51 protein-coding genes and 2 pseudogenes (2 of these 53 only partly in view) are annotated in these 56895 nt (G+C 64.0%); 26 read left to right on the forward strand and 27 right to left on the reverse strand.

Annotated features, from left to right (window positions below; genetic code table 11):
- From QX094_RS25690 to QX094_RS25700, 3 genes are all read right to left on the reverse strand, one after another.
- Positions 1–1173, reverse strand: the 5' portion of a protein-coding gene (locus tag QX094_RS25690) for an autotransporter strand-loop-strand O-heptosyltransferase (protein ID WP_316186143.1). 957 nt of this gene lie to the left of the window's left edge; only the first 1173 of its 2130 coding nucleotides appear in the window; its start codon is at positions 1171–1173; the stop codon falls past the left edge of the window.
- Between the two features lie 67 nt (positions 1174–1240).
- Positions 1241–3196, reverse strand: coding sequence for an HlyD family type I secretion periplasmic adaptor subunit (locus tag QX094_RS25695; RefSeq protein WP_315711799.1), 1956 nt, complete (start codon positions 3194–3196; stop codon positions 1241–1243).
- 3 nt (positions 3197–3199) lie between these two features.
- Entirely contained in the window at positions 3200–5062 is a 1863-nt protein-coding gene (locus QX094_RS25700; protein WP_315711800.1) for a type I secretion system permease/ATPase, read from the reverse strand.
- A 776-nt stretch (positions 5063–5838) separates the two neighbouring features.
- Between QX094_RS25700 and QX094_RS25705 the strand changes: the two genes are divergently transcribed.
- The 3 genes from QX094_RS25705 to QX094_RS25715 are packed head-to-tail and all read left to right on the forward strand — an operon-like array spanning position 5839 to position 8983.
- Positions 5839–6021 (forward strand): hypothetical protein, encoded by a 183-nt coding sequence (locus QX094_RS25705; protein WP_315711801.1) that lies wholly within the window; start codon positions 5839–5841, stop codon positions 6019–6021.
- The gene (locus QX094_RS25710) at positions 6018–7949 is read left to right on the forward strand and encodes an ethylbenzene dehydrogenase-related protein (protein ID WP_315711803.1); all 1932 of its coding nucleotides are present in this window, start codon (positions 6018–6020) and stop codon (positions 7947–7949) included. The genes QX094_RS25705 and QX094_RS25710 overlap by 4 nt, the downstream gene beginning before the upstream one ends.
- On the forward strand, positions 7949–8983 hold the full coding sequence (locus tag QX094_RS25715; RefSeq protein WP_315711805.1) for a 2Fe-2S iron-sulfur cluster-binding protein: 1035 nt from the start codon (positions 7949–7951) through the stop codon (positions 8981–8983). The genes QX094_RS25710 and QX094_RS25715 overlap by 1 nt, the downstream gene beginning before the upstream one ends.
- Positions 8984–9023: 40 nt before the next feature.
- Here QX094_RS25715 and QX094_RS25720 read toward each other — a convergent pair whose 3' ends face one another.
- Positions 9024–9881, reverse strand: coding sequence for a VOC family protein (locus QX094_RS25720; protein ID WP_315711806.1), 858 nt, complete (start codon positions 9879–9881; stop codon positions 9024–9026).
- A gap of 150 nt (positions 9882–10031) precedes the next feature.
- Here QX094_RS25720 and QX094_RS25725 point away from each other — a divergent pair, with 150 nt between their 5' ends.
- Positions 10032–11342 (forward strand): FAD-binding oxidoreductase, encoded by a 1311-nt coding sequence (locus tag QX094_RS25725; RefSeq protein ID WP_315827560.1) that lies wholly within the window; start codon positions 10032–10034, stop codon positions 11340–11342.
- On the opposite strand, the gene QX094_RS25730 is transcribed toward QX094_RS25725, so the two are convergent.
- The 7 genes from QX094_RS25730 to QX094_RS25760 form a co-directional block, all read right to left on the reverse strand.
- Positions 11339–12967, reverse strand: coding sequence for an ABC transporter ATP-binding protein (locus QX094_RS25730; RefSeq protein ID WP_315827561.1), 1629 nt, complete (start codon positions 12965–12967; stop codon positions 11339–11341). The genes QX094_RS25725 and QX094_RS25730 overlap by 4 nt on opposite strands.
- The gene (locus QX094_RS25735; RefSeq protein ID WP_315711810.1) at positions 12964–13794 is read right to left on the reverse strand and encodes an ABC transporter permease; all 831 of its coding nucleotides are present in this window, start codon (positions 13792–13794) and stop codon (positions 12964–12966) included. The genes QX094_RS25730 and QX094_RS25735 overlap by 4 nt, the downstream gene beginning before the upstream one ends.
- Positions 13795–13796: 2 nt before the next feature.
- On the reverse strand, positions 13797–14774 hold the full coding sequence (locus tag QX094_RS25740) for an ABC transporter permease (protein WP_315711812.1): 978 nt from the start codon (positions 14772–14774) through the stop codon (positions 13797–13799).
- 24 nt (positions 14775–14798) lie between these two features.
- The gene (locus QX094_RS25745) at positions 14799–16415 is read right to left on the reverse strand and encodes an ABC transporter substrate-binding protein (protein WP_316186144.1); all 1617 of its coding nucleotides are present in this window, start codon (positions 16413–16415) and stop codon (positions 14799–14801) included.
- A gap of 285 nt (positions 16416–16700) precedes the next feature.
- Positions 16701–18302: an ATP-binding protein gene (locus tag QX094_RS25750; RefSeq protein WP_316186145.1), complete on the reverse strand. Its 1602-nt coding sequence runs from the start codon at positions 18300–18302 to the stop codon at positions 16701–16703.
- On the reverse strand, positions 18299–19000 hold the full coding sequence (locus QX094_RS25755; protein WP_315711815.1) for a response regulator transcription factor: 702 nt from the start codon (positions 18998–19000) through the stop codon (positions 18299–18301). The genes QX094_RS25750 and QX094_RS25755 overlap by 4 nt, the downstream gene beginning before the upstream one ends.
- A 23-nt stretch (positions 19001–19023) precedes the next feature.
- Entirely contained in the window at positions 19024–20502 is a 1479-nt protein-coding gene (locus QX094_RS25760; RefSeq protein ID WP_315711816.1) for a DUF4173 domain-containing protein, read from the reverse strand.
- A 214-nt stretch (positions 20503–20716) separates the two neighbouring features.
- Here QX094_RS25760 and QX094_RS25765 point away from each other — a divergent pair, with 214 nt between their 5' ends.
- Positions 20717–22084 (forward strand): glycoside hydrolase family 3 N-terminal domain-containing protein, encoded by a 1368-nt coding sequence (locus tag QX094_RS25765; protein ID WP_315711817.1) that lies wholly within the window; start codon positions 20717–20719, stop codon positions 22082–22084.
- A gap of 14 nt (positions 22085–22098) precedes the next feature.
- On the opposite strand, the gene QX094_RS25770 is transcribed toward QX094_RS25765, so the two are convergent.
- From QX094_RS25770 to QX094_RS25780, 3 genes and pseudogenes are all read right to left on the reverse strand, one after another.
- Positions 22099–22386, reverse strand: coding sequence for a hypothetical protein (locus QX094_RS25770; RefSeq protein WP_315711818.1), 288 nt, complete (start codon positions 22384–22386; stop codon positions 22099–22101).
- A gap of 130 nt (positions 22387–22516) precedes the next feature.
- A pseudogene (locus QX094_RS25775) lies at positions 22517–22707 on the reverse strand (DUF3072 domain-containing protein).
- Positions 22708–23147: 440 nt separating this feature from the next.
- Positions 23148–23621 (reverse strand): hypothetical protein, encoded by a 474-nt coding sequence (locus QX094_RS25780; protein ID WP_316188293.1) that lies wholly within the window; start codon positions 23619–23621, stop codon positions 23148–23150.
- 49 nt (positions 23622–23670) lie between these two features.
- Between QX094_RS25780 and QX094_RS25785 the strand changes: the two genes are divergently transcribed.
- Together QX094_RS25785 and QX094_RS25790 are read left to right on the forward strand one after the other, a co-directional pair.
- The gene (locus QX094_RS25785; protein ID WP_315711823.1) at positions 23671–24231 is read left to right on the forward strand and encodes a type 1 glutamine amidotransferase domain-containing protein; all 561 of its coding nucleotides are present in this window, start codon (positions 23671–23673) and stop codon (positions 24229–24231) included.
- A 284-nt stretch (positions 24232–24515) separates the two neighbouring features.
- Complete coding sequence (locus QX094_RS25790) at positions 24516–26798, forward strand: FdhF/YdeP family oxidoreductase (protein WP_316186146.1); 2283 nt, start codon at positions 24516–24518, stop codon at positions 26796–26798.
- A 14-nt stretch (positions 26799–26812) separates the two neighbouring features.
- Here the strand turns inward: QX094_RS25790 and QX094_RS25795 are convergent, their stop codons facing one another.
- Entirely contained in the window at positions 26813–28306 is a 1494-nt protein-coding gene (locus QX094_RS25795; protein WP_315712612.1) for an HWE histidine kinase domain-containing protein, read from the reverse strand.
- Positions 28307–28319: 13 nt separating this feature from the next.
- Complete coding sequence (locus tag QX094_RS25800; RefSeq protein WP_409977885.1) at positions 28320–34580, reverse strand: HAMP domain-containing protein; 6261 nt, start codon at positions 34578–34580, stop codon at positions 28320–28322.
- 684 nt (positions 34581–35264) lie between these two features.
- Here QX094_RS25800 and QX094_RS25805 point away from each other — a divergent pair.
- Entirely contained in the window at positions 35265–35456 is a 192-nt protein-coding gene (locus QX094_RS25805; protein ID WP_315711826.1) for a hypothetical protein, read from the forward strand.
- Positions 35457–35627: 171 nt separating this feature from the next.
- Here QX094_RS25805 and QX094_RS25810 read toward each other — a convergent pair whose 3' ends face one another.
- Positions 35628–36641, reverse strand: a complete 1014-nt coding sequence (locus QX094_RS25810) for an SDR family oxidoreductase (protein ID WP_316175376.1) — start codon at positions 36639–36641, stop codon at positions 35628–35630.
- Between the two features lie 467 nt (positions 36642–37108).
- On the opposite strand from QX094_RS25810, the gene QX094_RS25815 reads away from it, so the two are divergent.
- Positions 37109–37477, forward strand: a complete 369-nt coding sequence (locus QX094_RS25815; protein WP_315711829.1) for a PRC-barrel domain-containing protein — start codon at positions 37109–37111, stop codon at positions 37475–37477.
- Between the two features lie 84 nt (positions 37478–37561).
- Here the strand turns inward: QX094_RS25815 and QX094_RS25820 are convergent, their stop codons facing one another.
- Both QX094_RS25820 and QX094_RS25825 read right to left on the reverse strand, forming a co-directional pair.
- Entirely contained in the window at positions 37562–37837 is a 276-nt protein-coding gene (locus QX094_RS25820; RefSeq protein WP_315712614.1) for a hypothetical protein, read from the reverse strand.
- A gap of 266 nt (positions 37838–38103) precedes the next feature.
- Entirely contained in the window at positions 38104–38259 is a 156-nt protein-coding gene (locus QX094_RS25825) for a hypothetical protein (protein WP_315711831.1), read from the reverse strand.
- Between the two features lie 1121 nt (positions 38260–39380).
- On the opposite strand from QX094_RS25825, the gene QX094_RS25830 reads away from it, so the two are divergent.
- The 3 genes from QX094_RS25830 (at position 39381) to QX094_RS25840 (ending at position 42372) form a co-directional block, all read left to right on the forward strand.
- A complete protein-coding gene (locus QX094_RS25830; RefSeq protein WP_316175378.1) occupies positions 39381–41417 on the forward strand; it encodes an acyltransferase family protein in 2037 nt (678 codons plus the stop codon).
- A 148-nt stretch (positions 41418–41565) separates the two neighbouring features.
- The gene (locus tag QX094_RS25835; RefSeq protein WP_316175380.1) at positions 41566–42039 is read left to right on the forward strand and encodes a hypothetical protein; all 474 of its coding nucleotides are present in this window, start codon (positions 41566–41568) and stop codon (positions 42037–42039) included.
- Between the two features lie 120 nt (positions 42040–42159).
- Positions 42160–42372, forward strand: coding sequence for a hypothetical protein (locus QX094_RS25840; RefSeq protein WP_315711835.1), 213 nt, complete (start codon positions 42160–42162; stop codon positions 42370–42372).
- Positions 42373–43007: 635 nt separating this feature from the next.
- On the opposite strand, the pseudogene QX094_RS25845 reads toward QX094_RS25840, so the two are convergent.
- From QX094_RS25845 to QX094_RS25875, 7 genes and pseudogenes are all read right to left on the reverse strand, one after another.
- A pseudogene (locus QX094_RS25845) lies at positions 43008–43742 on the reverse strand (FkbM family methyltransferase); the annotation flags it as partial.
- 264 nt (positions 43743–44006) lie between these two features.
- Complete coding sequence (locus tag QX094_RS25850) at positions 44007–45137, reverse strand: RelA/SpoT domain-containing protein (protein ID WP_316188294.1); 1131 nt, start codon at positions 45135–45137, stop codon at positions 44007–44009.
- A 38-nt stretch (positions 45138–45175) separates the two neighbouring features.
- Positions 45176–46330, reverse strand: a complete 1155-nt coding sequence (locus QX094_RS25855) for a site-specific integrase (protein WP_316188295.1) — start codon at positions 46328–46330, stop codon at positions 45176–45178.
- Between the two features lie 260 nt (positions 46331–46590).
- The gene (locus QX094_RS25860; RefSeq protein ID WP_316188296.1) at positions 46591–46776 is read right to left on the reverse strand and encodes a hypothetical protein; all 186 of its coding nucleotides are present in this window, start codon (positions 46774–46776) and stop codon (positions 46591–46593) included.
- The gene (locus QX094_RS25865) at positions 46773–47051 is read right to left on the reverse strand and encodes a hypothetical protein (protein WP_316188297.1); all 279 of its coding nucleotides are present in this window, start codon (positions 47049–47051) and stop codon (positions 46773–46775) included. Before QX094_RS25865 ends, QX094_RS25860 begins: the two co-directional genes overlap by 4 nt.
- Before the next feature lie 43 nt (positions 47052–47094).
- Complete coding sequence (locus tag QX094_RS25870; protein WP_316188298.1) at positions 47095–47325, reverse strand: hypothetical protein; 231 nt, start codon at positions 47323–47325, stop codon at positions 47095–47097.
- A 355-nt stretch (positions 47326–47680) separates the two neighbouring features.
- Positions 47681–48529, reverse strand: coding sequence for a helix-turn-helix transcriptional regulator (locus QX094_RS25875; RefSeq protein ID WP_316188299.1), 849 nt, complete (start codon positions 48527–48529; stop codon positions 47681–47683).
- 361 nt (positions 48530–48890) lie between these two features.
- On the opposite strand from QX094_RS25875, the gene QX094_RS25880 reads away from it, so the two are divergent.
- From QX094_RS25880 to QX094_RS25945, 14 genes are all read left to right on the forward strand, one after another.
- Entirely contained in the window at positions 48891–49388 is a 498-nt protein-coding gene (locus tag QX094_RS25880; RefSeq protein ID WP_316188300.1) for a hypothetical protein, read from the forward strand.
- Entirely contained in the window at positions 49385–49855 is a 471-nt protein-coding gene (locus QX094_RS25885; RefSeq protein WP_316188301.1) for a DUF2312 domain-containing protein, read from the forward strand. Before QX094_RS25880 ends, QX094_RS25885 begins: the two co-directional genes overlap by 4 nt.
- Positions 49855–50343 (forward strand): HNH endonuclease, encoded by a 489-nt coding sequence (locus QX094_RS25890; protein WP_316188302.1) that lies wholly within the window; start codon positions 49855–49857, stop codon positions 50341–50343. The genes QX094_RS25885 and QX094_RS25890 overlap by 1 nt, the downstream gene beginning before the upstream one ends.
- Positions 50343–52184 (forward strand): MT-A70 family methyltransferase, encoded by a 1842-nt coding sequence (locus QX094_RS25895; protein ID WP_316188303.1) that lies wholly within the window; start codon positions 50343–50345, stop codon positions 52182–52184. Before QX094_RS25890 ends, QX094_RS25895 begins: the two co-directional genes overlap by 1 nt.
- Positions 52181–52372 carry a hypothetical protein gene (locus QX094_RS25900; protein ID WP_316188304.1) on the forward strand — a complete coding sequence of 64 codons (192 nt, stop codon included), beginning with the start codon at positions 52181–52183 and terminating at the stop codon, positions 52370–52372. Before QX094_RS25895 ends, QX094_RS25900 begins: the two co-directional genes overlap by 4 nt.
- On the forward strand, positions 52365–52769 hold the full coding sequence (locus QX094_RS25905) for a hypothetical protein (RefSeq protein ID WP_316188305.1): 405 nt from the start codon (positions 52365–52367) through the stop codon (positions 52767–52769). The genes QX094_RS25900 and QX094_RS25905 overlap by 8 nt, the downstream gene beginning before the upstream one ends.
- Positions 52770–52998: 229 nt before the next feature.
- A complete protein-coding gene (locus QX094_RS25910) occupies positions 52999–53298 on the forward strand; it encodes a hypothetical protein (RefSeq protein ID WP_316165380.1) in 300 nt (99 codons plus the stop codon).
- Positions 53295–53576, forward strand: coding sequence for a hypothetical protein (locus QX094_RS25915; protein WP_316158757.1), 282 nt, complete (start codon positions 53295–53297; stop codon positions 53574–53576). Before QX094_RS25910 ends, QX094_RS25915 begins: the two co-directional genes overlap by 4 nt.
- On the forward strand, positions 53573–53830 hold the full coding sequence (locus tag QX094_RS25920) for a hypothetical protein (RefSeq protein WP_316188306.1): 258 nt from the start codon (positions 53573–53575) through the stop codon (positions 53828–53830). The genes QX094_RS25915 and QX094_RS25920 overlap by 4 nt, the downstream gene beginning before the upstream one ends.
- On the forward strand, positions 53797–54111 hold the full coding sequence (locus tag QX094_RS25925; protein WP_316188307.1) for a hypothetical protein: 315 nt from the start codon (positions 53797–53799) through the stop codon (positions 54109–54111). Before QX094_RS25920 ends, QX094_RS25925 begins: the two co-directional genes overlap by 34 nt.
- Positions 54108–54368, forward strand: coding sequence for a hypothetical protein (locus QX094_RS25930; RefSeq protein WP_316188308.1), 261 nt, complete (start codon positions 54108–54110; stop codon positions 54366–54368). The genes QX094_RS25925 and QX094_RS25930 overlap by 4 nt, the downstream gene beginning before the upstream one ends.
- Positions 54369–54425: 57 nt before the next feature.
- Positions 54426–55685, forward strand: coding sequence for a hypothetical protein (locus QX094_RS25935; RefSeq protein ID WP_316188309.1), 1260 nt, complete (start codon positions 54426–54428; stop codon positions 55683–55685).
- Positions 55682–56287: a transcription termination/antitermination protein NusG gene (locus tag QX094_RS25940; RefSeq protein ID WP_316188310.1), complete on the forward strand. Its 606-nt coding sequence runs from the start codon at positions 55682–55684 to the stop codon at positions 56285–56287. The genes QX094_RS25935 and QX094_RS25940 overlap by 4 nt, the downstream gene beginning before the upstream one ends.
- A 283-nt stretch (positions 56288–56570) precedes the next feature.
- On the forward strand, positions 56571–56852 hold the full coding sequence (locus QX094_RS25945; RefSeq protein ID WP_316188311.1) for an HNH endonuclease: 282 nt from the start codon (positions 56571–56573) through the stop codon (positions 56850–56852).
- Here the strand turns inward: QX094_RS25945 and QX094_RS25950 are convergent.
- On the reverse strand, positions 56849–56895 hold the 3' end of the coding sequence (locus QX094_RS25950) for an acyltransferase (protein WP_316188312.1). Its footprint extends 1204 nt past the window's final position; the window shows 47 of its 1251 coding nt (coding positions 1205–1251); the start codon falls outside the window, past its right edge; the stop codon is at positions 56849–56851. The genes QX094_RS25945 and QX094_RS25950 overlap by 4 nt on opposite strands.

A 56895-nucleotide genomic window follows, 5' to 3' on the forward strand; every position in this document is an offset into this window, starting at 1 on the left:
GCACCACAGAAAGTCCTCATGGTCGAAGCGATGACTGGCATCATTCCAGCAACTGTTGCAGGCGTGATGGTTGATGACCCGATAGGGGGTCGCAAACTCGTTGGTGGGGTGGGTGAAGCCGCTGATCAGCACGACCGGAGTGCCGACCGCCCAGGCCAGCCATGACAACCCCGAGGAAAGGCCGATGAAGAACGCGGCGTGCTTGAGCCAGCGGGCGCGCTCGGGCAGCGGCCGGTCGCCGGTCTGATCCTCGGCTGCGGCGGGAATTTGCGTCCGGTAGGCGCCGTGGCTGCGCTCCGCGGTCTGATCGATGCAGATCACGCGATAGCCGGTCTCGCGGAGGAAGGCCACGATGCTCTGCCAGCCCTCAGGATTGTTCCAGTGCTTGCACGCGGTCGTTGCTTGCATGGCGATGCAGACATAGGGGTCCTCGATGGGACGGCTGTCTTCGCTCAACGCGACGCGAGGTGGACGCTCGGCCGGATCCACGCCGAGAATGTGAGCTGCGGTCCGATGCAGGCCGACCTGCCTGAAATCATAGGGCTGATGGACCAGCTCGGCATCGTCGAAGAACAGCCCGACCGAGTAGGTTGCGTAGTATCGCTCCGGCTGGACCGTCTCGTGGCTGAGGAATGCGATGTCAGGGTAGGCGTCGCGGAACAGCGGGATCAGCGGCTCGCCCATCGCACAGCTCAGGCGGCACCGATGCAGGTCCTTGAACTTCACTGCATAGCTCATCCAGCCGATGATGTCGCCGATCGTGCCGACCGGGAATTGGATCAGGACGTCGCGGTCGGTGGCGTCATAGTCGTGGCACAGCAGCAGCTCGGGCCCTGACCACACTTCGAGCCTGAACGGGACAAAGTAGCGTTTGCTGCTGTTGACGTGCCCAGAACGCAGGTCGATGTCGAACAGGACGTTGGCGGTCTCGAGATCGCTCAATCGGACGTGCCAGGCGTGTCCGGTGTCGGGCAGCATGACACGACAGCCGTCGTTGAAGTCGAAGCGCAGCCCCTGGGGACCCTCCTGGGTCGGCACGGCCGCTGGCGGCGGCAGTCGCGGCTTTCGTGCGTGATCAGACGCCTCGGTGCGGGCGCCGGGCTGGGCGGACGGTAACGCACTTGCCGGCACCATCGCCGGGTCTGAGGTGCGGGGAAAATTTGCAACGTTCATGTCGAGGTGCCGACGCGGTCTGCGTTCATTCGTGAGCGATGACGCCGACCGCGGCCGTTCGGTCTTGTTACTCCACGAAGGCGCGGCGCCACTGATCGAGAACCGGCTTCATCAGATAGCTGAGCATCGTCCGGCTGCCGGTTTGAACGTAGACTTCGGCCTGCATGCCGGGCATCAGGTTGACGTTGCCGAGCCGCTTGCGCTCCTCGTCGGACAGCGTGATCCTGACCGTGTAGAAGGTGGAGCCGGTTCGCGGGTCATTGGTGATATCAGGCGACACGAACGAGACCTGGCCGCTCAATTTCGGCGTGGTGCGCTGGTTGAAGGCGTTGAAGTGGACCATCGCATCCTGCCCGGTGTGAACGTGATCGATATCCTTGGGCTGGACGTGCCCTTCGACCTGCAGTTCGTCCGAATCGGGGACCAGCTCCATGACGGTCTCACCCGGCTTGATGACGCCGCCGATGGTGTGGATCGCGAGCTGGTGGATGGTGCCGGAGTTCGGCGCGCGCATCTCGATGCGATCGAGCTGGTCGCGCGCGGCGACGCCCTTCTCGACCAGATCGCCTTCCTTGGCCTGGGACTCGCTGAGGTCCTTGACCACCTCACTGCGGAAATCCTGATCGATCTTGACGGTCTGGAGCTCGGCTTCGCTGATCTTGGACCTCGTCTCCGCCACGCTGGACACCAGCTGGCCGCGTTCACCGTCGATCCGAGCGGCTTCCCGCTGCAGCGTGGTCAGTCGCGTCAGCGGAACGAGCCGCTTGTCATAGAGCTCCTGCACGCCGGCCAACTCGCCCTTGATCAGCTCGATCTGCTTGTTCTTGGATTCGAGCTGAGACTCCATGCCGCTGATTTCGTTGTTCAGCTGGACGATGCGGCCCTGCAGCAGCTCTTTCTGGCTCTTGCGGGTCGTGGCACGGGCCTTGAACAGCGCGTTCTCCGACGCGATCACGGTGCGGACGTTCGGATCGTCCTGACGTGAGGTCAGAGTGGACGGATAGTCCGGCTGATCGAGACCGTCACGCTCGGCCGAGAGCCGCGCAATCTTGGCGCGCTGCTCGTTCAATTGCTTGGTGATCGCCTGGAGCTGGGCCTGGCTCTGCGTAGCGTCGAGCCGCACGAGCAGATCGCCCGCCGCGACGCGCTTGCCGTTGTCGACCTTGATTTCCGCGACAATGCCGCCGGTCGGATGCTGAATGGCCTTCACGTTGGATTGCACCACGAGATTGCCGGGAACCACGATCGCGCCGGCGAGCGGCACGAGGGTCAGCCAGCCGCCGCCGAGAACGCCGGCGACAAGCAGCACCCGCAAGCCGAGACGCAACTCGTTCTCGAACATGCGGCTGACGCGCGGCACCAGCGATTCGTCCGAACCGTCGTCGAGATCGGCCGCCGTTCCTTGCGTCGCAATGAAGGTCATGCCGGTGGTCAAGGCCGTACCGGCGGTACCGACCAGGCGGCCGACACGGGTTTGCGGAACGGCAGGCGCATGCGCCAGACGGGCGGGAAGGTTCTGCTGCCCGACCGCGCGCGGCGCGCCGACGCCGAAATTGCCGTCGCGTCGTGCATCCTGCAGGTCGAGCAGGGGCGCCGAATTGCTGCCCGCCATGCGCGCGGGCGGATGGCGCGGCGGCGGCGACAGCTCCGGCTCGTTGCCGCGCATCGGTGCGGGCTGCTGCCAGTCCATCTCGCGGATGCCTTCACCCCGGCGTGTCCGGGGCGCCTGGGCGCCGAGACCGAACAGCGACAGCGACGCACCGAGGGCGCGGCCCATGGTGCTGCCCTTCTTCTTCGAACGCGGCTTTGGCCTGCCTGGCGACGGTGGCGGACGCCGTCGCTTCTTGCCGCCGTCCCGTGTGCCGTGGCGCTGCCGCGGGTCCTCGTCGGAGCCGTCGTCGAATGCGCCCTGCAGCCGCTGCAGCTCGAGAATCAATGCATCGCCCTGCGGACCGACCGCGCGAGTCTTCGGTCGCACATAATCGTCGTCGTCGAACGGCCTGAAGTCGTTGATGTGTTTCATTGATCAAGCGCTTTCTGCTGGGGCGGCGCGACGAAGCGAGCGGGCGTTCGGATTTGGCGCCGCTGCGGGAGCAGCAACCCTGGGCGGAGCGGGGGCATGCGCGACGGCGGGTCCCGCGGCCTTGTTGGCTCCGGCGACGCGGGCAAAGATCTCCTGGCAGGGACCGAATGCGATCGCCTTGCCCTCGTACAGCACCAGCGCCATGTTGAGCGCATTCAGCGCGCTGGGACGGTGCGAAATCACGATCACGATGCTCTGGTTCTGCTGCCGCATGATCTGAATGGCGCGGCTGAGCGCGTTCTCGCCGTCGGTGTCCAGATTGGCATTCGGCTCGTCGAGGACGATGAGAAAGGGATCGCCATACACCGCGCGGGCCAGACCCACGCGCTGCCGCTGACCGGCCGACAGCGACATGCCGCCTTGGCCGATTCGCGTCGAATAGCCTTCCGGCAGCCGCAGGATGATGTCGTGCACGCCGGCGATCTGCGCCGCCTTCAGAATCGCATCCGAGCTCGCATTCTCGTCGAAGCGGCAGATGTTGTCGGCGATGCTGCCGTCGAACAGGGCAACGTCCTGCGGCAGGTAGCCGATGTGGCGGCCGAGATCCTCGTTGCTCCATTGGTCGAGCGCTGCGCCGTCGAGGCGGACGGATCCATGCTGTGCAGGCCAGATGCCGACCAGCGCCTTCGAGAGCGAGGTCTTGCCGGAGGCACTCGCGCCGAGCAGTGCCAGACCCGTGCCTGCCTTGATCGAGAACGACACGTTTTGAACAATCGGCCGATCGGTGCCCGGCGCGGTGACCGTCAGCTCCTGTACGGTCAGCTCGCGGAACGGGCGGGGCAACGCGACCGGCGGCGCTTCCGGCCTGGCGGTGGCCTTGCAGATATCGCGCAGACGCGCGATGCCCTGGCGCGCGGCGACCAGCTGTTTCCAGCTGCCAAGTGCGATCTCGATCGGGGCGAGCGCGCGGCCCATCAGGATCGACGAGGCCATCATCACGCCGCCGGAGGCCTGCTCGGAGACGACGAGCGCCGCGCCGATGCCGAGCATGCCCGACTGCAGGATGAAGCGCAGCACTTTCGCGGCGGCTCCGAGATTGGCGTAGACATCGCTCGCGCGAATGTTGTCCTTCAGATAGCGCTCGTTGACGGCGTTCCAGCGTGCCGAGAAGCGATCCAGCATTCCGAGCGCGCGAATCACCTCGGCATTGCGCTGGGTGGCGTCGGCGAGAACCTGCCGCGCGGCGCTCGTATCGCTGGCGGATTTGCTCGCCTGACGCGACAACCGGTCGGTCACCAGCGTCATCGAGATGATTCCGGCCGTGCCGATGACGGCCGTGATGCCGATCAGCGGATGAAACAGAAACATGCCGATCAGGAAGATCGGTATCCATGGCATGTCGAGAAAGGCGGTTGGTCCCATGCTCGACATAAAGGCGCGCAGCTGGTCGAGATCGCGCAGCGGCTGCTGCATCAGCATCGGCTTGGTGCCGCGCAGGGGCAGGGTGGCCAGAGCGTGATGAATCGCGTCCTGCAAGCTCGCGTCGAACACGGTCGCCACCCGGCACAGCATGCGGGTGCGCAACGCGTCGAAATAACCCTGAATCAGATAGACGGCTAGAATCATCACCGACAGGCCGACGAGCGTGGCGAGATTCTTGCTCGGAACGACGCGATCATTGACCTGCATCATATAAACCGAGCCCGAGAGCATCAGGATGTTGATGACGCCGCTGAACACGCCGATGCCGGCCATGCGTTTGACAGCCTGGCGCAACCCGCGCGTCACCGGATCGTCGCTTCCCGAGAGAAGGTCGTTGAGGGCAGCCGCGGCTTTCGTTCTCGGGCGGTCTTGAGCCAGACTCATCCAGGCGCGTCTCCCAAACACAGTGCTTCACTCCGCGCTATTGACAGTCGATACCGACGATTTTCCGGCAACAATTGGACAAGTGGGCAATTCCGTCGCAGCGTCGCGGGCAAACGACCGGCACGAGGCGCGATGCGCCGGGGCGGCTCTGAAAAAGTGTGGCATCGTTCAGCGCGATCGGGTCCGTGCGAAATCCGTCCGCGATCGTCGATAGTTGCAGCGTGATAGCAGCCATCGGCACGCGACGCGTGTCACACATTCGTCCGTCTATCACCTTGGTTCCGTACTCATTGGTCGCGGTCCGGGCCGAATGACGCCACGAAGCCGAATAAATCTTCCTGCGGTGCAACGCACAGGCGTTGTCATCTCGATCATGCGGTATTCGATGATGGTGCGGAGAACGATCATGATGGCGGCGGCAACACAAGGACATGCGGCTCCGCGCACCAATCCAAGACGTGCAATCAGCTCAGCCGGGCATGGCGACCGACGATGTGTTCTATCATCGAACGTGCGGCCGCTGTGGAACCGGTGACCCGCCAAGCATCGGGCGCACGAGATCAACATCAACTCCAGGGAGGACGAAGCAGATCAGTCCGCGTGCGATCCGAGCAACTCGTCACCGGCTCGGGCCACGGCAGCTGATCAACCATAGGCGTGATCCAACCGATCACGCTCAAGCGTAGCGGGGCAACGATTGGGTGCAGAACGGCGCCGTAACGCCGAAGTCGGACGAAGTTGCTCACTTAGTAAAGCGTATCCGGGGGACGACAAAGTTGCTGGACGACATCACCATCGAGACGCGTGATGCGGGAATGGATTCGGGTCGAGGGGCGGCCCGCAGGGTTGAATACTTGATCATCCTGCGCCGGATCGGTCCGCTGAGACGAAATACGGTCGCCAGGTCGGCGGTGAATCGCGCCGATCGCGTGCGCGCAGCTCTGGAGGCGCACGCATGAAGATCCGCAAGACCGACTATGGAACGATCATCCTGCACTGGACCCTGGTTGGGGCCACGGTGATCGCGTTCCTGACGGGGCTTCGCATGGCGACCGAAGCGCCTGGACACGCATGGATCGCCAACAATCTCGATTGGCTGCTGCCCCGGCACCGGACCTGGACCTGGCACATGCCGGCTGGGGTCGTGCTCGCGAGCGTCGCCGTCGCCTACATGATCTATATCTCGAAGTCAGGGCTCGGCCGTCGCGTCACCATCGACAAGATGCGCTTCAAGGGCTTGCTCGGCCGCCGGCCGGCGCGGCTGGGCTCGATCAGCGTGATGCTGCATTGGGTGCTTTTCATCTCCATGGCGATCCTGATCGTCACCGGAGGCATGCTCTTCTTCGGCGTAGCCTCCGGCTACGTCACCATGATGATCCACTGGTACGCGACCTGGGTGATCCCGGCCTTCGTGGTGCTGCACGTCCTGGTTCACTTCAGCATCGGCGGAAAGATGCAGCTCTATCGCGTGTTCCGGCCGGCGCCCTTGCCGCCGCCGCCGCCAAAGCTCGATCCCGTCGAACTCCTCACGATGCTGGTCGAGCAGTCGGAAAAGCTGGAGGAAGCGGAGGCGCCTCCGAGGAGGCCGGCGCCAGCTGCGCGGCCTGCAGCGCGTGAGCCGATGCCGGCGCCGCGGCGCATGGAGGAGCCGATGCGGGCCCGGTCCGAGCCGCGTGTGCCGCCGGGTCGCATGCGTCCGCCGCCGACACCTGCCAAGGGCAATTCCCGCCGCCGCAATCCGAGCTTCCAATCCAACCCGTTCATGGTCGCGATCGCCGCAGCCATCGTGATCGGTTCGGCGATGTTCGCCGCCGACTACTACGCCGAGGACACCGTCACGGTGTATCGAATCGCGACATCGGATGCGCCGACGCTTGACGGCGATTCGTCGGATCGTGTCTGGCGCAACATCCAGCCGCACATGGTGACGACCAACCAGGGCGACAATTTCGACGGTACCGGCGAATCGCGCGTCTGGATCAAGGCGGCGCATGACGGCACGTGGGTCTACTTCCTCGTCATCTGGGAGGATCCGACGCGATCGTTGAAGCAGCTGCCGCTGATCAAGAAGGCGGATGGCTGGCATCTCCTGCAGAATGGATTCGACAAGGGCGACGAGAACGATTTCAACGAGGACAAGTTCTCGCTGTTGTTCACGACGCTGCCGATCACCTTGGCCGCGGACCGAACGTTTCACATGAGCTCGCAGCCGATGCCGGACAAGCCGCCGACGCTGTCGGGTCGCGGCATCCACTACACGCCGGCGCCGAATCTCTATGCCGACGCCTGGCTGTGGAAGGCGACGAGCGGCGGCCCGACCGGATGGATGGACGATGATCATTTCGGTCCGCCTGCGGAGCCGACACCGGATCAGGTCAAGGGACTCACGCCCTACAAGGGCGGGTTTGCACCGGATCCGGGGACTGCGAACTATTCGGACAATTTCGTGATCGACAGGGAGGCCGCAAGACTGGGAAATCGGGGCGTGAGACCGAAGCGCCTGCCGAAGGACGTCGCCGCGATGACCGCGGCGATGGGCGAGATCAATCTCGATCCCAACATCGGCGAGAGTGAAGGCTCACGCTGGTTCATGACAGAGGCCGAATCGGTGCCCTATTCGGCCGAGGCGGATGCCCAGACGCCGATCGGGACCGTGGTGCCCGGTGTTCTCGTCAGCGGCGAGTTCACCGGTGATCGCGCGGACATCCGTTGCGCTGCGCGTTGGGCCGCGGGCCACTGGACGCTCGAAATTGCCCGCAAAATGGACACGAAAAGCAAGTACGACGTTCCGATCAAGAATGGCGTGTTCATGCGTGTCGCAGCGTTCGACCATACCCAGATCAGACATACCAGGCAGATCCGGCCGATGCGACTTGAGGTGCAGTAATGGGTAAGATTTGCAAGATCCAGTACAACAGGGAAACGTTCTACGCGAATGTGGGCGATATCCTGCTCGACGGCGCCATCAACAGTGGCGTGGATCTGCCCCATGACTGCCGCAGCGGAATCTGCGGCTCCTGCAAAGTGACGGTCATCGACGGCAAGCTGTTCGGCGGCATGGAAGGCGACATGGCGCATGCGTGCCAGGCGCGTGTCGTGTCCGACCTCAAGATCATCACGGAGCCCGTGCCGGATACGGTGACGATGAACTGCGAGGTGGGCGATCTCGTGCGGCTCGCGCCCGACGTCGTCGGTGTCACCCTCGAGATGCCGAAGCCGCTGCGATTCTTCCCCGGACAATACGCCAAGGTCCAGTACCGCGGTTTTCCGACACGCTGCTACAGCCCGACCTATCCGATGGTCGGCGCGCCCGATAGCCATCTGCTGTATCTGCACATCCGCATCCTGAAGGATGGCCTGGTGTCCTCGGCGCTCGGCCGTGACATCCAGGTCGGACATCGCGTCAAGCTGACGGCGCCGCTCGGCACCGCGTTCTTCCGTCAGAAGCATCGCGGCCGGATCATCCTGGTGGCGAGCGGCACCGGCTTCGCGCCGATGTGGGCGATCGCGGTCGCCGCCATCACGGAGAATCCGAAGCGCGAGATCGTCTTCATCGTCGTGTCACGCACCTTGCAGTCGTTCTACATGCATCAGGCGCTGTGCCGCTTGGCGCGCTTCCCGAACGTGAAGATCATCCCGATCGTGTCGGAGCCGCAGAACGTCTCGCCGGCGATTCGCAGCGGCCGGCCGACCGAACACATGCCGGAGCTCACGCCGAACGACGTCGTCTACACCTGCGGCGCGCCGGCTATGACGGAGGCGGTCGCGAAGATGTCGCGCGCGGCCGGAGCGAAGTGTCATTGCGATCCGTTCGTCTCGTCGGCGCAGCCCTCCGAGTCGAGCGGCGGACTCATGGATCGGCTGGTCGGGTGGCTCGACAGCCAGCGAGGCCGGCCGGCCATGTTCCAGCCGGCGGAATGAGATCGTTGCGGCCGCGACGCGCGCGGCCGCAGTCCGGCGCTCAGCCGGCCATGAACGCGAGCAGAGTGCCGGTGGCCGACGCGGGCGGAACGATCAGGCTCGCGCCACTGCGCACCGCTGCCGCGCCCAGAGCCTTTTCGGTGGCGGTCAGATCGTGTGAGGCCAGCACCAGGCCTGCGCCGCCTCGCTCCGGCAGGCCGGCAAGCGACACACCCGGATAGCGCGCTGCGAGCTGGTCCCTGGTCAGGAATACGAAATCGGCGCGGTCACCGCCCGAGGTGACGGTCACGGCGCCGTCGGCTTCGTCCCGGCCGTCGCGATCGATCAGGCGCGACAGGTGAGCCGCGTCCTTGGCCGGATCCGGCGTCACGATCAGCGCCTGCTTCAGTTGCTTGGCGGCGTTGGCATGGCGCATCAGTTCCGGGATCCACACCGTTTCGCGCGTCTTGTGCTGGCAGGCGAAGATGCGCAGGCCGCCCGGAGCCTCCGCGACGGGCCATTGAAACACGCGGAATTTCGCTGCCGAGATGCTGCCGTCGGGCAGGGGCACCGGACGCTCGAAGTCGATGGGACCAATCGGCTCAAAACCTTTCGCGCGGATTTCCTCGGCGCCGGCCGCGGAATCGATCGCCGTGAAGGCGATGCGCTCGATGCCTTCGCCGCGCTGGGCAAGGAAATTGCGGGTTGGAACGTTGTGATCGGTCTCGGCGAGGATGCCGAGCAACTCGATGTAGTCAGGATCGAGCATGATGGTGTAGTTGCCGGATCCCATCTTGGCACTGTGCGTGCCGCGCGGAGACAGCGTAAAACCCAGCCGCTTCCAGGTCTCCGCCGCGGCGTCGAGATCCTTCACCACGACGACCGCGTGATCGATACCGATGACATTCTTGAGGGCCACGCGTTTGTCTCCTTGCAGCGAACTTGGCATATTGGTGGCCGAACTATGCCCAATCGACCCATGCGCCGCAACCGGCGCTGCGGGGCGCTGGGCGCAAGGCAAGATCGATCTCCGGCAGGGCGGTCGACCAGCAAGGATGAGCTGTCCGCGATGAGCACCACCACAGATTCCGTTCAATGGCCGCCATCCCTTTGGGCGGCGCAGACCCCGGCTGGACCCGACCTGTCCGAGCTTCAGGGCAGTGTGCAGGCCGACGTGGTCATCATCGGCGGCGGCTTCACGGGGCTGTCGACGGCGCTGCATCTGCGCGAAGCTGGGACGGACGTCGCCATCGTCGAGGCGATGGAGCCCGGCTGGGGCGCATCCGGCCGGAACAACGGTCAGGTCATTCCGACGCTGTCACGTCCCGATCCGGACGACCTCGTCGCGCGTCATGGCGCCGCGGGCGAGCGCTTCGTGGCGATGTTGCGCGACAGCGCGTCCAATCTGTTCGATACCGTGAGACGGTACAACATCGACGCCGAGCATGAACAGGCCGGCTGGGTCCAGCCGGTGCATACGCCCGGCCGCATCAAGATCGCCGAGCGCAGGTTCAAGCAGTGGTCGAAGTTCGGTGCGCCGGTCGAGCTGCTGTCGCGCGATCAGGCGCGAGACATGCTCGGCTCGGACGCCTGGCATGGCGGCTTCTGGAACAAGACCGGCGGCCACATCAATCCGCTCGCGCTGGCGCGTGGCTTGGCGCGGACGGTGCTGAGCCTGGGCGGCCGGATCTATGCGCGCTCACCGGTCATCGACTTCGCCCGGCGGGGGGATCGCTGGATCGTGCGCACCGCACGGGGGGAGCTGTCGGCGCGCGCGCTGGTGCTGGCGAGCAATGCCTATAGCGGCGAGTTCTCCAAGGCGCTCGCACCGGATATCGCGCACGAGGTGATGCCCGTGCTGTCGTGGCAGATGGCGACGCAGCCGCTGTCGGACAATGTCCGCAAGACCGTCATCCCGGCGCGGCAGGCGATGTCCGATACCCATGGCGAACTCTATTTTGCGCGCTACGACGCCCGCAACCGACTGGTCACCGGCGGCGCCGTGATCGGCCCCGGCAACAAGGCCGAGCGGCTGAAGGCGCGGGTCGCCGAACGCCTGCAGCGCCTGTGGCCGCAGATCGGCGAGGTCAGGTTCGACTATGTCTGGAACGGCTATGTCGGCATGACCACGGACTACATGCCGCGGATTCATCGCCTCGGTCCTGATGCCTATGGCTGGACCGGCTGCAACGGCCGCGCGGTCGCGCTCACGATCCCCCTCGGTGCGGAGCTTGCGAAAGCGGTGCGCGGCGTGTCGGCGAACGAGCTGGCGCTGCCGTTCACGGAACCGGTCACCATTCCCGCGCACGCCCTGCTGCGTCCGTTCGCGCCGCTGATGCTGCTCTTGTACCGATATCGCGACGCGCGTGAGATCGGCTAAGACGTGGGATGTTCGATCCGGGCGAAGTCGCCGCCCGGAATGGCCTCGAGCAGAGCCTGCGTATACGGATGCTGCGGGTTGCCGAACACGTCGTGCGTGGGTCCATGCTCGACGACCACGCCGTCCTTCATGACCGCGACCAGATCGCAGATCTGGGCTGCGACGCGCAGGTCGTGCGTGATGAAGATGATCGACAGGTCGAGGCGCTCGCGCAGGCTGATCAGCAGCTTCAACACCTGCGCCTGAACGGAGACGTCGAGCGCGGACACCGGTTCGTCCGCGACCAGCACCTTGGGCTTCAGTGCCAGCGCGCGCGCCAGCCCGATGCGCTGACGCTGACCTCCGGAGAACTCATGCGGGAAGCGATCGGCGGCCGACGGGTCGAGCCCCACCAGGCTGAACAGCTCGCGCGCCTCCGTCAGCGCCTGCTCTCGCGAGGTGCCGTGCACGATAGGTCCCTGCGCCACCAGATCGACCGCCTTGCGCCGCGGGTTCAGCGAGGCGAACGGGTCCTGAAACACCATCTGCATCTGCTGGGTCCGGTTTCTGACCTCGCTGCGAGAGAGGCGCGCCCAGTCCTCACCGTCGAGCAGGATCGTTCCTGCGTCGGGATCGATCAGGCGAATGATGCAGCGGGCGAGAGTGGATTTGCCGGAGCCCGACTCGCCGACGATGCCGAGCGTCGCGCCCTTTGGCAGCGCGAGCGAGACGTCCCTGACCGCATGGGTGACGCGCTCGCCGCGGCCGAGGAAGCCGCCGGTGCGATATGTCTTCGAGACACCGGAGATGGTGAGGATCATCCGGTCCGACAGCTTGCGTGCCGGGGGCGCTGCTACCGGCGGTACCGCGGCGATCAGTTGCCTGGTGTAGTCATGCTGCGGCCGTTGTAGGACATCCGCCGCCGCGCCCTGTTCGACGACGCTGCCATGTTGCATCACGACGACGCGGTCGGCGATCTCGGCGACGACCCCGAAATCATGCGTGATGAACAGCACCGCAGTCTTGCGCCTCTGCTGCAGCTCGCGGATGAGCTTGAGGATCTGGGCCTGCGTCGTGACGTCGAGCGCCGTCGTCGGCTCGTCGGCGATCAGCAGCTTCGGATCGAGCGCCAAGGCCATGGCGATCATTGCGCGCTGGCGTTGTCCGCCGGACAACTCGTGCGGATAGGCCTTCGCCGCGCGCGGCGGATCGGGAATGTTGACGTCCGAGAGCAGCGACAGCACGCGCGATTTGATCTCGACTTTCGACAGATCGGTATGGATGTCCAGGACCTCGCCGATCTGGTCGCCGATCGTGCGCAATGGATTGAGCGCGGTCATCGGCTCCTGGAACACCATCGCGATTTCGGCGCCGCGGATGCGGCGCATCTCGGCCGCCGTGGCGGTGCAGAGGTCGTGGCCGGCAAACAGGATGCGGCCGCCGTCGGTGGTCACGCCGTCCGGCAGCAGCCGCATGATCGTGTTGGCCATCATCGACTTGCCGGAGCCGGACTCGCCGACGATGCAGACGATCTCGTTTTCGGCGATCGAAAGCGAGACCTCCGAGATCGCATGCATGCGGTCGGCGCCTTTCGGCAGACGTACGCTGAGGCGGTCGACGGTCAGAACGGGCTTGGCTGGACTCATCGCTGCTTCAGCCGGGGGTTCAGTGCATCGTTGAGGCCCTGGCCGACCAGCGACACCGCAAGCACGGTGATGAGGATGGCAACACCGGGGATCGCCGATACGTACCACTGCACGCGCAGCACATCGCGTCCCAGGCCGATCAGATTGCCCCAGGAGGCGACGTTGGCGTCGGACAGCCGCAGGAAGGCGAGTGCACTCTCCAGAAGGATCGCAACCGCCATCACGACGCCGGCATAGACGATCACCGGCGGCAGCGCGTTGGGCAGGATCTCGCCCAGCATCAGCTGGGTGTCGCGCATGCCGAGAGTGCGGCCTGCCTGGACGAATTCGCGGCTGCGCAGCGAGAGGAACTCAGCCCGCGTCAACCGCGCCGGCGCCGGCCATGAGACGATGCCGACGGCGATCGTGACCGTCGTCAAGGTCGAGCCGAACACCGCGACCAGCACCAGCAGCAGCACGAAATTCGGCAGTGTCTGGAAGGCCTCGGTGATGCGCATCAGGATGTTGTCGACCCACCCGCCGTAGTAGCCGGCGAGCGCGCCGACCATGATTCCGATCGCCACGGCAATGAACGTGGCGACGCCGCCGATCAGGAGCGAGATGCGGGCGCCGTGAAAGATCTGGGCGGCGATATCGCGGCCGGAATTGTCGGTGCCGAGCAGGAACCGTGGATTGGCGAACGGCCAGATCAGCGGCCGGCCGGCGAGGGCGAGCGGATCGCGCGGATACAGATAGCCGGCGCTGATCGCCATGCCTACGACGATCAGTAGCAGGATCAGGCCCAGCACCGCAGCCGGACTGCGAAAGTAGCGCTTCGCGGCGTCCATGTTCAGCCCTCCGCCGTGATGCGCGGATCGAGCCGCGCGTAGAGCAGGTCGGTGACGAAGTTGACCAGGATCACCAGCAGCGCGGAGACGAAGACGATTCCGAGCAGCGTGTTGAGATCGCGCTGGACCACCGATTCATAGGCGAGGCGCCCAAGGCCGGGCAGCGAGAATACGGTCTCCACCACGACCGAGCCGCCGAGCATCGTTCCGGCCTGGAGTCCGATCAGCGTCACCATTGGCAGCAGCGCGTTGCGCAACACGTGGCGGGTGATGATGCGGGTTTCGTCGAGGCCCTTGGCACGCGCGGTGCGGACGAAATCGAGGTTCAGGACCTCGAGCATGGATGCGCGCATGATGCGCAGATAGATGGCCAGGAAGATCAGGCCGAGCGTCAGCGACGGCAGCACCAGATGGCTCGCAATGTCGAGCACGCGCCAGATCCCGGTGCTGACGGCGCCGATGTCCTCGAAGCCGCCCGCGGGCAGCCATTGCAGATAGATCGAGAACACCACGATGGCCATCAGGCCGAACCAGAACGAGGGCGTGGCGTAGAAGATCAGGCCGACCGTCGAGATCAGCGTATCCGGCCAGCGATTGACGCCGCGCGCCGCGATCACGCCGAACACGAGGCCGAAGAAGAACGCAAAGGAGAGAGCGGAGGTCATCAGCAGCAGGGTCGGCGGCAGCCGCTCCAGGATCACGGCGGCGACCGGCTTGCCGTAGATCGCGGAGAAGCCGAGATCGAGACGCACCAGCCGCCACAGGTAGTTGGCGAGCTGCATCGGGACCGACAGATCCAGCCCGTAGAAGCGGCGCAGCTCACGGGCGGTCGCCGCATCGCCGCCGCCCATCTGAGCCATCATCGCGTCGACCGTATCGCCCGGCGCGAGCTGCAGCAGGAGGAAGACGCCGATCAGGATCAGGAACAGGGTGGGGATCGAGGCGGCGAGCCGCCGCCCCGCAAGGCTCAAGATGCGCATGGCCTTATCCTGACGGATTCCGGCTCAGGCGGAAAGCCACAGATCGTGCCAGCTCGACGATCCCCAGCGCGGCGTGTTCGAGTGGTTGCGCGCCTTGGCCGTGATCACGGTGACGAAGATCTGCTCGATCGGCATCCACACCGGCAGCTCGGTATTGGCCTCGCGCACGAAATCTGCGTAGAGCGCCTTGCGCTTGGCCGGATCGACCTCGGTCGCCGCGTCATCGATGATCTTGTCGATCTTGGCATCGTCCCAACCCCACTGATTGGTCCACGGCGCGCCCTTGGGCTGACCGGAGCGATACCAGACCGTGGTCGAAACCGCGGGGTCGTTGCGGTACTGGTGCCAGCCGGTCGCGAGATCGAAGGCGTGCTCGTCATAGACCTGCTTGAGGAAGCCGCCGCCATCGTTGCGCACGATCTCAATCGCGATGCCGACCTCGCCCAGCGACTGCTGGAGGAAGGTCGCCCACAGCGAGATGTCCTCCCCCCATGGCGCGGGCAGCAGCCGCAGCGAGAAGCGGGTGCCGCCAGCGCCGGGCTTGTAGCCGGCCTCGTCCAGGAGCGCCGCCGACTTGGCCTTGTCGTAGGGATATTGCGGCGTATTGGCGCCGGGGTAGAAGTCGGTCGAGGTCGACGGGATCGGACCGGTGCCCAGCTTGGCGAAATCGCCGAGGAAGTTCTCGATGAAGAAGGGAACGTTGATCGCGTGTGCGATGGCGCGGCGGACCTTCACGTCCGCCAGCTCCTTGCGGCGGACGTTGAACTCGAGCGTATTGGTGCGCGCGTTGCCCTCATTGCCTTTGGTCGAGACGATGAAGCGCTTATCCTTGCCGAGCCGCGCCATGTCGGAGATGGTCAGGCCCGAGAACGGGCTGTAGTGCAGCTCGCCTGCCTCCATTTGCGCCGCCGCCGCCGCACGGTCAGTGATCACCTTCCACACGATGCGGTCGAGATAGGGCGCGTTCGGCCGCCAGTAGTCGGCATTGCGCTCGGCGATGATATACTGGCCGCGTTCGTACTTCACGAATTTGAACGGACCAGTGCCAATGGGGGCGAGGTTCGCGGGGTTCTGCCTGATGTCGCCGCTCTCGTAGATGTGCTTGGCCGAGACGTAGCCGAGATCGGGCAGGGCGCGCAGCAGCAGGTTGAGCGGCATCGGCCGCTCGTAGCGGAAGATCGCGGTTTGCGGATCTGGCGTGTCGACCGCAGTCAGGAACAACTGCAGGGTCGATCCGTAGTTCAGGATCTTCTTCCACATGTTCATCGCGGTGAAGGCAACGTCCTCCGACGTGAACGGCTTGCCGTCATGCCAGGTGATGCCCTTGCGCAGCTTGAAAGTGACGGTCTTGCCGTCCGGCGTCGCCTCCCAGCTCTCGGCAAGTACGCCGACCGGCTGGCCGTTGGCATCGAGGTCGACGAGGTTCTCCTGGATCTTGCCGCCGATGATGTAGACGCCGGTTGAAGCCTGGAGGCTCGGGTTGAGCTGGCGTTGCTCGGCGCCGTAGTGAACGTTGAACACGCCACCCTTGCGCGGCGTCTCCTGGGCGAAGGCGCGGAGTGGATTGACCACGTTCGCGGCGATGGCAGCGGAGGTCAGGAGGGCGGTCCGGCGGCTGATCTCGAAACGGCTCGAATTCATCAAGGTCTCCCGAAGGCCAAGCGGGACGCTGGCCGATGGCGCAATCGGCGCGAAGATTACGCGGATCGCGGGTCCAAGTCATTTGCGAATTGCCATGCAGTTCTGCGGCATTCTCGGCCGGCCCATGCAGCCGGCGGCACCGTGGCATACATTGCTCGTATACGAACGATTGGGAGAAGATATTCGCCGACAGGGACTTGACTGAGGTGGGGATTGCCGGCTGCCACGAACAACCGGAGGCAACTCTGACGCGGCGCCAATAGACTGCGCTATCTCAGATCGACGTCATGGGGCGCCTTCGATCGGCAGCCGCAGCTCGAACGCGACACCTTTGTCGCCCGGCCCCAGCGAGATCTCGGCGCCATGGCTTGCCATGATGGCGCGCACGATCGCCAGCCCCATGCCGGTACCGCCGCTGTCGCGCCGGGTCGTGAAGAAGGCATCGAAGATGCGGTCGCGGTTCTCCGGCGAGATCGGATCGCCGTCATTGCTGGCGATGACGATCAGCATCCCTTTGCTCTCCTCGGCCTCGAGGCGGATGCGCCGGGCGCCATGCCGGACGGCGTTGTCGACGAGATGCGTGAGCACGATCAGCACGGTCTCGTTCGGGAGCCTAGTGCTGCGCTCGACCGGGCCGGACGTCTCGATGACAGTCGAGGGGAAACGCACTCGCAGCGTGCCGACGGCCTCGGCTATGCTACCAGCCTCGACCGTCGACACCGTCTCCGCCCGTGCCAGCTCGCGCAAGCGTTGGGCCAGCGCCGCGAGGCGGTCGGCGTCGCCAAGGATGTTGGTGAGGAATTTCTCCTGCTCGGCGCGGGTCAGGGTCTCGGAAGGGCTGGCCAGGGAGTCGAGCAGCAGCTCGGCTGCGCCCTTGATCGAGGTCAGCGGCGATTTGAGCTCGTGCGTCAGATGCGCGGAAAAGCTCCTGATGTAGTTGGAGCGTTGCGCCAGTTGCTCGGCCATGGCGAAGAAGTGCTCGGCGAGCTCCGCGAAGTCGCGGGTGCCGTAATGGGCAAGCGGACGGAAACCCGCGGGATCGTTGCGTCCGATCCTGCCGGCGCGATCGACCAGCTCGCGCATCGGCCGTGTGATCGTGCGTGCCACGACGAGGCCGACCAGCAGCGTCGTGAGGACAATGGTGGAGCCGGCAGCGATGAACTTGCCGCGCTCCTGATAGAGATGCTCGAAGATGTTGCGGGGCGTGCGCGAGGTATAGATGACCCCGGCAACGTGATCGTCGACGATCACGGGCATGGCCGAGAACACATGGACGCCGACGCCGCGGCTGATCGAATAGATCGGTGGCGGGGCCTTGTCCGGAATGCGAATGCGGAGCGCGGCGCTGTAGCGTCCCTTCAGGGCGGCAGCCACCTCGTCGATATGAGCGAGTGATTTGCCCATCTCATCGCGGCCGGCGATCACGACCCCCTGGGGGTCGAGCACGCGATACCCGGCCAAGGTGACCTTCTGCGTCTCCCTGACGATCGGCAGCAGCCGCGTGCCGATCGCGACGTAGGCAGGATCCGCAGGATGGACCGCGTCGCGGGCGTCCGGGCGGCGGACGAAAAGATCGTTGGCCAGAAGATCGAGCAGGGGGCGAATGGGCGTCACCTCGTCGGACGCATCCGGACGTGACTCGGGCGGGACCTCGGCGCCGAGCGGAACGCCGGTGGCAAGGCGCGCGGAAACCTCCTCGGCGAAGACCGCCGCGAGGACACGGCTCTGCGCGATCAGTTCCGCCTGTGTCTGACGGATCAGCTGGTTGTCATAGATGCGAAAGAAGAACAGCCCGACGAGCGGCAAGGTGCCGACCAGCGCCAGCACGCCAAAGACGATCTGTCCCAGCGACGGCCGCCATTTTGCCTTGGGCTTGGGCGCGATCATGGGGTGCCGCAGCGGCCGAGCCGGAAGCCCACGCCATGGACCGTCTCGATCGCGTCCTCGCAATGCGCGGCTGCGAGCTTCGCTCTGATGTTGCGGATGTGGCTGTCGATCGTTCGGTCGGAGACCTGAATGTTGAGCTGATAGGCGGCGGCCATGATCTGCTCGCGGCTGAACACGACCGCAGGACGCGTCATCAGCGTGCGCAGGATGCTGAACTCCAGCGCGGTGAGCGTCAGCGGCATGTCATCGAAACGGGCCAGGTGCTGCTGCGGGTCGAGCCGGAGCCGGCCATGGACGAGCTTCTCCGGCTCGGCCGAGCGATCACCTCCGCCGTTCGCGACCCGGCGGAGAATGACGTTGACGCGGGCAACCAGCTCGCGCGGACTGAACGGCTTTGTCACGTAGTCGTCGCCGCCGATCTCGAGCCCGAGAATGCGGTCGATCTCCTCGTCGCGGGCCGACAGGAACAGGATCGGCACTTGCGAGGTCCGGCGAATGCGCCGGCAGACCTCGAGGCCGTCGAACTCCGGCATGCCGACGTCGAGCACGATCAGGTTCGGACGGTCTTCGGTGACGCTGGCCAGCGCGGCGCGGCCGTCGGCGGCTTCCTTCACCGCCATGCCGGCCTTGCTCAAGGCCACGCGCAGGACCTCGCGGATATGTGGGTCATCGTCGACGATGAGGATTCGGGGAGACACGAGCTCTACTCCGCGGCGAGGCATCAGCTTGGTTTCTGCGACACAGGATGTGTATCGAGATAGCGCTGCAGGCGCCAGCCGCGAAAACTCCAGGATCGCCAGGACGCCATGCTGCTTTCCTGTTGCTCAAGGAGCCGATCACGGTCGCTGGCCAGCCCTCGGTCCGTCGGTCGCAACAGCATCGCCCGCTCGATGGCCGGCAGTGCCTCGGGCCCGAGCCAGACGAGATAGGAGCCGTCGATGAGAGGGCCGCTCTGTCCTGCCTCACGACTATGGGAGACATTGAAGTCTGCGATCGGTCGGTCGAAATTGATCAGCGCACAGCCGTAGATGGTCGCCGAGAGCACCAGCAGGTTCATACGGATGAGCCATGCGTTGGACTTGTCGAGAGCGATCCTGAGCACGATGAGGATCAGGCCGATCGCAACCAGGATCATCCATATCAGGGCCGCGATTCGCCAATAGGTCAGAGCATAAGTCTCGATATACATGTGAAGCCGTTGAATCGAGGACACGACCAGCATCACGTTCTGAGCCACCCAGAGATAGACCAGCGGCCGGACCAGTCGCGACTCGTTTGCCGTGGTCTCGGAGCGGACGGCGACGATGACGAAGGCAGCCGCGAGCAGCGCCGTGACGATCAAGGGGTAGGCGCCTCGGTGCGCATAGGTCGCATAGGTCATGCCGTCCGGAAGCGCAGCATGTCCCCACAGATATGCGCCGTCGAGCGCCGTCTGGAGGGCAAACAGGATGTTGAACAGGATCAGCGCCCGGATCACGGTTTCAGGGCCGAGCACGGTCGTCAGGATTGACGGCTGATCGGGCTCGCTTTCGATCGGTGGGCTCGAGGTCTTGGTCCGCTCGCGCCAGCGAAGGTTGACGAATGGCCAGACCATGGACAACGTCACGAGCCAGAAGATCGCGTGCCCCATCGTGAGTTGGGAGGCGACGCGCTCGGGACTGAGGACGGCGAACCACCGCTCAATGACTGGATTGGCTGCTGCGAACAGAGCCAAGAACACGCAGCCGAGTGCCAGCGGGATGCTCCAGACAACGAGAGTTCGCGTGATCATGTTCGTGCGCAGCGTCACGATCGCATCAGGTATCAGTCGAAACGGCCCGATCAGGAGCAACTGCCGCGCGGCGGTCAGCGGAAGCCGGAAGCCGCGCGCGGATCGGTTGGTCGCCAGCGTGATAGCCGACAGCGTCGTGAGCAGCAGGACAGGAAAAGAAAGCAGGTTCAGCTCCTCGATGGCGGGAGCCAGGCCGGCAACGAAGAGAACTGCAGCTCCGACCAGACGGTTTCGATCGGTCTTGGCAAGATTGGCGAGAATGCTCGCTGCGGCGAGCGCGGCGAAAAACAGCGGGAATGCCAGGCCGATCGGCCGGCCGTTGTAGAGCAGCGTGTCGGCGAGGCCGACGAGGCCGGCAGTGATGGCGAATTTGAGCCACATGGAATCGGGCGCGACGGGCGCAGCCGTCGGCTCGGCGAGAGTCGTCATGGAGGAATCCTTGGTTTGGGTCATCGTTCGGGCCGGGAGGCACAAGCCGATGAGCCAAGCATGACGCCTGCCCATGCAGCAGCTCACGAGGGGATCTGCAGCATTTCAGGATTTGTTTGCAGATTTCGTGCAGACGCGATTCCACATCTGGCGCAGGGAAAACGTGGTTGTTACGGCAATGGCCGTCTTTCCCCTCGGATGATCGGCTGCACACATGCTCGGACTTATCAGGACCGCGGTTCTCTGGATCCTCGCTCTGCTCTTCATTTTCGTCACGCTGAACAGCAACGAGCCCTATCTGGTTCGGCTGCGGGGCAGCGGCCACGCAGCCCTGCTCCTCATCGGGCTTGCCGTTCCGCTGCTGCTGATGCTCGGCGGTCGGTGGCGGCGGGGGCCCGCCGGACGCGCTCTGGTCGTAGCATGGTGCGTTCCGCTGATCATGCTGACGTCGACGCAGTTCATGTTTGCCTGGCGCAAGTACGAGACGTTCCGGACGCCCCCCGACGTGGCGCATCTGCTCGGCCGGCATTTCATCGTCGGTTACACGGCCGTCGATGACGCAGCCGCGTTGGCCCGGCAGGGGTTGATCGCGGGCGTCTATGTGACACACCACAACATCCGCGGCCGGACCGAGCCTCAGCTGCGCGCCGAGATGGCGCGATTGCAGGACGCGCGCCGGAGTGCCGGGCTGCCGCCTCTGCTGGTTGCGGCGGATCAGGAGGGAGGCGCCGTCGCACACCTGTCTCCGACCCTGCCGAACATGCCCGGCCTCGCAACGCTGGCCGATCTGCCGGCCTCGCGGCGCGCGCAGGATGCGTTCGCGATGGGGCGCGCCCAGGGTGAGGCTCTCGCGGCTGCCGGCATCACCTTCAATTTGGCTCCGGTCGTCGACCTTCGCCCGAGCTGGACACGCAACCGACTGGACTTTCACACCTTGATCGGCCGCCGCGCGATCTCCAACGATCCCGCGGTGGTTGGCGACATTGCGCTCGGTTACGTCCGTGGCCTGGAAGCAAGCGGTGTCCGCGCGGCCGTCAAGCATTTCCCTGGTCTGGGGCGCGTCGCAGCCGATACGCATCATTTCTCGGCACAGCTCGGCACGCCGGCAGATGTCTTGGAACGGTCGGATTGGCGGCCGTTCCGACAGGTGCTGCAGGGCTCGCACGCGGCGATGATGGTCGGTCACGTGACGGTCGATGCGATCGATCCAGAGCGGCCTGCCTCACATTCCAAAGCCGTGCTCGAGGGACTCATTCGCGGCCGCTGGAACTATCAGGGCGTGATCGTGACGGATGATCTCGTGATGGGGGCGATCTACGGCCGCGATCTCTGCAAAGCTGTCGTGGAGGCTCTCAACGGCGGCGCCGATCTGTTGCTGGTGGCCTATGACGGCACCCAGTTCCACCGCGCGCTCGCCTGCGCCAAGGAGGCTCTGGCGGAAGGACGCATCGACCTCGATGCAATCAGCAGGAGCGATGAGCGACTGAAGCGCTGGGCGCCGACGGTTGACAAATCACAGCCGTCGAATGTGTCTACGGTTATGCAACAGCCTGGAGGCGTGCATCAGAAGATCGTGGACTGAATGGCAGCGAGCCCTCAGCGCGGGCCATTGCCGGTCCAGTTGCGCCAAGCGACATTCGAGAGGCTTCGCAGGTCGGTCGCTAGCGGGCGTCGCGTCTGCTTGTCGTGCTGAGCGATGAGGTGCTCGGATTCGCGGATCTTGACCTGGAGTTCCGCAACCTGCCGCTTGGTCTGTTCAAGCGCCTTCGCATCGGCGCTCTCGCCCACCGTGAACCGCGCCGTCTCGATCTGTTTCAAGGTCGCGCGATTCTTTTTGAGCTGGGCGCGATGCCAGGCAACCTTGCTGTCACTGTCCGCAACCATGGTGGACTCCCGCGAAATGCCGCGGAGACTAAACGACCGATTTCTGATTCGCGACAGCTTCGGACCGGCATCGCCAACATTGGAATACCGATCTGCCGGCCCATCGGCCTGGTGAGTCGAATATGCCGGTTCAATCCAACCCTGCGGTGCGTCTCATCTCATCAATCAGTTCGGACGCTTCAGCCTTCGTCATCTCCGCTCGCGTGGGATCGGATCGGCCAGCCTGCTCGCTGAGCGTTCTCAAGTAGGAAGCTTGGGCATCCGTCATGGATCGGCTCCGGACACCCAGTCCTCGGGATCTTTCTGCAGCTGTTCGGGCATGGGGATCTCCCGTTGTTGCCCGGCTTCAACGGGAAAGCTTGCAAAGTGTTCCTATTTTGTTCTATTGTGCGATCCTACTCTTGCTCGGGTGCTTCATGCGCGATCTATGTGTGGTTCGAGCCGAAATCGACCGTATGCGTCTCCGGGTCGGGCGGCAGCGCCGTGAAATCGTGCAGCTACGGCGAGCTCGGGCCTCGACGGCGGCCGCCGAAGTGCTTCTGCACCACATGCTGGAGACGCTTGACCGGCTGCGGCAACAGCGAGAGCGGCTCAAGCTGGAGGAAGCGAGCCGACTGCCTCGCAAGCAGCGCGGCGCCCGGCGCGCATGAGAGGCTGGCGGTAAGGCCGAGCGATCCGCCGCTCGTCCGTAGTCCGATGATCAGGCCAGGAACCGACATGGCCGACGATCACCTGAGCCGCAAAGGCCAACCTGCGCCGGGTCATGAGGACGTCCGCATCTTCAATTTGGCCGGTGAGGAGAAAGATTGGTCGGTAGTCCGGCTCCCTCGATCAGCATCGGGCGTGTGAGCTTCGGGCAATACGATGTCCGGCGGCGCGGCGGTAAGCTCTTCCGGTGTGGCCTCGCATGATTTGATCTCGAAATTGTTGTCGAGGATTTTCTCGCCATGCGTGCCGAGCGTGATGAGATCGGCCTGTTCCGCGGCCTCCCAGACCTCGCGCTCGGTGCGAAACGGGCGGGTCATCTGTTCGTCATTCTCAAACAATGCGTAGGGCACGAGCGCCTCCAGATTGCGATCCGCCGATGCAGCGATGCCGTGCCGCTCGACGCCGCCCATCCATTCAAGGCAGGGACGTCCAAACAAACGGCGCCATAGGCAGGCTGGTTCCACCCAGGCGAGCGCTGACTCGATCGACCAGTTGTGACGATCCGCCCGGCCTGCCAGGCGGAACATGGAGGCCAGCGCGAGGTTGCCGGCGGTGTCGAATGGCCAGGAGACTCCAATGGATATCAAGGGAAAGAAGATCGCGATCCTCGCAACCAACGGGTTCGAGCAATCCGAGCTCGAAGTGCCGCGCGATCGTCTCAAGCAGGCGGGCGCGACCGTCGAGATCATCTCGCTCGCGCCGGGCGAGATCAAGGGCTGGGATGAGAAGGACTGGGGACGGACCGTCAAGGTCGACAAGACGTTGGACCAGGCGTCTGCTTCGGACTACGACGCCGTCGTGCTGCCGGGCGGTCAGATCAATCCGGATCTGCTGCGGCTCGAGCCGAAGGCGCTGCGGTTCATCAAGGAGATCTTTGAAGCCAAGAAGATCGTTGCGGCGGTCTGTCATGCGCCGTGGCTCCTGATCGAGACCGGAATTGCCAAGGGGCGAAAGATGACGTCCTACAAATCGATCAAGACGGACGTTGCCAATGCCGGCGCGCATTGGCAGGACGCGGAGGTCGTGGTCGATCAGGGCGTGATCACTTCGCGCAATCCCGGAGATCTGGAAGCCTTCAGCGCCAAGATCATCGAAGAGGTCAAGGAAGGCCGCCATCTCAAGCGCAGCGCGGCTTGATGCTGAGATCGGAAGCCGGGAGAAAACCCGGCTACCTCAGTGGGACGGGCCCAGCGCCCGAGGGGTCGAACGCTGGGCCGCAGTCCACACGGAGTGCCTCCAGCGAGATGGGGGACGCCGCCAGAGGCATGGAAATGACTCGCGGCGGGCCGGGTCGTTCCCAATTCCTAGCGCGGACCTTCGCCCGCGGGACTTCGACGATAGCCTCGCAACGTTCAGTGAGGAATCGGAACTTCGCTGCTCATCCCGGGTTTGCCGCTTTTGAACAGGCCGCGGAGAGCGTCGTGAGCGAGAAAGCAAAAATCCAGGACTACAGGGCTCCGGCCGGCGGATGGGGTTCGGTGCACGCGGTCGCCAGCATCCTGACGCAGGAGGAGGTGACCCTGCTTGGCAGCGAGATCCTGTTGAAACAGAACAAGCCAGGCGGCTTCATGTGCGTCAGCTGCTCCTGGGCCAAGCCGGCAAAGCCGCACCCGTTCGAATTCTGCGAGAATGGCGCCAAGGCGACCGCGTGGGAAATCACCGGCAAGACAGTCGGACCGGAGTTCTTTGCTCGGCACAGTCTGACAGAATTGCGATCCTGGTCGGATCATCAGCTCGAAGAGCAGGGGCGTCTTGCTCATCCGATGCGCTATGACGCTGCGGCGGATCGCTATGTTGCCGTGAGCTGGGACGAGGCCCTTCGCGACATCGGGGCGGAGTTGAACAGGCTCGATCCACGCTCGGTCGTCATGTACACGTCGGGCCGGGCCTCGCTCGAGACGAGCTACATGTATCAGCTTTTCGGCCGCATGTACGGCACCAACAATTTTCCCGACAGCTCCAACATGTGCCACGAATCCACATCAGTTGCTCTGCCGGAGGTGATTGGCGTCCCCGTCGGTACGGTGCTCCTTGAGGATTTCGACAAGGCGGATTGCTTCTTCTTCTTCGGCCAGAACACGACCACCAACTCGCCGCGCATGCTGCATCCGTTGCAGAAGGCGGCACAACGCGGCGTGCCCATCATCACGTTCAATCCGCTGCGGGAGCGTGGGCTGGAGCGCTTCACCAATCCGCAAAATCCCATTCAAATGGTGCTGACGGGAGGAACGCGGATCAGCACGCAGTATCATCAGCTGCGCATGGGCGGCGATGGTGCGGCACTACTCGGATTGTGCAAGGCCGTGATCGAGGCGGATGATGCCGCGGTCGCGACCAAGAGCCCGCCCGTGCTCGATGTCGCCTTCATCGAGCGGCACACGTCCGGCTTCGAAGCTTTCGCAACCTGCTGCCGGCAGGCGTCGTGGAGCGATATCGAACGCTCCTCCGGCCTCACGCGCGGCGCCATTCTGGAGGCTGCCAAGGTCTACGCAGGCTCGCACGCCGTGATCGCCAATTATGGGATGGGAATAACCCAGCATCGGCATGGCGTCGAAACCGCGAAGATGATTGTCAACCTGCTGCTGTTACGCGGCAACATCGGAAAGCCGGGGGCCGGCATCTCGCCGGTTCGTGGCCATTCCAACGTTCAGGGGCAACGCACCGTCGGCATCTCCGAGAAGACCAAGTTGGTGCCGCTCGACAAGCTTGCCGAGCTCTATTCGTTCGAGCCGCCGCGTTGGGACGGTCTCAGCACGGTCGATGCCTGCCAAGGCATCATCAAGGGGGACGTCAAGGGCTTCGTCAGTCTCGGCGGTAACTTCCTGCGCGCCGTCCCTGAACGCTCGCTGATGGAGCCGGCGTGGTCGAAGCTGCGGCTGTCGGTGCAGATCGCAACCAAGCTCAATCGCAGCCACATCGTCCCAGGCGAGGTGACCTATCTGCTGCCGTGCCTCGGCCGCATCGAAATCGACCGGCAGGCAGGCGGAGATCAGGCGGTCTCGATGGAGGACTCCACCACCTGCATTCACGGCTCGCGCGGGCAGCGCCAACCCGTCGCAGAGACCCTGTTGTCGGAACCAGCCATTGTCGCCGGTCTCGCCAAGGCCACCCTGAAGCCAAATCCGCGCGTCGATTGGGATGCCTGGGTGGGCGACTACGCGCGCGTCAGAGACGCGATCGAGCGGACCTATCCCGAGCAGTTCAAAGACTTCAACAAGCGCCTGTTTGAGCCCGGCGGCTTTCCGCGGCCGCTTGGTGCCCGCGAACGCAAATGGAAGACGCCGACCGGCAAGGCGAACTTCACCGTGCCCAAGGCGGCGCTCAATCCGCCGGAGGAAGGCAATGGCGTTTACCAGCTGATGACCTTGCGCGCCGACGGCCAGTTCAACACCACCATCTACAACGAGGACGACCGGTTTCGCGGCGTCACCGGTGGCCGTCAGATCGTCTTCATGAACGCGAGCGACATGGCTGATCTGGGCATCAAGCAGGGCGAGCCGGTTCGGCTCTCGACCGAGGCCGATGACGGCGTGGAGCGCTCGCTGGGCGGGCTCCAGGCAGTGGCGTTCGACATTCCGCGCTACAGCGTTGCGGCCTACTACCCCGAATGCAACGGATTGATTCCGCTATGGCACTACGCGGAAGGGAGCAAGGTGCCCGCCGCCAAGTCGATCCCGGTCCGGATCTCGCGCGACATGGCCTGAGCTATCCGGAGCGGTCAGCCAGCAGCCCGTTGTCGTGCGTCGCCCGGCGCCGCCGTTGCGCAAGGGCTCGTGATCTCCGGCGGGGTCGCGCCGGGGCGGAGCGGGACGACCAGCCGGCACACCAATCCCTCGGGACGCCAGTCGAACGAGGCGCGCCCACCGAGCTGGCTTTCCACACTGGCCATCAGGCTGCGCGTGCCGAAGCCGCGCGAGGTCGGCGCGCGCACCAAGGGACCGCCGGTTTCAATCCAGATCAGATCCAGGCGCTCATCCTCGATGCTCCATTTGACCGAGAGATGCCCGGAGCGGACCGACAGCGCGCCGTATTTGGCCGAGTTTGTCACCAGCTCGTGCAGCGCCAGCGCCAGCGTCTGCGCGGTCGCAGGCTCAAGCTGCAGATCGACGCCGTCAAAGGCGACTTGGCCGCCGGTTGCATAGGGCGCGAGCTCTTCGGCCACCAACCTACCTATTTTCGCACCTTCCCAGCTTGATAGCGAGAGGATGGTGTGAACGCGGGCCAGTGCGCTGATGCGCCCCTCTACCGCGTTGACATAGGTCTTCACGCTGTCGGCTTTGGTCAGGCGAACGATCGACTGAGCCAAGGTCAGCGCATTCTTGGCACGATGATCGACCTCGCGGGTCAGCAGGTTCTGGCGTTCCTCGGCGCGCTTGCGCTCGGTGATGTCGATCGTGACCCCGCTGACGCGGACCACGCGGCCGGTCCTGTCGGTGGTCGCCGCGGCCGTTCCCACGCACCACCGCTCTTCGCCATCGGGCCGGTGGATCCGGAACTCAGCCTCATACGACGTCGCGCCACGGCTGAATTCCGCGACCACCTGGCGGGCGCGCTCGGCATCCTCCCGGTGCAGCAGCGCCATGATGTTCACGGTGTTCAGCTCGAAGTTCTGCGGCGTGACGCCGAAGATGCGGTACTGCCCCTCGTCCCACATCCAGTCGCCATTGACACCGTCCCAGTCCCACGAGCCCATCCTGCCGGCCGCGATCGCCATGCTCCGACGCTGCTCGCTCTCGACGAGCTTTGCTGTCGATCGCTCAAGCTCGGCGGTGCGGGCCCGTACCCGGTCCTCCAGCTCAAGGTTCAGATGTTCCAGCTCGCGTGTCTTGCGATAGAGCTCGGCAAAAACCTTGATTTTGGCGCGCAGCACCTCCGGCACGACAGGAACCGGCACGTAGTCGACGGCGCCCATCTCATAGCCACGAAGGCGATCGAAGTCGCTCACCTGGATGGCGGAGATAAAGATGATCGCAATCTTCTGGAACCTCGGATGCTCACGGATCATTTGCGCCAGCTCGAAGCCGTCGAGCTCAGGCATGCAGACGTCGACGAGAATCACCGCGATCTCATTCTTCAGCAGAATTTCGAGCGCCTCGCGACCAGACGTGGCGACTACGAGGTTTTCGCCGAGTTCCTTCAGGATGACCTCGTAGGCCAGCAGCTTCGCCGGCTGATCGTCGACCAAGAGGATGTTGACCTTCGCATGTTCCATCATGATGAGCCGTTCAGCGGTGCAGCCACATGCGGATCGCAAGAAGCAGCTGCTCGGTATTGACGGGTTTTGCCAGATAATCGGAGGCGCCAGCTTCGAGACACTTTTCGCGGTCTCCCTTCATGGCTTTCGCGGTCAACGCGATGATGGGGAGCCGGACGAAGGCGGGGTTTTGCCTAATGACGCCGATCGTCTGATAACCATCCATCTGCGGCATCATGATGTCCATGAGGACGATCGCGATCGCGGGATTGCTCTGCACGAGGTCGATCGCTTCGCTGCCGGTGGTGGCCGTCAGCACTTTCATGCCGCGGCGTTCCAGCACACTGGAGAGAGCAAAGATGTTGCGGGCGTCGTCGTCGACCAGCAGCACCGTCTTGCCGATCAGATCCTCGTCGGAACTGTTCAGCTTCTCGAGCATGCGCTGCTTCTCGAGCGGCAGTTCCGTGATCACGCGGTGAAGGAACAACGACGTCTCGTCGAGCAGCCGCTCCGGCGATTCCACGCCCTTGACGACGATGCTCCGCGCCATCGTATGCAGTTCCGCATCCTCTTCGGCCGACAATTCCCGCCCGGTGAAGACGACCACCGGGACGCTCGACAAGAACTCGTCGGAGCGCAATTGATCGAGCACGTCGAACCCGCTCATGTCGGGCAGCCGCAGATCGAGAACCACGCAGTCGCACGGGGCGCTGCGCAGCGTCTCGAGCGCCGCAGCTCCCGTATCCGCCGCGATGATCTCGATGTCGTCGTGATCCAACAGCTGGCGGATGCTGAGCTGCTCGGCCGCGTTGTCCTCCACGATCAGCAGCCGCTTGCGTCGCGGCTTCGCGTATTCCTTGATCTGCGACAGGGCCGCGCTGACGCCTTCCGTTGTCGTGGGCTTGCTGACGAAGGAGAAGGCCCCCCGCGCCAAAGCGTGCTGGCGGTCTTCGTCGAGCGTGATGATCTGCACCGGGATGTGCCGCGTCAGCGGATTATGCTTGAGCTGGCTCAGAACGGTCCAGCCGAGCATGTCCGGCAGGAAGACGTCGAGAGAGATCGCAGCCGGTTGATACTGTTTGGCAAGATCCAGTGCCTCGGCGCCGCGGCTGGCGGTCAGGACCTTGAAGCCCCTGTCGCGCGCGAGGTCGATCAGGACGCGCGCGTAGTGTGGATCGTCCTCGACCACGAGCAGGATCGTATCGCCGGGTTCGAGATCGAGACGATCGTCCGGCGGGGGCTCGATCCCGCGCTCTGGCGCGGCCGCTTGCTGTAGGGCTGGAGGTTGAACGTAGGGAACGGGCGATGCCGGACTGACGCGCGGCGCCGTTGCGGGACCTGAATATTTGAGCGGCAGATACAGCGTGAAGGTGCTGCCCTTGCCGGGGGCGCTCTTGAGGTGGATCTCGCCGCCCAGGAGGTTGGCGAGCTCGCGGCTGATCGCGAGCCCGAGACCAGTGCCACCATATTTGCGGCTCGTGCCGGCATCCGCCTGCTGGAACGCCTCGAAGATCAGCTTCTGCTTGTCTTGCGGAATGCCGATGCCGGTGTCCGAGACTTCGAACGCGATCACGGCCGGTGCCGTGTTGAGCACCGGATGTTCTGCGCTCCATCCGCCGAGCGCCGCAGACACCTTCAAGCGCACCCCTCCTTCGGCGGTGAACTTGAAGGCGTTCGAGAGCAGATTCTTCAGCACCTGCTGCAAGCGCTTGGAATCCGTGACGATGCTACGCGCAAGGTTCGGGTCGACGTCGATGTTGAAGGCGAGCAGGCGATTTTCCGCCTCGTGGCGGAACGGACGCCCCACGGTCTCCAGGAGGTTGGTGGTGAGGATCTCCTCGGCGTCGACCGTCACGGTGCCGGACTCGATCTTCGAGAGATCGAGGATGTCGCTGATCAGATTGAGCAGATCGGTGCCGGCGCCATGGATGGTGCGGGCGAACTCGACCTGCTTGAGCGTGAGATTGCCGTCCGGATTCTCGGTCAGCTGCTGGCCGAGGATCAGGATGCTGTTGAGCGGCGTGCGCAGCTCGTGCGACATGTTGGCGAGGAACTCGGACTTGTACTTGGATGTCAGCGCGAGCTCGGTCGCCTTTTCCTCGAGCGCGCGGCGGGCCTGCTCGATCTCCTGGTTCTTGCGCTCGACCTCGACGTTGCGCTCGGCGAGCTGTTGCGCCTTCTGCTCGAGCTGCTCGTTGGTCTGTTGCAGCTCGCGCTGTTGGGTCTGAAGCTCCGCGGCGAGCTGCTGCGACTGCTTCAGCAGTCCCTCGGTCTGCATCGTGGCTTCGATCGAATTGAGCACGATGCCGATGGAGTCGGTGAGCTGCTCGAGGAACGTCATCTGCGACGTCGTGAACGGACTGAGCGACGCCAGCTCGATCACCGCCTTGACCTGGTTCTCGAACAACACCGGCAGCACCACGAGGTTCTTAGGGACGGCGCGGAGCAGGGCGGAGCCCACGGGGATGACGTCGGATGGGATCTCCGAGACCAGCCGCTGGCGTTTGTCGATCGCGCATTGCCCGATCAGCCCCTCACCGAACTGGACGTGCGTCCGGTGAGGATAGATGCCGTCATCGGCGTATGAGGCGAGCAGGCGCAGCTGCGGCGCGGACTCGGTCTCGACCTGGTAGATCACACCGCGGTGAGCGTTCACCAGTGGCGTCAGCTCGGTCAGCAGCAGGCGGCCGACGGTGGTCAGGTCGCGCTGGCCCTGCAGCATGTTGGTGAACTTGGCGAGGTTCGTCTTGAGCCAGTCCTGCTCGGTGTTGAGGTCGGTGGTGAGCCTCAGATTGGTGATCATCGTATTGATGTTGTCTTTGAGCTCGGCCACCTCGCCGCGGGCATCGACCTGGATGGAGCGGGTGAGATCGCCCTTGGTCACGGCGGTCGCGACCTCGGCGATGGCGCGCACCTGGGACGTCAGGTTGGCCGCGAGCAGGTTGACGTTGCCGGTCAGGTCCTTCCACGTGCCGGCCGCGCCGGGCACGTTGGCCTGGCCGCCGAGCCGGCCCTCGACGCCGACCTCGCGGGCCACGCTCGTCACCTGGTCGGCGAAGGTCGCCAGCGTCTCCGTCATGTTGTTGATGGTATCGGCGAGCGCTGCGACCTCGCCCTTCGATTTGACCGTGAGATTCTGCTTGAGATCGCCGTTGGCGACGGCGGTCACGACCTTGACGATGCCGCGGACCTGCTCGGTCAGGTTCGCGGCCATGAAGTTCACGGTATCGGTGAGGTCCTTCCAGGTGCCGGCAACGCCCGGCACCTGCGCCTGTCCGCCGAGCTTGCCTTCGGTGCCGACCTCGCGTGCCACGCGCGTCACCTCGCCGGCGAAGGCGTTGAGCTGATCGACCATGGTGTTGATGGTGTTCTTCAGCTCCAGGATCTCGCCCTTCACGTCGACGGTGATCTTGCGCGACAGGTCGCCGCGCGCCACTGCCGTGGTCACCTCGGCGATGTTTCGGACCTGCGTGGTCAGATTGGCCGCGAGCAGGTTGACGTTGTCGGTCAAATCCTTCCAGGTGCCGCCGACGCCGGGCACAACGGCCTGGCCGCCCAATCGGCCCTCGGTGCCGACCTCGCGCGCGACCCGCGTCACTTCGGCCGCGAACGAGCGCAACTGCTCCACCATCGTGTTCAGGGTGTCCTTGAGCAGCAGGATCTCGCCGCGCACGTCGACCGTGATCTTCTTCGACAGGTCGCCCCCGGCGATCGCGGTCGCGACCTCGGCGATGTTGCGGACCTGCGCGGTCAGGTTCGAGGCCATGAAGTTGACGCTGTCGGTGAGGTCCTTCCAGGTACCTGCGACTTCGGGCACCTCGGCCTGGCCGCCCAGCTTGCCTTCGGTGCCGACCTCGCGCGCCACGCGCGTCACCTCCGATGCGAAGGCGTTGAGCTGATCGACCATGGTGTTGATGGTATTCTTCAGCTCCAGGATCTCGCCCTTCACATCGACGGTGATCTTGCGCGACAGGTCGCCGCGCGCCACCGCCGTGGTCACCTCGGCGATGTTGCGGACCTGCGCCGTCAGATTGCCGGCCATCGAGTTGACGCTGTCGGTGAGATCCTTCCAGGTGCCGGCGACTCCGGGCACGTTGGCCTGGCCGCCGAGCCGGCCCTCGGTGCCGACCTCGCGGGCGACGCGCGTCACCTCGCCCGCGAAACGGTTGAGCTGATCGACCATCGTGTTCAGCGTCTCTTTGAGACTCAGGATCTCGCCGCGCACGTCGACCGTGATCTTGCGCGACAGGTCGCCGCCGGCGATGGCCGTCGCCACCTCGGCGATGTTGCGCACCTGCGCCGTCAGATTGCCGGCCATCGAGTTGACGCTGTCGGTGAGGTCCTTCCATGTGCCGGCCACACCGGGCACCTCGGCCTGGCCGCCGAGCTTGCCGTCGGTGCCGACCTCGCGCGCCACGCGCGTCACCTCACCGGCGAAGGCGTTGAGCTGGTCGACCATCGTGTTCAGCGTCTCCTTCAGCTGAAGGATCTCGCCGGAGACGTTGACCGTGATCTTCTTCGACAGGTCGCCCTTGGCGACGGCGGTGGCGACCTCCGCGATGTTGCGGACCTGGCCGGTCAGGTTCGAGGCCATCGAGTTGACGCTGTCGGTCAGGTCCTTCCAGGTGCCCGCGACGCCGCGCACCATGGCCTGGCCGCCGAGCTTGCCCTCGGTGCCGACCTCGCGGGCGACGCGGGTCACCTCGCCGGCGAACGCGTTGAGCTGGTCGACCATCGTGTTGATGGTGTCCTTCAGCTCCAGGATCTCGCCGCGCACGTCGACGGTGATCTTCTTCGACAGGTCGCCGTTGGCGACGGCGGTCGTCACCTCGGCGATGTTGCGGACCTGCGCCGTCAGGTTCGACGCCATCGAGTTGACGCTCTCGGTGAGATCCTTCCAGGTGCCGGCAACGCCGAGCACGTTGGCCTGGCCGCCGAGCCGACCGTCGGTGCCCACCTCGCGCGCCACGCGCGTGACCTCGCCGGCGAACGCATTGAGCTGGTCGACCATCGTGTTCAGCGTCTCCTTCAACTGAAGGATCTCGCCGGAGACGTTGACCGTGATCTTCTTTGATAGATCGCCGCTGGCGATGGCGGTCGCGACGTCGGCGATGTTGCGGACCTGTGCCGTCAGGTTCGACGCCATGAAGTTCACGTTGTCGGTGAGATCCTTCCAGGTGCCGGCAACGCCCGGCACCTGCGCCTGGCCGCCGAGCTTGCCCTCGGTGCCGACCTCGCGCGCCACGCGCGTCACCTCGGATGCGAAGGCGTTGAGCTGGTCGACCATCGTGTTGATGGTGTCCTTCAGCTCCAGGATCTCACCGCGCACATCGACCGTGATCTTGCGTGACAGGTCACCGCGGGCGACCGCAGTGGTGACGTTGGCGATGTTGCGGACCTGAGCGGTGAGGTTGCCGCACATCGCGTTGACGGAGTCGGTGAGGTCCTTCCAGGTGCCGGCAACGCCGGGAACGATGGCCTGACCGCCGAGCTTGCCGTCGGTGCCGACCTCGCGGGCCACGCGCGTCACCTCCGACGCGAACGAGCGCAGCTGGTCGACCATCGTGTTGATCGCCTCCTTCAACTGCAGAATTTCACCACGCACGTCGACCGTGATCTTCTTCGACAGGTCGCCATTGGCAACCGCGATCGTCACCTCCGCGATATTGCGGACCTGGCCGGTGAGGTTGTTGGCCATCGAGTTGACGCTCTCGGTCAGGTCCTTCCAGACGCCCGTGACTTCGGGAACCTGGGCCTGTCCGCCGAGCTTGCCCTCGGTGCCGACCTCGCGCGCCACGCGGGTCACTTCGGACGTGAAGACGCTGAGCTGCTTGATCATCGTATTGACGATGGTCGCCGACTGCAGGAACTCGCCGCCCAGAGGCCGGCCATCGACATCCAGCTTCACGGTCTGCAGGAGGTCGCCTTGGGCCACGGCGGCGACCGCGCGAGTCACCTCGCGCGTGGGCCATAGAAGATCGTCGATCAACGTGTTGATCGAGCTCTCCATATCCGCCCAGGAGCCGCTGGCGATGCCGAACCGCACGCGCTGGCGCGTCTTCCCCTCGCGTCCCACGACCTGGCCGACGCGCTCGAGCTGCTGCGCCATCCGCTCGTTGGCTGCAATGATCTCGTTGAACGTGTCAGCGATTTTGCCGTCGATGCCGAGATAGTCGCCGCTCATGCGCACGGAGAAATCTCCGGAACGCATGGCCTGGAGGACGCGGAGCAGATCCTGGCTGGCATCGGCCGCCTCGACTCCGTTGCCGTGGCGACCGAACCCCTGGCGCATGGGCATCGCACCGGCAGCAGCATCATCGCTCATCAAGTTCCCCCAAGTCAGAATCGTCTACCATCAAGAATCTGAGACACTTATGACGGGCGGCATAGAAGCCGCGGCAACTAATCAAATCAAGCCGGGAGGCCGATTTCTCCGGCTGATGGAACCGGCATTTGCCGGCACAAATGGCTCAACTCCACTCCAGGCGGAACGTTCCAGAATTCTTTTTCTCTCTTGCGAGGATGAGCCATCCCTTTCCGGAACCAAGCCAGAGATTAGCCTTCGCTGGTCGTGCCGAGGGGTTACGAGAAGCACGATTCTCAACTCAGTGTCGTGGCCGCCTTCATGGTCGTCCACCGCCAAGTCCCGCGGCCCGGGAGCGACGGGCGATGCGCCCGCCAGTTCCGCAACGCTCCGACCGCAGCGCAGCAAGTAGCGGGTGCAGCGGGGACCTCGTTGTTCGGAGCGCGGGATGACAATGCAGTCCAGGGCTGCGCCGCGATCCCGAAGGGGAAGAGGTCAGAGAGTCAGCAAACCACGGCAGAGCGTTGTGATGCTCGGTCTCACGACCATCTTGCAACTTGGAACAGAACGTACTGCTCCCCGCTTTCGATAGAGAACTGCCGACAGTTCCATGATCATTAATATCGTGTAACACGATTGCATCGGCGCGCGGCGCCCACCAGCTAAATTTGTATGAAACAATCAGATCTTTTCAGAGAGAACGCGGACAACTGCCTCCAGCTTGCGGAGCGCACGCAGGAAGAGCCGGCCTTCCGGCGCTATCGGCGCATGGCCCAGGGCTGGAATGCGCTCGCCCTCCAGCAGGACTGGCTCGACGGCGAGATTGCGCCGCTCGGCGAGCCGAAGGCTGCGCGGCACGAGTAACCAATTGGAATGCAGGAGCGTCCGATGACCCCACGAACGATTCTCATTGCGCTACTGACTGCGTTCAGCTTGGCGTCGGCTGTCGCTGCGTTCACAACGATCCGTCAGGTGCATACGGAAGCGTATTCGCTTCCGCAGCCTGTCACCCGCATTTGAGCGAGGCGGGCGGCTTCAGGGCTGCCCGGACCCTCCCGAAGATCCATAGACCTGCCCGTTGGCGTAGCTCGCGTCCGCAGCGGCCAACTGGACGTAGATCGATCCAAGCTCCACCGGCTGGCCAGGACGACCGAGTGGAGTCTGACCACCAAATTTTTCGAGCTTCTCCATAGTGGCCCCGCCTGAGACCTGAAGGGGCGTCCAGATCGGCCCGGGAGCGACGGCGTTCACGCGAATGCCCTTCGGCCCGAGCTGTTTGGCCAGGGACTTCACGTAGTTCATGGTCGCCGCCTTGGTCTGCGCGTAGTCATAGAGGTCGGGAGAGGGATCGTAGGCCTGCTCGGACGAAGTGCCGATGATGACCGATCCCGGCTTCAGATGGGGCAGGGCGGCCTTGATGATCCAGAACGGGGCATAGATATTGGTTTTCATCGTCGCGTCGAAATCTTCGGACGAGACATCCAGGATCGACTGGCGTGCCTGCTGCCGCGCGGCGTTGTTGACGACGATGTCGAGTCCGCCCAGCGCTTCGACGGCCTGTTGCACCAGCCGCCGGCAGAACTCCTCGTCGCGCAGATCGCCGGGGATGGCGACGGCCTTTCGCCCCTCGGCCTCGATCAACGCGATGACCTCCTGCGCATCCGGCTCCTCGGTCGGGTAGTAGTTGATCGCGACGTCGGCCCCTTCCCGCGCATAGGCGATGGCGGCCGCGCGTCCCATGCCGGAATCGCCTCCAGTGATCAGCGCCTTGCGCCCGGCGAGACGCCCGGAACCCTTGTAGCTGGTTTCACCGTGATCCGGCCGCGGCGACATCTTGCTCGCAAGACCCGGCCAGGGCTGCGACTGGTGTTCGAACGGCGGCTTCGGATATTTGTCCTTGGGGTCGACGAGCGGTTCGGGCGGGGTTGAATTTGCGGCCATCGTCTCGCGTCCTTTCGCTGTTGCCGAGGTCAGCGATGCGGCCGCAAGCGTTGCGGTGCCTCCGACCATCTGGCGGCTGGACATCGACGTTGTGCGATCACCTGCCATGCGGTGTCTCCTCTCGAGGGACGTGGTCAACGGCCTGAGACCACCAACGTTTCATTTGGATCGCTGAAAGCACCGTGTCGCGCGCCAGATGCACTGGTCGGCTCTGCGGCCTGTTGGCTCAGGGAGGAACGAACGGGCGCGGCCCGCGTCGTTTTCGATCGAATCGGAGTGGCGTCGGCACTATCCAATCCGACGCCCTTCGTGGATCACCAACCAAGGAGAGCCATCCGATGGCGAAGCAAGGCCAAGGCATCGTCAGGACAGGACGCGGGGAGGATCAGCCCGCCGACAAGGAGCGTGCGCAGCAGGTTCATAGGACCACATCTCCCGATGCTCCGTCCCGCGAGGCGACACGTCATCCCGAGCAGGACGGTAACCCGTCGGCGGGTGACTGAGAGCCCTTTAGGCCCTTGGGAACGGCCGGTGACGGCCGAACGTTATCGATCCACTAGCACCGGGAGGATCACATGACATCGATGCTCGATGAACGCGAATATGGCAACCTGATTGGAAGCGACAAGGTCGAAGGCACGGCCGTCTATGGCGCCGACGACACCAAGATCGGCACCATCGAACGCGTGATGATCGACAAGCCGAGCGGGCGGGTCTCGTATGCCGTCCTGGGCTTCGGCGGTTTCCTCGGGCTTGGCAATGATCACTACCCGTTGCCCTGGCAATCCCTGAAGTACGACACGCGACTCGGCGGCTACGTTACCGGCGTGACCGAGAACCAGCTGCGGGGCGCGCCGAAATATTCCGACGAGCGTGAGTGGGACTGGGGGGATGCCGGGGCGGGGCGCAAGGTCGACGACTATTACGGCGTCCAACTCGCTTAGGACCGCCGACCTCGTTCATTGCGCTTGCGAGGCTGCCGACGAACCTCGCGTATCGCGGCCTTGTCCGCGACTCCCGATGAAATCTCAGGCGGCCGGCGGCTGAGCGCCGTTTTCGGCCGCCGATCCAGCCATCATGCTGCGGCGGCTCGATAGCCAGATCGGAATCTCGCGGTAGCAGGTGCCTTTTTCATTCATCTCTGCGACCGTCCACCGGCTCGGATGCCGTTCCTTGCCGACGAAGACCCAGTCATCGGCGATGGGGGGAGGCTCATTCGGCCTCGTCCTCAGCCATGCCGAACGGGCTCCTTTCGGCAAGCGATCCTGCTTCATCTGATAGAGATCATATACTGGTGAACGCATGACGCTACTCGTCCTCAAGCAACCGCAATTCTCAACAGCCCCAGCGTGTCGCGTCGTCGCGGCGGAATTGTGGGAGCGGCGCGGCCAGGCTGTGCAAAAGCACGATCAAGCGTGTGATTGACGGCATCTGCCATATTCTTCGCGTGGCGCGTATCGCTTCGAAAAGGCGACGCGCGGGGCCGTTCAATAACCCCGCGAGTCGGGACCGACGCCGATCGCGTCCGGCAATGAAGAGTCGCCAGCCCGCGACCGGTTGACTGATCAAATCAGAAGAAGGCGTAGCTGAGATCGAGACCGTAGGTGGCGTGGAGGATGAAGCCAAACGCCGTGGCGCCGCAGAGCATCAGGATCGTGCGCAGCTTCTCGGTGTCGATACGGGTCTCTTCGAGATGGGTCGGGAGAGCCTTGATGAGTGTTGTCATTGTGGGACCTCTGTACGCGAAACGAAGACGGAGAGTGAGTTATGAAAAGTATATCCGAGGTTGTTAGATCCCGTTTCTGGGGAGGTGGTTTTTGTAGAGTCCCAGAAGAGTTCTAATTGTGAAAGAGGAACCCAGCATCGTGCAGTTTTTGGGGCAAAGTTGCGGAAAGTAAATGATCAGTAAATTAAATCTGAGGTTGATATTAGTTGCGTGCAGTATTGTTGCACGTCTTGGCTGTTGAAAGAAGTTGCCAGGTTGCGGAGACGCGGCGCCGCACGTTTTTAAGCTTAATTCCTTCAGGGAGGCGGTTTGAGCGTGCTCAGCCTGCGCGGCTCGGTGGCGACGAGCACCATCCGGGCTACGGCGCCAATGCGGTTGCAAAAGCAACTCCAAGTATAGAGGCAGCTCACCTCGACCTCGGCCAATTTGTGGCGAGGTATTAACGGCTATGGCGATGTCGCCACTCGCTCGCCGGTTTCTTTGGCATGACTGGTATCATGTGGGTGGTGACGACGGAAGCCGGTCGCCGAAATCTCGCTGGCGGGTGTGCTCATCATACAACAGCCCCACATTCATCGAGCAGGGATCGCACGGGCGTCTCGTGTCGAGCCCAGTTGAGGCGCCAGCATGATGGGCAGTTCATGGATGATGATGGAGGAAGCGCGCGGTGATGAAGGCGCGTTGCTAGGCTTGGGCAAAAGAGAAGGCCCAAGGTTGAGTAGTTACCGACACCCGAGCGGCCGTCGGGTCGAAGGCTGCGTTGGGCAGCGCGCGCGAGCGCGGCGCATGGATCTGGCCTGCTCGCAAGGTGGGCCTGGACGGATGCTGCGCGTTCTCGCTGCTCTGTCGAGCTCTCGATCACCGTCCCCATGTCAGTACCGGGATGTCGCGACCGATCGCCAATCCTGCCGATGCGAAGCGGATGACGCCGCAGGCGGAATGGGCGCCGGCCGTGCCCGCTATCCTCCAGCATCCCCGCGTGATGGGCTCCTGAGGCGGTGCGGCAATTCGGATACACCAACCAACAACGGTATTTCCGTGTGTTTCTGAACGTTGCAATTCATTTTGGAACATGTCAGCAGGTAACCTGTTAGGGCGAACGGCCCGCCCAGGCTGCCAGCATGACGCGCACAAAGGTTTTGGAATACCGGCCGGACATCGATTGGCTGCGCGCCGTAGCCGTGGTTTCGGTCATTGGATTTCATTACGAGCTGCCGGGCTTTGGCGGTGGGTTTGTCGGCGTCGACATCTTCTTCGTCATCTCCGGTTATGTGATCTCCCGGCTCATTTGGACGGGCATTCAATCCGATTCGTTTTCCTTCATTGAGTTCTACGAACGGAGGGCGAGGCGGCTGCTTCCGGCGCTCTATTTGATGATCGTCGTCACCGGGATGGTCGCGTGGTTCTTGGCGCCTCCAGGCGACTACCGAATGTTCTTCGGAAGCGCGATCTCCACGGTGCTGTTTTCGTCGAACGTCTTCTTCTGGTCGCAGACCGGCTATTTCGATCTACCAACGATCGGGAAGGTTCTCATCCACACCTGGTCATTGTCGGTGGAGGAGCAGTTCTACTTCCTGTTTCCGGTCGTGACTTGGCTCTGGAGCCGGCTGTTTCCCGATCCAACGTCGAAGCCGTCGCTCGGGCTGGTCATCCTCGGAACGATCGCGCTGTGTGTGCTCGACGAGCTTTGGATCAAGCAATCGCCCTCGACCGCCTTCTACATCGCCCCGCTGCGGGCCTGGGAGTTCCTGATCGGAAGCATTGCGTTTTTCCTGCATCGATGGTCGCCGGTTGGAAGCGTGACGCGCCTGGCCTTCGCGGCCGCGGGCATGGTCTCCATGCTGCTTGCCGTGGTCATCTTCCGCGCAGAGACCCGCTTCCCGGGATTGCACGCGCTGGTCCCCTGTGTCGGTGCTGCGGTCTACATCGTCGCGTTCAATCAGGAGAAGGGCAGACCCGGGCTGCCATTCAGTGAGCTCGGAGCATTCCTCGGCCGTTTGTCCTACTCGCTCTATCTTTGGCACTGGCCGGTTTTCGTCCTCGGCAGGGCCGCGCTGCCGCTGGATGTGGCGACCTCGGCGGCAGCTACGGTTGGACTCCTGCTGTGCTCGCTGCTGCTGGCCTATCTGTCCTACGTCATCGTCGAGCGGCCTGCGCGCGCACGAACGGTATGGGTTGGCGTGCGAGGCTCCCCGGTGATCGCGGGCATTGCCGCCGTCATGGTCGCGGTCGGAGTTCACGGCGTCGCGCATGACGGCTACGCCGATCGCTTCCCGCAATCACAGGCACGGATGCTCCGGTACGATTCCCGGACGATGGAGCCGTTCTATCGTGCGCACAGCTGCTTCTTGCAGCCCGATGAGCCGGCATCGGCCTACGATTTCGAGGCATGCCTGAAACCGGCTGCAAACAAGCGCAACATTCTGCTCGCCGGCGACAGCCTGGCCGCGCATTATGCCTGGGCGTTGCGCGGCTACCTGTCGCCCGATACCTACCATCTTCTGCAGCTCACGTCAGGGGGCTGCCCGCCGTTCGTCGAACTCAAGCTGAGCAGCTCGCGAAACTGTAACGACGTCAATCAGCTGCTGCGCGATCAGATCAAGGCGCACCGCTTTGACGCCATCATTTTTTCCGGCAATTGGCGCGCCTATCTCGAAACCTATGGCCGGCCTCCCGCACGGCGCGTCGACGGTTATTTGAACGCGCTGCTGGCGGTCGCTCAGGAAACGGGCGTTCCCGTTCTGCTGCTCGGTCCCTCGATCGAGTTTCCAGCTCCCTTGGCTCCGACGTTGTTCAACCATGAGCAGACGCACGTCCCGATCGGCAATTCGCTGATGCCGAAAGACGCGTCGTTCGAGGCGGACGATCGTCTGAGAGAGATCGCCCGCGCGTATCCGCTCGTTCAATACGTTTCCATTGTCGACACGATTTGCAGCAAGAGGCGTTGTCCGCTGACGATTGACGCGGAAACTCCGATCGTCTGGGATACCATCCATTTCACCCCGGAAGGCTCGAGGTTCGTCGTCTCGCAACTCGCGCCGCAACTGGATGCCTTCTTGCGAAGGCTGGAGCAGCCCTCCGAGACCGGAACGAACGAGCTCATGGCTGGTGACGGTCCGGCGGCAACCCGGAACCTTGCCCCCTCCCGCGTTCAATGATGGAAGCGAACGAGCACGGGACCTGCGGGAGCCATGAACTTCGGCGGGTGTCGTGCGTTCGCCTGCCGTTGATGTCGGACATTGCCTTCGCGCGGCCGCGAAAGTGATCCAACGTCATCGCGTTCTCAAGCCGTTCGGGACGACACACATGAATCCGATCATCAAGGCGATGGCAGTGCTTGCGTGCGCCGCCTGCGGGAGCACCGCCGCGACGGCCCAATCGGTTCGCTGGAACACCTATAGGATCCCGGAGACCGGCACATCGGTCGACATTCCGGTCTCGATCTTCAGCGACACGGCGGGCCAACCCGAGGGCTACGGCCAACGCTTCCAGACTGCCGACGGCCGCGCCAATCTGACCGTGCAGTCGGTATCGAATAACGCGCGGGAGTCACCTGCGCGGTTCCTTGCCAGGAAGAACCCGCCGCCGAATATTCAATACAAGCGCGTCACCTCGCGATTCTTCGCGGTGTCGAGCTACAAGGGCGACTACGTCTGGTACAATCGCTGCAACTTCGTTGGCGGCTACGTGCACTGCGTGCTGATCAACTACCCCCGGGTCTGGGAGCGCGCTTGGGACGGCATCGTCACCCGCATCAGCCTGTCGCTGAACCGAAGCTGAGGGGGGCGCTTAGCGAAGTCTTCGGCTGGCGGCTTTGATCCACCTCAATGATACCGTCGGGCTCCTCTGAATAAGCTTCGGCTTCATTTCAGCCGCCGCTTACAGATGAGCCAGTCCTTCATGGCCGCAGCGTCCTTCACCGTACGGGCCGAAAGCGCCAGCGCGATCGCTACCATCAGGTGCCGCAGCGCGCAGGACGCGCTGCTGACGGCCAATGCCTATCTGCGTCTCGGCGCCGCCTGCGTCAGCATCGAGATGCCCGGCGGACAAAGCATGAGCCCGGACCGGCTCGATGCGCTGCTCAACGATTCTGGCGGGCGCATCGGCTTCTGAAATCGGGCGTCGGCCGCACCGCCACTCTTCCCTGGCGTGATCGCGACGGCTTGTGCGGGAGCATTCCAGGCTCAGGATGACGACGCTTCGACGCGGTCGTCGGGGAGCGCCGTCGGCCACGAGACATCGGTAATGTAGGGGCCGTACAGGACATCCTGGCGCCGCTGGTAAATGATCGTGAGGGCGACGGGGCGATGAAACAGATTGCAGTCAAAATGGCTAGTTCGAACATGGTTCAACTCCATCGCCCAGCACGTGGCGGATGAAGGGCGTCGGCGTCAAATGGAAGCCGGCGTTAAGCTGAAGAGGAAAGCTTAATGCACGCGAGGCATCCTGCGTTGCAGGCGAACAGCCAAAGCAGGACCGCTGGGTCCGCGCGGCTGAACCTCGGGTCGAGAGTCCGGCCGCTCGGCGCGCGCTACTCAGCGACGGTCGGCTGACCGGTATCAAGCTCCGGAAACATCGCCCGGCAGCTCAGGCAATAGGATTCGAAAAATAAAGCTCAGCAACGTGGACATCGGTAACCCCCATCAGTCGATGTGATGCTGGGCAACTTGCCGGGGGACTGTTTCAGGACGACTTCGTGCGCCCGGCGAAGTGGTTTCGATCGGTGCCAGGAAAGCTTCGTGGTCACAGGACGTCGGCGCGCGCACGCTCCTGAAGATGAAGTTGTTGCAATAGTCCTTCCGCTTCCAGAACCATTCGCCATCGGCGCGCTGATGGATTTCCGGGTCGAAGGCAGACAACGGAAGCAATCTCCCGCGGCTCAGGAATTGGCCCCGATAGCCGAGACTCCGCAGGAGCAAGAATGTCTCCTTCACCCTGTCGAGCGTCGCCAGGCGGCGGTCGCACTCGACCACGATCAACGGCCGGCATCGGCGCAAGGTGCGCTCGGCGCCGCGCAGTACGTCGAGTTCGGCACCCTCGACGTCGATCTTGATCGCAGAGACGTTTGCGGTGTCGGGGAGATAGTCGTCCAGCGACGTCGTCTGCACCTGGATCGCCTTCGAGGTCTCGGCGGGCCGGAGCAGCGAAGCTCCGGGCTGATGCCCTTCGGGAACGAACAGGGTTTTCCTGCTGGAGCACGAATAGACGGCGCGCGGTTCGACGACGACATTGTCGAGCGAGAACCGGGAGCAGAGCCGCGCCAATCGTTCGGCAAGATCCGGCTGGGGCTCGAAGGCGATGACCCGCCCCGGCGCCGACCACCGTGCCAGCCAGTAGAGAAAACTGCCCTTGTTGGCGCCGATGTCGCAGACGATGTCGCCGCGCCGGATGTGACGCTGCAACTCGGACAGCTCCGTCTTGTGGTCGCGGAATCGGGACCGCAGGATTCTGACCAGAAACCGGGATGCCTCATGTTTCGCCAACCGAGCCCCCCAACGCCATGGCTACGCGCCCGCCAAACGAGGGCGGGCTCGGGTGCGCACGCCCTGTCGTTCACGGCAATGCTTCAAAATGGACGAGTGGCGGGGCGCCAGGATGGCGCTGGCGTGGCGATTGGCGATCCCAGCAGGACTCGAACCTGCAACCCGCGGAGTAGAAATCATGCGCGCAGGATGCGCAAATATTAATAATATCAATAGTTTAAGCTGCAACGCTAGGCATGGTAGGGGGCTTTTCCGGGATTCGCCCTAAGTGGACTTCGGATTTGGAATGATCAACGGAAGGCTAAGTTGCCCAGTGAATACGCGACGGGCCCGACCTTGTCGGGCTTGCCTTAGGAGTTCCAGGAAAATGCGGGTATCAGCAAAGTAATTGGGATACGCTCGTTGTAGCGCGGCCAGTGAGTCGACTGCAACTAACACGACGTCCGTCCCTTCCCCTTTTATTGCAGATTCTTCGTTAGAGTAGGCCTGTTGCGCCTTTTCGGCTTCATCTGCCTTAAACCCGGTAACGGCGAGGGTTTCGGTCCGAGTGTTGAGTTTAAGTAAGTAGTAGTGCGCGTCGTCGGTATCGTTGGTCAGTCGCTGTAGCGCATGATTATATGCACTAAGCCTTTGCTCAACGTTTAGGCGTGCAGCAGTGTGGTCCAGCTCAGATTTTAGTTCGGATGGAGAAGCCGGCGTCAAGGGGACCAACGGTGTACGCTCGCGCAAAGCGATGGCGGAACTCATCAACACAAAAAAGCGAAGCCATGCATCTGGTCCAATCGAGGATTTCAGCGCCTCTCCGAGAAACGTACCCACCGTCTCTACAGCGGTCGCCCATGCGTGTTGATATTGAGATCGGATCTGCATCTCGATCTTCAATCCGTTGAATCGGCGCCCTCCTTCTTTGTCGGACAGAAAGCGATAAACGCGGTGAATCCCTCGATATCCGGACTCCTTGGGTTGAAAAATATAATTGTCTCGATGCACCAGGCTGTGCTTCATCTGGCTCTGGTTTTCGTAAAACTCATCGAGAGCTCGGACTCCTGCCACCGATTTTAGGACAGCTCGACAGCCGCCAATGTCCTGCATCTGTGATAGTTTCATATCCGGCCGAATATCGAGTTTGTTCGCAATGGAAATCAGCCGTTTGGTCCTTTGCGCAATCAAGGGTTCGTCGTCGAAACGGCGGGCGGCACGACGAAGATTCATCTGCAAAACGTTGAGGGGATAAGCGTGACAACCCCGCCAGTTGTTTACGACCGTAGACATCCGGCGGAACGCCAAGTAATCGTCGGCCGACCATTGTTCCGTGTCAATATTGAGCAGGCGAACTAATTCGCGCCCCTGTCGGTTGATTTCCTCCCGGGTGTATCGGCATTCTGTCCAAGTCATAAGAATGTCTCGATCAAAATGTGCAATCCAAGTCTATATCACGACTTCGGAAGGATGTGGGATTTTGGACGAGTGGCGCTGCGTCCGGCTGACGCGGTTTCCTCCATCGCCTGCCGCAGATCCTCGACCAGCGCGTCCGTATAGAACGTCGCCGTCGTTTTAATGTCCGTATGTCCCAGTAGCGTCTGCACAACCTTGAGGTTTCGGGTCCGCCGTAGCGTGCGCATGCCCGTCGTATGGCGCAAATCGTGGATGCGGGCGGCGATGCCGAGCTTTTTCCAGCGCCGCGCATAGGTGGTGAAGCCGTAATATGTGATGGGATAGCGCTGGCCCTTGATCCGCTGTTCGCCATTCTTCGGGTGCTTCTTCCAGGTGCGTTTGGCGGCGAAGGTGAATACGTAGACAGGATGATCGCCGCGCCGGCGCCACAGCATCTGATAGGCTTCCTTGGTCAGCGGGATCACCCGCGGCTGGCCCCCTTTGGTGATGACACGGATGACCGCTAATTCGAAATCGACCTGGGGCCAGGTCAGGAACAGGTTGCCCTTGCGCAGGCCGGTGATGATGGCAAATCGCCTGACGTCGGCATAATCGCGATCCTCCGCTGCGTCGAGCGTCGCTTCCTCGGCCGCCGAGATCTCGCGGATGTGGCGCTTGACCTGCTTCAGCCGGTGCTTGCGCCACTTCGGCATCTTGACGATCGCCGCGTTCCAGTTGTCGGCGGCGCGGTACATGACCTGGCGCAGCAGGTCGATGGTGCGGTTGACCGTGCGCGGAGTGATCGGACGGTGCAGGATGACCTTGCGGCCGTTCTCGACCACGGTGCGGTCGCGCCTTGTATCCTTCCGTCGCTCAGTGACCATGCGCGAAACGGCGTCGTCGCTGATGGTGTGCAGATAGGTTCGTGCGCCCATGATCTCGACCAGGCGATCGAGCACGCTGCGGATGCGCTGGTCGGCCAGGGTCGAGCCGTGCTCGGTCCACCAGCGGTCGCAGGCAGCCTTGAGGGTCAGAGGCGACGAGCCCTCGGCCTTCAGTCGCTCGACGAGGGCGCGGGCTTCGATCTTGCGCGCGTCCTCGAAGGCCTGAGCCTGACGTTCATCCCGGAGCTTTGTGGAGCCGTAAAAGCGAAGATGTTCGATCTCGAAGTCGTACTGCCAGTAGGGGCTCTTCCGGGTCTGGTAGATGGACATGAGCGCACTTTCGGCTGGGCTGGCTCCGGGGCGGACAGGGCCTCGAGGAAGGCGGCCACGTCGCGTGGCATGAACACGCGGCGGGGCTTCTTCCGACCACATCCTTTGATCCGCCCGGTGAGCCGCCCAGCCTCAATATGCCGCGCCAGCGTCTTGCGGTCCATGGGGAGCAAGCGGCAGAGCTCCGGCAGTCCGATTGTCGCCTGGATGGCGAAATGGGCCTCCAGGGCGGCCGGAAGGGCTGGCAGGGGCATGTTGCGTCAGACCTTCGGTGGCTCGCGCGCGGGCAGGCCAGGGACGGCGGCGACGGCCTTCTCGGCAACCTCGGACGTACGCTCGATCACGGCGCGCAAGATCTCGGCGCAGTCCGCACGGCCGATGCCGAGCACGCCGCGCGCCTGCAGCTCCTCGTCGAGGTGCACGGCCATGACAGTGATCACGCTCATTCTGCCGCCTCGCGAATGACCAGGAAGACCCTATCGCCCCTGCGCTCGGCCAGGCCGCGCGCGATCGCCTTCTCGACGGTGGCGTTTCTGAAGCGGCGCCCGCGGCCGTCGGTGCGCCACTGAGCGTTGCCTTCCCGGTGCAGCGGCCCGCGCGCCAGCACGGCGATGCACTGATCGACCGTGCTCGGCCACGGCTTGCGGTGATATTCGTAGATGCGGCGTTCGCCGCGCTTGGTGATGTAGGTGACCCGCTGCAACTGATGTTTCAGCTTCATGACGCGGCCTCGATGCGGGTGAGGAGGGCAGACCGTCTGATGATCATCGCGACACCGCGCAGTCGGTCAGGACGGCGAGAATGGGCCTGTCGGAGCAGGCCGGACGTTCCGACGATGCAAAGCGGGCAATCAGTCCGGCGCCGGCAAGCGGCACCATCGCAGCCAACACGATGACGACGAGCGCGGCCGCCAGCGGGGCATGGGTCTCCTGCGGGCCGTGCCGCAGTAGCTGCTCGCGCCGCCAGCGAGAGGTTTGTTTCTGTCTGTTAACCATCGGAACTAACCTTTCGTTAGCCATGGCTTGCGCCACCGGAGGTAGGCGAGCACAGTTAAGACAATTGGGAAGGATCGACCTGGCCGTCTGCGATGACATGCATTCTTATCAAAATATTTTTGAAACTCAATCCGATCGCTCAAAATATTTTTGAAAGCGGATGGGGCTCGCTCGGACGGCGTGCCGCAAGGCGGGGTTGGGAATGGGGAAGAAGGGGGAGGCCTGGCACCGGCGACATGCGCTGTCGCTCGTGGGTCAGTTGCCTGAGGACGTAGACGACGCGCTGCTCGTCATCGCCTACATGCGGGACGTTGTTGAGAACTTCCTTGTGCCGGACCGTGAGCCTGCGTCGCTCTCAAGCGCGCGCGGAATCGTCGCCAGCCTCCGGCTCGTGCAGACGCCGATCAAGGTCGACGCTGAGGCCCCTCCGCTCTCCGTTGTAGAGCCAGTCGAGGGACAGTCCGGGGATGATTCGCACTAGCTTTTGCGCGATTTCGATGCTGAGCGGGGCGCCGCGCTCGAAATTGTTCCAGCGGGCAGGGGATATATCCAACTTTTTTGCGAAGGCCGTCTGGCTGCTGCCGCTCGTGATCTCGCGCAGTCGTTTAAGCCTTTGAGTGCGTTCACGATCTGGCGGCGTTTCGGGTTGCTTCGCAGGCGGCTTTTTCATCGCCGCGAAGGATGGCGCAGGCATCGCTAAAATCCCATTAAAGAAACTTGGTTGTTGAGTTTCAAAATAATTTTGATAGCGGTCGGGGTTATGGACATCCCCCGACGCCTTGAAACCACCGAACAGATCTTCGACGCTCTCGGCATCGAAGCGATCATGACACTGACCGGCGGGAAGTACCCGGCGGTCCACTGCTACAAATCGTCCGGCAAATTCCCGCCGAAGACCTACGTAGTCCTGAAGGCCGCTCTGTCTGCCATCGGCGCCGATGCGCCTGACAGCCTCTGGCAAATGATCGAGCCGGACCCTGTCGCGCTTGCTGGCGTCGTGCAGCGCCTGCCGTCCGCTGCTGGTGATGAGGTGCTGCCATGACCGGCACCGTATCAGGCCAGGGCGGCGCCGGTCGATCCGGCGGGCAGGGCGCGCAAGGCAATTATTTCGGCCTGTGGATATCGGTTTTTGCGATCTCGCCGCGCGGCTGTGCGCGGCTGTGGAAAAGTCACGCCGCGCCTGTATTTCAAGGCGTTTGCGCAACGGGCTCCCGGGGTGGGCCCTCACCGGCTGGGGCGGGTTATGACGCCGCCTCAGAAATCGAAGCTCAACTGGGTCGGCCAGGAACGGGTGTGAGCACAGACGTGCTCTTTCCGTCCCAGCCGGCGCCGGTCGTACGCTCGCACGTACACGAGCTGCGGCTTCGCCATGTCTGTCATGGCGGACTCCTTCGCTGGTCGCGGGTGGAAGCCCGCGGGCTCCGGCGCGCGGACACGCGCCGTCGAGCATGTGAGCCTGGCCGATTGGCCGGCAGCGGAGGCAGGCCGGTGAGGGCCCCGCTTGGGATTGTAGCGGATGGGGCCCGGTTGCAAGCGGCAATCCACAGCAATCGTGGGGTGCTGGCATGAGACCGGATGGCTCCATCGGCCCGCGCAAGCGCAATGACCGGATGGCGGCCGTGCAGGCTGTGGCCGACGAGGCGCTGATATCGGCCGCCGGCGACATGTTCGCGGCGGGCCTCGACACCCGTGAGATGGCGGCGCGGCTGATCGTGCCAGAGGCGGCCGTCACGGCGGCGCTGCGCATGGCGCGTGAGCGGCAGCTCGGCCTGGCGCCTGCGCCGATGTCCGTGGCGCGCGTGGATGCGGCTGGCTTCTCCGAGGATGCTGAGACCGTCGTCGGCGCCGAGCAGGTCGTCTCGATGCCGCATGTGATGGAGCTGTCGGTGCGTGGGGATCTGGCGGTCCGCGTTCGTATCCGCGGCATCGACGGGCAGCTGCTGGTCGACGTCGCGATGACGGCGAAGCGCGCGCTGCGCGCCGCCGGCTTGTTCAAGCTGGCCGCTGAGCGCGCCGATCCGTCGCTTTTGGCCGATGCGCAGATCCTGGAGTTTGGCCGATGAGCGTCGCCACCACCGAAGGCCGCGAGCTGCTCAGCTCCTATATCGAACGGATCGAGCGCATCGTCGAGGAGATCGTGGCGCTCAAGGATGATCAGAGGGTGCTGTTCGCCGAGGCGAAGGCAAAGGGCTTCGACACCAAGGCGATGCGCCGGATCATCAAGCGGCGGCAGAAGGACCAAGGCGAGGTTACCGAGCAGGAGTCGATCGACGGCATCTACATGCATGCGATCGGCATGACGTCGGAGCATCCGCTGCACGCCCAGGTCAAGCGCCTGACGGCTGACGGCATCGGACGCGAGCAGGTAATCGAGGCGCTGCAGCTGCTGATCCCGGTCAATGGCGAGATCATCGCCAGCGTCGGCGGCCACCCGATGCGGCTCTGGCGGACGGCGGACGGCAAGTCGTTTGCCGAGGAGTACGTGCCGCCGCTGTTTCAGGACTTCATGAACAAGCGGAAGGCGTCGTGATGATCCGCGAAACCTTCGACCTTGCCCGGCGACCGGTCGATCTCCATGCCTTCGACCTGATCGACCTCAGCGGCACGCCGTGGCGCCGGATCTGGTTGTCGGTCCGCGACGACATCTCGTGCCTGGTCGACGCCGAGGATTACGAGTGGCTGTCGGAGACGACTTGGAACGTCTCCTGGGGCTCGCGCACGCCGTGGCAAAAATACGCCAAGCGCAATGTCGGGCCTGACCGCGCGACGCTGCGCATGCATCGCGAGATCATGATCAAGGCGGAGCCGCGCTCGGACCGCTTCATGCGGACGCACGTCGTCGACCATATCAACGGTCAGACGCTCGACAACCGCCGTTGCAATCTGCGCTGGCTGACGCACCGCCAGAACTGCGGCAACCGCACGCCGCGCGAGCAGATCCCGTCACTCGATTCCATCGTCCTGCGGCTCCTGGCCGATCTCGGTCATCAGCCGGAGCTTGCGGAGGTGCCGTTCTGATGACCTTTGCTTTTCATCCCTATGCCGAGCTGTTTCCGCTGATCGAGGGCGCGGACTTCTACGATCTGGCCGAGGACATCCGCATCAACGGCCTGAAAGACCGGATCATCCTGATCGGGCAGGGCGAGGCCGCCGTGCAGATCCTCGACGGCCGCAACCGCTACCGCGCGCTCGTCTGGATCATGTCGACGGGCGAGGGTGTGGGTCCCGGTTGGTCCCATGCGGGGGTGCATGAGGGCGACAAGCTACAGGCCGCCGATATTCTCGATGTCGGCAATTGCTTCCTGTTCCGGCAATTCGCGCAGGCGGTCGACGGCGACCCTCTCGATTTCGTGCTATCGCGCAACCTGCATCGGCGCCAGATGTCCGCCGACGAGCGGCGCATGGTCGGCGCGCGGCTGGTCACGCTGAGGCAGGGGCGCCCCGAACAAACTTCGCAATCTGCGAACATTAGCCGCGAGCAGGCGGCCAAGATCACGCAGGCTGACGTTGCCGGCATCGACCGCGCCAGGTCGGTCATTGCGCATGCCGCGCCGGAGATCGTCGAGGCGGCCAGCCGCGGCAAGATCTCGGTTGCTGCTGCAGCCGAGATCGCAGCCCAGCCGATCGAGCGCCAGGCCCAGATCGTGGCTTCGCTGCCGCGCGACGCCGAGGGGAAGCTGACCGCCGATGCCAAGAAGATGCTGGCGCCGGTCATCAAGGAAATCCGCAGGGACAAGATCGCGGCGAAGAAGGAACGGCGCGAGGAGCGCGAGGCGGAGTTCGGTCGCAAGATCCAGGCGCTGCCCGACAAAATGTTCGGCGTCGCGATCGAGGATTTCGAATGGGACCATGAGACATGGTCTGCCGCGACCGGCACCGAGCGGCATCCGTCGATGCACTATGAGACGGCCGCGGAGGCGCGAACGCCTGAGGAAATTGTAGCGCGTTGTGCCGAGCGGTTCGCTTGCCTCGCCGACGACTGCATCCTGTTCAAGTGGACGACGATTCCGCACCTCTCGGTCGCCATCAAGGTGATGGAGCTGCAGGGCTTCACCTACGTCACGCATCTGGTCTGGGACAAGCGGCGGATGGGTGAGGCGCGCGGGATGGGCTACTGGTTCACCGGCGAGCATGAGATCGTGCTGGTCGGTGTGCGTGGCAAGGTCGTGCCTCCGGCGACGGCGCATTTCCGCAGCGTGTTCACCGAGCCGGTCGGCGCGCATAGCGAGAAGCCGGACAACATTCACAGGATGATCGAATTCCACTGGCCCAACGTGCCGAAGGTGGAATTCAACGCGCGTAGTCGCCGGCCTGGCTGGGAAGCCTGGGGCTTTGATGCGCCCGACGAAAACGTTCAGTTTGCGGACAGCGGCGAGTCACTGCGTGCTGCAGATCTGCCAGCCCCGCCCGCGCTACCTCTAGCGTCGGAGGATGGGATAGTCGAACCGGCTCCAGTCGACCAGGACAACGGAGCCGAAACCGCCGTTCCGCCGGCGGGCAGACCTGGCCCTGGCTTTCCTGATCTCGAGATCCCGCCGTTCCTGCGCCGGACGTCGTCAGCGATTGCGGTTGAGCAAGCCGAGATGGATCTTGCGCGCAGCGACCGGTTGCCCGGCGAGGTCGTCGACGGGCATCTGCAGACGCGGCTGCCGCTGACGTCGGATGAGCTGGAGTTGCAGGCGGCGCTGCGCGCGATCGACGCGGGCGAGGCGATCGACGGCGGGATGGTGCGGCACCTGATCGGCGCCGGCTTCGCGCATGCGACGACGAAGCGGATCATGGTGACCGACGACGGCCGCGCTTTCCTCGCGCAGCTCGTGCGTCCCGCGCTCGCGCCAACTGCTGAGTTGCGGCCATGAGCGACAAGATCCCCCTGCGCCAGCAAATCGGCGCCATCAACGTCGAGATCCGCGAGCGCAAGGTCAAGCCGGGGATGAGCCGGTCGCAGGCGGAATACCACATCTCGCGGCTCGAAGCGGCCGCCGCGACGCTGGAATGGCTGCAGGCCAACGAGGCGCGCATCAAGGGGGGGACGGGCAATGGCTGAGATCCTCAGCTGTCGGACGCTGACGCCGCGGCAAATGCGGCGAGTCATCCTGGAGTCGCCCTATGCCGGCGACATCGTCGCCAACGTCGCCTATGCGCGCGCCTGCGTGAAAGACGCGCTGCTGCGCGGCGAGGCGCCGTTGGTGTCACACCTGCTCTATACGCAGCCGGGCATCCTTGACGATGACAATGAGCGCGAGCGCGCACACGGAATCAATGCTGGACACGCCTGGATGCACCTGGCCGATGCGATCGTCGTGTGTACCGATCGCGGCGTCTCGCGCGGGATGGAAGCCGGCATCAGCATGGCCCGATTCAACGGCGTGCCGATCGAGTATCGCAGCGGCATCACCTATCAGGTCGGCGGCGCGGACTACCTCGCGGGGTATCGCCGATGATCAATCAAGCCGTTCTCGCCGGATTCTTCGCCGCCTGCTGCCTCTGCTGGTTCCTGGGCTATTGGCTCGGTTGGCGGCATCGCGGGTATTCGCCGAGCAGCCGCTGGGCCGTGCGCTGCGTTGGCGGCGAGACGTTCATCCAATGCGATGGGCTGTTGGCAGCTCCGGAGCTTGAACAGCTTCGGCGCGATTGGGCGGAGGGCTTCGAGGCTCGCGCGCGAGGTGGCCAATGATCATCATCCGCGTCGAGCTCCATTCCGCCATCACGCGCCAAGTCACCGAGATCGCCCGCATGCGGATCTGCAACATCGGCGGCACGCGCGAGTATGGCGACTATCGCGCGGAGACCTTTCGCGGGCGCTCGGCGCAGCAGCTGGCGCGCCTCGTTCGTCAGCGTTCCGCCGATCTCACGAAGTACCCGCGGCTGCGCGTTCACGTCTGGCATCTCGTTGCCCAGGCGCTGGTCGCGATGGGCTACGCGGGCGCGGGTCATATCGAGCAGCAATCTGATCTTCTGGAGGGGCCATGAGCGAAGCGGGCGCGTCGAGCAAAGGCAAACAACTCATCAAGGCATGGCAGCAGTCCGTCGAGCGCGAGGCGCGCGCTCGTCGCGAAATGACGGAGGCGGGGAACGCCGAGCGTGATGCGCGCAAGGCGCTCGGCGGCTGGCTCATGCCGTCGGACGCGAAGCCGAATGAGACCTTCTCGATCTGGGATCGTGATCAACACGATCAGGAAGTGATGTTCGAGGTCAAGTGCTGCGGCGCGGGCTCGATTCCGGAGATCAGGACCCGGGCGCGCCGATGACCAGCACCCGCCATCGCTGGGGCGAGAAGGTCCGCTTCCTCAACAAGACAGAGCAGGAATGCGTTCGCTGCGAAATGGTGAAAGTCGGCCGGCGCGAGGCGCAGGGCGGCCACGATCTCTACTGGACCGAGTTCTGGCGCGACGAAGAACGTATCGACGACGGCGGCCACACGCCGCCGTGCGATTTCAGATGCGAGCAGCCGAAGGCAACGGGGGCCACATGGACACCAGGGGCACACGGCATCTCTCGATAGCGGAGTTCGTCGAGGCCGTGCGCAACGCCGCGCCTGGCGCCTCGATCATCTACGCGACCGGCGATCTCGCCTATAGCGCACAAGGCGCGCCAGAGCTGCATGCCGTCCGCGCCAACGCGCAGTTCTGCGTGCAGGCCAAGCAGGGCGTTCTCGTCCAGCGCCGCCGTCCTGATCTGCCCTTTGCCGGCGCAGGCGGAGGTTGCTGCTTCGACTATCTATTCGTGAAGGCGCGGGGCCAGGCGTCACCCCCAAGCTCCTCGATGCTGGAGGCTGCCGAATGACGGACGTCCTGTTGCGCGCTCTGGCCGGCAATGGGGAGGTCTCGATCAAGCTCGCGACCGTCATCTGCTTGCTCGCCACCGACGGCGCCAAGCTGGGCGAACTCGAAGATGCCGAAGTGCTCGGCCCGGATGGTCAGCCGAAGGCCTGCAAGCGGCTGCGGCGCGCCTGGTTGGATCGGCTGGCGCTGGCCGTCGAGCGCGGGGCGCTGGCCCGGATGAAGCCGGAGCGCGTCGTGATGATCCTTCTGCAGGGGTGACCCTGCTGTGCGTGGCGTGAACAGCTTTCCCTGCCTTTCGAATGTGAGACTGCTAACATGACTGCGTTTCGTGAGAAGCGCCGGGCCCGACACGTCGCCTCCGATGAGGCACATGCATGGGCGCGCTCGCTAGACCTGAGAAACCCTCCGGCGAAAAGCGTGCTGCGCTCGGCCGCGCTCTACGTCAACGGCGAGGCGTGCTGCTTCGTCGGTCTCGACCAGCTGGCAAAGGACACTGATCTCTCGGTTGACACCGTGCGCCGCCGGCTGGTCTGGCTCGAGGAGATCGGCGCCGTGTCGCGCATCGCGCAATGGATCGACGACAAGGGCGTGCGCAACGGCGACGGGCGCGGCAAGCGGACGACGGACCTGATCCGGCTGCATGTCGAGGCCGATCCCGATGAGATCGAGGGACGCGCGCTCGGCCGGATCGAAATCGAAGATAAATCAAGGGCGTTTAGCCCTGGCAGGCAGCAAGGGCTAAATTCCGCGCCGGAAACGGTTAGCCCTGGCGTAGCCCTCGGCCAGCCCTCGCAGTGCTGCGACCACCTAAACTCTGAACCTGAACCTGAATCTCCCCCCTTACCCCCCTCCGGGGGGCGGGAGGCTGCTGGCGCTTGTGAGGAAGGCGAAGCGGAGCCGGAGCATTTCGGGCCGGCATGGCAGGGGTATCCGGAACACGAGGCGATGCGGCGCGATCTCGCACTCGCCGAATTCCGGGCGCTCGCGGCTGACGACCAGAAGCTTTGCAGGGCGGCTGTGCCGGACTATGCGGCGCAGATCCGCAAGCTGAAATGGAAGCCACGGGCATTTCACCTCTGGGTCCGGTCCGGCGGTTTTCGGGAGTTTCCGAACGCGAAGCTCCCCGACGAGCGGCCACCGCCTCCGGAGCGGCGCCTGATCCAGGGCGAGGAGCTTGCCGGCTTCACGGTCGCCTTGCGCATCGCCGAGCGGCGCGATCCGGTGCTGGTCGCTGATCAGCAGCTCGGCCGCGGCGTCTGGCGCACGATGCCCGTGCAGCCGGATCTGCTGGCGCTCGCGGCGTTTGTCGACGACGCCGGGCGGGACAGCTGGGAGATCGTCGCCGAGGGTTCGGAGCGCTTCGCGGCCTGGCGCGACCGGCTCAAGCTGTGGCTCGGCGTTGAGCCGAAGGCCGAACGCATCTGGCTCGAGCCGCACGATCCATCCGTGCACGGCCTGTCGCCGATGCACCCGAATTTTCGAGTCCGCAAATCCATCAACGGCTTTCGCGTGCCAAGGCCATTCCCGCCAAGGCGCGACGGCACGTGGTCACCAGCAGCAGGGGAGAGAGCATGAACATGGGTTATCAGATTGGGGACTTCGCGGGCTACGTCGACCTCGCCAAGCTCCATGCGCCGGCGGCGGCGCCAGTGCCGCAATGCTGGTACATCTTGCGCACGCATCCGAACTGCGAGGCGAAGGTGATGAAGGCCTTCCGGCTGCGCAACATCAGCGCGTATCTGCCTGTGATGACTGTGTCGAAGGAATTCCGGCGCATGCGCAGAGGGTTCGAATGGATCGAACGTCGCGATGTCGTGTCGCCCTTGATCCTCGGCGCCGTGCTGATTCCGGACTTTGAGGAACGCTGGCAGTGCTGGCATGGTGTCGACGGGGCGATGGGGCTGCTGCGGTTTGGCGACTGGACGCCGCGTCTCACGCCCAAGCTGTTCGAGGACATCAGGAAAATCGAAGACATCGCCAACACGCCGAAGAGCAAGCGGGCGCGCGCATTCGAGGTCGGCCAGTTGGTCCGGGTGCTCAACGGACCGTTCTGCTACTTCAGCGCTCGCGTCGAGAGAATTGACTCAAGGGGCCGACTCAGTGTCGGTGTCGAGATATTCGGGCGCATCACTCCGATCGATATCGACGAGGGTGACATCGAAGCGGTTGAAGCTTAGTGCGCATCATCTCTGGCGCGCTTGGTGCCAGGTGGCCAAGGTCACCAGGACGCTTCGAACGGAGCTAACCACTCCGGCGCATCCGCCACCAGCAACAGCTGGTTCGCGGAAAAAAGGTGGAATCTGCCGAAAGCCCGGCCTTCGCGCCGGGCTTTCGCGCGTCACGGGGTAGGTGCACGCGGATTGGCCGATGGTGGTCTGAGCGCACCCGCTTTCTTTGTTGTTTCCTCCCTTGACTTGGGCCGCCTGTGGCAACGCAGGCGGCCCATTTGTCTTTGGGAAGATGCCTCCGCAGCCGCCCTGGAAGTCCTGGTACAAGACCGCGCGCTGGCAGCGCCTACGCCTGCAGACGTTCCTGCGCGATCTCTACACCTGCCAATGCGGCTGCGGCCAAATCGAGGGCAAAACCTCGCTCCTCGTGTGCGACCACAAGATCCCTCACCGTGGTGACGAGCGCCTGTTCTGGGATGAGACCAACCTGCAGACCCTGCTGAAGTCCTGCCACGACAGCCGCAAGCAGCAGGCCGAGCAGTCATCCCTCCACACCCGCGGCATCTGGCATTAAGGCCGGTCCTGTGCTGCGGGAACCGGTCGCTCCGTGGGTAGGT

It is taken from the genome of Bradyrhizobium sp. SZCCHNS1050, from assembly GCF_032484785.1.
In the GTDB taxonomy this organism is placed as follows: Bacteria; Pseudomonadota; Alphaproteobacteria; order Rhizobiales; family Xanthobacteraceae; genus Bradyrhizobium.

What these genes read in the sequence shown, in the direction of transcription:
- QX094_RS25710 (WP_315711803.1), top strand. Translation starts at nt 6,018, where the DNA reads ATGAAGATCCGCAAGACCGACTATGGAACGATCATCCTGCACTGGACC.
- QX094_RS25900 (WP_316188304.1), top strand. Translation starts at nt 52,181, where the DNA reads ATGAGCGACAAGATCCCCCTGCGCCAGCAAATCGGCGCCATCAACGTC.
- QX094_RS25895 (WP_316188303.1), top strand. Translation starts at nt 50,343, where the DNA reads ATGACCTTTGCTTTTCATCCCTATGCCGAGCTGTTTCCGCTGATCGAG.
- QX094_RS25745 (WP_316186144.1), bottom strand. Translation starts at nt 16,415, where the DNA reads ATGAATTCGAGCCGTTTCGAGATCAGCCGCCGGACCGCCCTCCTGACC.
- QX094_RS25695 (WP_315711799.1), bottom strand. Translation starts at nt 3,196, where the DNA reads ATGAAACACATCAACGACTTCAGGCCGTTCGACGACGACGATTATGTG.
- QX094_RS25825 (WP_315711831.1), bottom strand. Translation starts at nt 38,259, where the DNA reads ATGACAACACTCATCAAGGCTCTCCCGACCCATCTCGAAGAGACCCGT.
- QX094_RS25920 (WP_316188306.1), top strand. Translation starts at nt 53,573, where the DNA reads ATGACCAGCACCCGCCATCGCTGGGGCGAGAAGGTCCGCTTCCTCAAC.
- QX094_RS25730 (WP_315827561.1), bottom strand. Translation starts at nt 12,967, where the DNA reads ATGAGTCCAGCCAAGCCCGTTCTGACCGTCGACCGCCTCAGCGTACGT.
- QX094_RS25945 (WP_316188311.1), top strand. Translation starts at nt 56,571, where the DNA reads ATGCCTCCGCAGCCGCCCTGGAAGTCCTGGTACAAGACCGCGCGCTGG.
- QX094_RS25805 (WP_315711826.1), top strand. Translation starts at nt 35,265, where the DNA reads ATGAAACAATCAGATCTTTTCAGAGAGAACGCGGACAACTGCCTCCAG.
- QX094_RS25820 (WP_315712614.1), bottom strand. Translation starts at nt 37,837, where the DNA reads ATGCGTTCACCAGTATATGATCTCTATCAGATGAAGCAGGATCGCTTG.
- QX094_RS25865 (WP_316188297.1), bottom strand. Translation starts at nt 47,051, where the DNA reads ATGAAGCTGAAACATCAGTTGCAGCGGGTCACCTACATCACCAAGCGC.
- QX094_RS25870 (WP_316188298.1), bottom strand. Translation starts at nt 47,325, where the DNA reads ATGGTTAACAGACAGAAACAAACCTCTCGCTGGCGGCGCGAGCAGCTA.
- QX094_RS25740 (WP_315711812.1), bottom strand. Translation starts at nt 14,774, where the DNA reads ATGCGCATCTTGAGCCTTGCGGGGCGGCGGCTCGCCGCCTCGATCCCC.
- QX094_RS25885 (WP_316188301.1), top strand. Translation starts at nt 49,385, where the DNA reads ATGAGCGTCGCCACCACCGAAGGCCGCGAGCTGCTCAGCTCCTATATC.
- QX094_RS25930 (WP_316188308.1), top strand. Translation starts at nt 54,108, where the DNA reads ATGACGGACGTCCTGTTGCGCGCTCTGGCCGGCAATGGGGAGGTCTCG.
- QX094_RS25860 (WP_316188296.1), bottom strand. Translation starts at nt 46,776, where the DNA reads ATGAGCGTGATCACTGTCATGGCCGTGCACCTCGACGAGGAGCTGCAG.
- QX094_RS25830 (WP_316175378.1), top strand. Translation starts at nt 39,381, where the DNA reads ATGACGCGCACAAAGGTTTTGGAATACCGGCCGGACATCGATTGGCTG.
- QX094_RS25910 (WP_316165380.1), top strand. Translation starts at nt 52,999, where the DNA reads ATGATCATCATCCGCGTCGAGCTCCATTCCGCCATCACGCGCCAAGTC.
- QX094_RS25715 (WP_315711805.1), top strand. Translation starts at nt 7,949, where the DNA reads ATGGGTAAGATTTGCAAGATCCAGTACAACAGGGAAACGTTCTACGCG.
- QX094_RS25880 (WP_316188300.1), top strand. Translation starts at nt 48,891, where the DNA reads ATGAGACCGGATGGCTCCATCGGCCCGCGCAAGCGCAATGACCGGATG.
- QX094_RS25855 (WP_316188295.1), bottom strand. Translation starts at nt 46,330, where the DNA reads ATGTCCATCTACCAGACCCGGAAGAGCCCCTACTGGCAGTACGACTTC.
- QX094_RS25935 (WP_316188309.1), top strand. Translation starts at nt 54,426, where the DNA reads ATGACTGCGTTTCGTGAGAAGCGCCGGGCCCGACACGTCGCCTCCGAT.
- QX094_RS25770 (WP_315711818.1), bottom strand. Translation starts at nt 22,386, where the DNA reads ATGGTTGCGGACAGTGACAGCAAGGTTGCCTGGCATCGCGCCCAGCTC.
- QX094_RS25810 (WP_316175376.1), bottom strand. Translation starts at nt 36,641, where the DNA reads ATGGCAGGTGATCGCACAACGTCGATGTCCAGCCGCCAGATGGTCGGA.
- QX094_RS25815 (WP_315711829.1), top strand. Translation starts at nt 37,109, where the DNA reads ATGACATCGATGCTCGATGAACGCGAATATGGCAACCTGATTGGAAGC.
- QX094_RS25785 (WP_315711823.1), top strand. Translation starts at nt 23,671, where the DNA reads ATGGATATCAAGGGAAAGAAGATCGCGATCCTCGCAACCAACGGGTTC.
- QX094_RS25840 (WP_315711835.1), top strand. Translation starts at nt 42,160, where the DNA reads ATGGCCGCAGCGTCCTTCACCGTACGGGCCGAAAGCGCCAGCGCGATC.
- QX094_RS25835 (WP_316175380.1), top strand. Translation starts at nt 41,566, where the DNA reads ATGAATCCGATCATCAAGGCGATGGCAGTGCTTGCGTGCGCCGCCTGC.
- QX094_RS25700 (WP_315711800.1), bottom strand. Translation starts at nt 5,062, where the DNA reads ATGAGTCTGGCTCAAGACCGCCCGAGAACGAAAGCCGCGGCTGCCCTC.
- QX094_RS25760 (WP_315711816.1), bottom strand. Translation starts at nt 20,502, where the DNA reads ATGACGACTCTCGCCGAGCCGACGGCTGCGCCCGTCGCGCCCGATTCC.
- QX094_RS25725 (WP_315827560.1), top strand. Translation starts at nt 10,032, where the DNA reads ATGAGCACCACCACAGATTCCGTTCAATGGCCGCCATCCCTTTGGGCG.
- QX094_RS25890 (WP_316188302.1), top strand. Translation starts at nt 49,855, where the DNA reads ATGATCCGCGAAACCTTCGACCTTGCCCGGCGACCGGTCGATCTCCAT.
- QX094_RS25940 (WP_316188310.1), top strand. Translation starts at nt 55,682, where the DNA reads ATGAACATGGGTTATCAGATTGGGGACTTCGCGGGCTACGTCGACCTC.
- QX094_RS25750 (WP_316186145.1), bottom strand. Translation starts at nt 18,302, where the DNA reads ATGATCGCGCCCAAGCCCAAGGCAAAATGGCGGCCGTCGCTGGGACAG.
- QX094_RS25850 (WP_316188294.1), bottom strand. Translation starts at nt 45,137, where the DNA reads ATGACTTGGACAGAATGCCGATACACCCGGGAGGAAATCAACCGACAG.
- QX094_RS25735 (WP_315711810.1), bottom strand. Translation starts at nt 13,794, where the DNA reads ATGGACGCCGCGAAGCGCTACTTTCGCAGTCCGGCTGCGGTGCTGGGC.
- QX094_RS25925 (WP_316188307.1), top strand. Translation starts at nt 53,797, where the DNA reads ATGGACACCAGGGGCACACGGCATCTCTCGATAGCGGAGTTCGTCGAG.
- QX094_RS25915 (WP_316158757.1), top strand. Translation starts at nt 53,295, where the DNA reads ATGAGCGAAGCGGGCGCGTCGAGCAAAGGCAAACAACTCATCAAGGCA.
- QX094_RS25765 (WP_315711817.1), top strand. Translation starts at nt 20,717, where the DNA reads ATGCTCGGACTTATCAGGACCGCGGTTCTCTGGATCCTCGCTCTGCTC.
- QX094_RS25800 (WP_409977885.1), bottom strand. Translation starts at nt 34,580, where the DNA reads ATGCGCCAGGGGTTCGGTCGCCACGGCAACGGAGTCGAGGCGGCCGAT.
- QX094_RS25780 (WP_316188293.1), bottom strand. Translation starts at nt 23,621, where the DNA reads ATGTTCCGCCTGGCAGGCCGGGCGGATCGTCACAACTGGTCGATCGAG.
- QX094_RS25905 (WP_316188305.1), top strand. Translation starts at nt 52,365, where the DNA reads ATGGCTGAGATCCTCAGCTGTCGGACGCTGACGCCGCGGCAAATGCGG.
- QX094_RS25795 (WP_315712612.1), bottom strand. Translation starts at nt 28,306, where the DNA reads ATGGAACATGCGAAGGTCAACATCCTCTTGGTCGACGATCAGCCGGCG.